This window comes from Ruegeria sp. CDSA193 (genome assembly GCF_059611885.1).
On sequence record NZ_JBXWPN010000002.1, the window covers coordinates 399,879 to 457,549 of the forward strand.

Below are 57,671 nucleotides of genomic sequence, written 5' to 3' on the forward strand. Positions count from 1 at the left end.
GAGTGGAAATTAGTTGAAACCCAACATGGGACATTAGCGAATGAGCACAGACAGCACCCAACTAACTATTGCGCCACCTGATCCGGATCGCCCGCCTATGGCGTCGAACGCATTCCATGCAGCTCGGACGGCAAATACAACACTTACAACTCCGTTCCCTTATGTGACGGACGAATGCCTTGTTCCTGGTATAGCCCTGTTCCAAGGCGACCTGGGGGATGATGGCATGGGCCATTTCCATCACACGAACTCGGTTGATGAGACCTTCCTTTGCCTGGCTTCCAAGGGCTCGGCGGTCAGAACTGGTACACTGATGGTTGGTCCACGTAGCCACCACGTTGGGTCATTCTTTGAGAACGAGAGAGACCCGGAAAACGTGATGCTGATGATCGTTGTTCAACGTCAATCAGCAGAAGGTGTACGTCAGCATGAAGGTCTGACCTTCCATTGCCACAAGTGCCAGAATGTTATGCTGGATCACGAATTCGACGTTGAGAATTACAACGAAATCCGCGGCCCTGTGCCTGGGTACTTTGCTCCGCTGGAAACGCTGCTCAAGAGCTATGAATTCGGCAAAGAGTACAACGATGACCCAGAAGTTCGGAAATGTTCCAAATGTGGGCACGAGCACAACCTGTTCCCGATGCACGTCTGGGGTTGGACGAGCTACCATACAAACTACGAAGCCAGTGAGCATTGCCGCGATTTGCTCATCGAAGCGACGTCCGCTTGAATTTAGCGAGGAGACAGAAAGATGCCACGTAGGCGATTTCATCAAACCTATCAACTCGCTCAGCAGATCGGCTGCTATGACGAGTATCCAGCAATCTCTGAAGGTGTCGACCCGCAGGTCAATATCAGCCGAAGCGACCGCATTCAGCCGTTCCATCTGATTTGTGAAAAAGACACAATGATCGTACTGATGTCGGGCGCAGCCAAGGTTGAATTCCGCGACAGCAGCGTGAATTACGTCAAAGGCACGCCGGGTGAAATGATCTATGTTCCGGCCCGTACCCCGCATCGCGTCGTACCTTCGGAAGAGACCATCCATTATCGTTACAAAGCAGAGCATGCCGGTTTGGAGGCTGTTGCTTGGTATTGCGAGAAATGCTCATCAGAAGTTGCGCGCGTAACTTGGGATACGGCCGAGGAACTCCCTCAGGAGGCGTATCTGCGTGCGACCAACGCCTTTAACAGTGACAAAGACATGCGCACATGCGGCGACTGCGGCACCGAACATCCGCCGGTGGATACTACCGGCAACAGATGGCAGGCAATAGTCGACGAGTTAACGGCTGAAACAGACGACGATGACGACTGGTAGGTTGTGCTGCGATTAATTACCATCGGCGATCAGCAAATAGGAGAAAAGCTATATGACAACTGCAGATAAACTTTTATCAGTCATGAAGCTTTTCACCATTGAAGAACCGGAATGGACAGTGGAAGAGGCGACCAAACGTCTTTCCCTGTCCAGCAGCTCGACTTACCGCTACTTCAACAGTCTGAGTGCTTTCGGTCTGGTCGAGGCCTTGAACCCCGGCGTTTACACTCTTGGTCCGGCGATTATCGAATTCGACAGAATGATAAGGCGTCAGGATCAATTAGTGAAAACGGCAACGCCGATCATGCGTAAGCTGGTCGATCTGACGGGCGACAATGGTTCCGCATTGCTGTGCCGAAAGTATCGCCATCAGGTCATGTGTGTTCACTCGGAAGGGTTTGTCGATCCGGAAAAATCCCTTTCCTATGAGAGGGGCCGACCTTTGGGGTTGTTTCTTGGCGCAGCATCCCGAGTTGTCCTTGCCTACATCCCTAGCAGAAACCTGAAAGCGATCTTTGCCGAACACGAGAAGGAAATCGAAGCTGCCGGTCTTGGGGCAACCTGGGAAGAGTTTCGTCGCAACTTGAAGCGTATCCGGTCCAACTCCATCGTAGTTGCGTATGGGCAGCTGGATCCAGGGAAGGTCGGAATTGCCGCACCTATATTCGCAGCAAACAAGTCTGTGATCGGCAGCATGACGCTTGTCTTGAACGAGCATGAAGTGAATTCGCAGATGGTCGAACGGCTATCAATTTATGTTCAGGCTGCAGCTCAGGAAGTAACCTTGGGTCTCTCAGCAGCCTTTATCGAAAAACAGTCCGGTTCGACCGGTTAAAAGAATGCAAAACCCAAATGAGGGGTGCTGCGAAAGGATAGAAATGAACGATCATCCAGTTGTTGTTCTGGTCGCGTCTATGAGCGGCGTTGCAGAAATGGTCGCGGATGAAGTGGCCGATAAGCTTGTTGAAACCGGGTACAAAGCCCGCGTTGTCCGCATGGAAAAAGCATCACAAAAAATGCTGGATGCACGCGATACCTATGTGATCTGCAGTTCGACATATGGCACTGGTGAAGTGCCGGACAACGGCAAAGAGTTTCACGAGTTCCTGACAAAAGATCGCCCCGATCTGTCGTCTGTGCGCTATGGCGTCATCGCTTTGGGAAGCATGGATTATCCACAGACATTCTGCGGTGGCGGCAAAGCCTTTGATGCAACCTTCGCTGAATTGGGTGCCAAGCGGCTGGTAGATCGCATGGAACATGATGCGAAATCCGGCGTCTATCCTGAAGAAGCCGCGCTGGACTGGATCGACGGTTGGGTCGCGGCACTATCCAAAGAAATGGCCTAAAAAACCGGGAACCTTGCACCTTGCGAGGTTCCCATACAACTTGTGAGGACGGCCTTCAGAAATCAGGTTTTGTCACGGCAGTTCCCGAAGCATTTCGCCAGGAAATGCAATGAATCTACGCCTCAAACATTTTGATACCGATACCTGCGTCAACAAGATTTCTGCGAATTTTGGTTCCCATAGCAACGGCACCAACAGTATCGCCATGCAAACACACCGTATCAACGCGACATGGAAGGCGTTTCCCGGTTTTGGTGATAACCGCCTGCTCTTTCAACATCATCATGATGCGCTCGGCGGCATAGTCGGCATCCTCCAAAACAGCGCCCGGTTGCCTGCGGTCTACCAAGGTTCCGTCATTTTCGTAAGCGCGGTCAGCGTAGACCTCGCCTACCCATGAGCAATCCAGTTCCTTCACTGCCTGCTCCATCGCAGTTGATGCAATCGCCATGAGTATGATTTCGGGCTGAACTTTCAACGCGGCCTCAAAGCAGGTTCTGGCAATATTGATGTCTTCCGACGCCATGTTTCCCAAGGCACCATGCAGCTTAAGGTGTCGAACTTTTCCACCCGACAGTAGCGCCATCGCCTGCGCCGCACCCAGCTGATATCCAATCATATTGGTCAGCTCATCCGAGGAAAAACTCATCCGACGGCGCCCGAATCCAGTCAGATCGGGAAAACCGGGATGTGCACCAATTCCGGTCCCTTTTTGGACCGCAATTTTCATGGTCTGGGCCATAATATTCTGATCTCCGGCGTGGAATCCGCAGGCGATGTTCGCAGATGAAACGATGTCCATCAGTGCAAGATCATCCCCCATTTTCCACGCACCAAAACCTTCGCCAAGATCCGAATTTAGATCAACCACATTAGTCATTATTGACAGGCCCTAATTCTTAGATGTCAGATTATTGAGTGTCTGAGGCAGCCACGCGGTTTCTCGAACCCACAATGAAGAAAGCAAGCACAGACAAGCCCACAATATCTGTCCAGATCGCGGAGGGAAACAAATCTGAAGGCAACAGACACAGCACCCCACAAAGCGTCAAAGTTAAGCGACCGATGAACCCCCTGACATGTTGGAAAAACCCAACGAAGCCAGCAGTTACCATGTAAATACCAACCAATGCTGTTGCTATTGACCAAAGTGCCTTCAGCAGATTGCCTTCCAAAATCAATCCGGGTGCAAACAGAAAAAGAAACGGGACCAAATAAGCCGGCCAAGCCAGCTTCATTGCCTCTTTGCTTGTCTCCCATGCTGATGACCCCGCGATATTCGCTGCGGCAAATGACGCCAGTGCAACAGGCGGAGTGATCATCGACATCAGCCCGAAATAGAACACGAAAAGATGTGCTGCCATCACTGGGACACCGAATTCGATCAAAGCCGGGGCGACCATTGTCGCCAACAGAATGTAGACCCCAACAGTTGGCATCCCCATCCCCAAAACAATGGAAATCAACGCCGTGATCAAGGCGAGCACCAGCAGACTGCCACCGCTTGCGGTGATTATGTGCAGTGTCAAATTAAAGGCGAGGCCGGTGATATTCAGAATACCAATGATCAGTCCAGCAGCTGCACAGACAACAACCAGCCCGATAGCCGATTGGCCCGCAGACGCTATGGCCTGCCAAATCTGAATTGGCCTGATACGACGGCCTTTGTAGCCAAATATCAAGCTGCCGACCAATAACACCACAATCGAAATGACCGCAGAACGCTCCGGTCTCATGTTCAGGGCGAACAGCGTATAGATCAGCACAACGAACGGTAAAATGAAGTGCCAACCCTGTTTGAATGCCTCGCGGCCGCTCGGGATATCAGCTTCTTCAACCTGTGCCACCCCTCGCCTGGCCGCTGTCAGATCAACATTGATGAAGATAGCGCTGTAGTAGAGCAGAGCAGATGGCAAAGCCGCCAACATCACGGTCGAATAATCCACACCAGTAAAGTCGGCCATGATAAAGGCCGCTGCCCCCATCACAGGCGGCACCAGTTGCCCACCCGTAGACGCGACCGCCTCAACCGCACCAGCATATCTTCCATTAAAACCAGCTTTTTTCATCATCGGGATCGTAACCACGCCAGTGCCGACGACATTTCCAACCGCTGATCCTGAAATAGATCCGAACAAAGCCGACGCCGAGACAGCTACTTTTGCTGGCCCACCCCTGAAACGACCCATCCCGGATAGAGCCAGGTCATTGAAAAAATCCGCGGCTCCACAGGCCGTCAGAAACTGACCGAACAACAGGTAGGGAACGACAATTACGACGGCAACTTTCAATGCTGCGCCAAGAATGCCGTTTGCATCCAGGCTCAGATAGATGACAAGTTCGTCCCAATAAGTAGGGCGGCTCTGGAGATCACCGGGGAGAAGATGCCCCCAGAGCCCGTAGGCTATGAAGACTAGCACTACGATTAGAATTCCGGTGCCCGCAGAACGCCGCAACAACAAAAGCAACCCACCCAGCAGAACGCAGCTGATCGCAACCAGCAAAGGGGGCACAAACGGAGCGTCCATCGAAAGCCGGACATAGTTCACCGCAACGTAGCCACCGGTAACAAGTGTGACCGCGGCCCACAGGACAGCAATTCTACGGGTGATCGGCCTGTCCGCGGTTTTCGCAAAACTTAAAATTCCAGAGGCGAGTGCGAGCGCGAAAGACGCGACCAATAATTGCGCATCATAGACGGACACCCCGACATAGCGATGCAGATTGGCAGCATAGATGACCGAGAGGGCCACGATCAGCCCACTCAGCACCTGATTGGCTTGCTCCAAACGAGCGGTTTTGGATGTTCCAACCATGATTTATGTCAGCAGAAGTTACTGCGACAAACCTGCTTTCTGATAATAGGTGGCCGCTGCCGGATGGTAGACGAGATCCCCCATATCAGGCGCCATTTTTTCCGGGTCGAACCGCGCGAAAGTTTTAAAGATACTCCGCACTTTTTCCGGATTCTGGTGAATGTATTCGACGATCGGGGCGATCGTTTCATCCGAAACATGCGCGCCTGCCAAAAGCACATAATCATAGAACATCATGTTCGTATCGACATCCACACCAGGGGCCGATCCTGCGGCTACAGTGTCAATATATGCGGTCGGAACGAATTCGCGCACTCCGGCGAGTGCCTCGGGTGTATTCTCCAGACCCAACCAACGGACTCCTATCGCGGCGTCCGCTTCGCGTGTCTTGCCCCCAGCAAGGGCAAAGAACGCAACTTCGGCGGTGCCGGAAATCAAGTCGTCGACGCCGTTTGGCACCGACGGTACATTGTCGAGCTGCATCTCATCGATGTTTAAACCGCCGCCTGCAAGAATGGCGTCGACCTGTGGCCGAAGCGTCGGTTGTGCGGTGTATCCATAGGTGATCGTTTTGCCTTTGGCGTCTGAGACCATGGCCATGTCGGTGTCTTTGTTGACCATGAAACCATAGGCGGACCCACCCATGGCTGCAACGATGCGCAAATTACCTAGCTGTCGCCCTTCGAAGGCACCTGTACCACCCGCGGCGGCAGAAAAGTCAGGGCTAGGAGCAAGCAGCAAATCCAAGCGGGCATTATCGACCAGAGGCATTGTTTGGCCTGATCCCCCAAACGATTGCACTCGAATATCGTACCCAAGCTCATCGGCCAGAAGTTTTGCGAATCCAGCATTGGCCGCATAATTCTGTGATCCCTGTTTACTGGCTCCGATCCCCAAGCTTTGTGCGCTGGCAACTGTGCCAAGCGTCGCAATACCCAAGGCAAGAATTGCCATCCGGTTGATCTTACTGAACATAAAAATCCCTCCCTGTCAGGGTTGGCTCTTGGCTCATGCGGCAAAAGACGAGTGTTTTTAGGCTCTTAAAGTTTGCCAATGGTTTTGGGCGAGCAAAGCCAACCTCTATGGTGGGGATGATTTTTAGCAGAATTTCTATATAACAATAATACAATACACGGCATATTACATATCATATAAAGTATACTTATCTATTCAATTCGCTCAGCCAAGGCTGGAGCACGCCTGCCACGCGCCCCTTTCAACTTGATGCACAGGAGGTTGCGCACCGACCCAGGCAAGTCGATGGCTGGTCAAACAACCAGCCTTCTCATTAGGTTACACTGCGGGCTGCGAAAGCCCCAGAAGTGACCGCGCTTCTGTCCAGGTTGCCACCGGGCGGCCGTGATTTTGACAAATCTCTGCAGTTCGGGCCACCAAAGCGGCATTTGATGGGGCAAGTGTGTTTCGATCAAGTCGGACATTGTCCTCAAGCCCGGTTCTTGCATGACCGCCGGCCGCAATCGACCATTCGTTCAGTTCAAGCTGATGCCTTCCAATCCCGGCGGCACACCATTCCGCGTCCGGGGCAAGCCTTTGCATTGTTTTCACATAGTAATTGAAGACATTCTTGTCGGCCGGCATTGAGTTTTTCACACCCATCACGAACTGCACGTAAAGCTTGCCCGGAAGCTTACCTGCGTTACTCATGGCGACAGCCTGGTGAATATGGCTCAGATCGAACGCCTCGATCTCTGCGGTAATTTCGTATTTCGTCATTTCCGCAGCCAGCCAATCGACCAGATCGGGTGGATTGTCGTAGGTCCGAGTTGGAAAGTTTGTCGATCCAACGGACAAAGAGGCCATATCAGGACGCAACGGCAAACTGCCCCCGCGTTCATGTCCTGCGCCCGATCGTCCTCCGGTCGAGAACTGAACAATCATACCCGGGCAATGTTTGTTCAAACCTTCAAACAACCGGCCGAATTTATCGGGATCCGAGGTAGGCGAGCCATCGTCATTGCGAACATGACAATGTGCGATCGTCGCCCCGGCTTCGAATGCAGCTTGTGTGCTTTCTATTTGCTCGGAGACCGTGATAGGCACCGCCGGGTTGTCTGATTTTTGGGGCAAAGATCCTGTAATTGCCACACAAATAATACAAGGCTTTTGCGTCATTGGCTTAGGACTCCACCTTTTCTGGCACCATCACAAAGTCAAAAGGAGAACGCCAAACTGTATCACCGTCCTTATTTTCAACAAATGGTGCAACCAGCGTCGCCTTTACGCCAAAAACCGCATCAGACTTGAGGTATTCATCTTCGCCAACAAAGGTATGCGTCACGATTTTCTCATGGCCAGGCGCCGTCACCATGTAATGCATATGCGCAGGGCGGAAGGGGTGGCGATCGAGCTTGATCAGAAGTTTTCCAACCGGCCCATCATGGGGGATCGGATATGACACCGGCTTAATCCCCTTGAAGTGGTAGCACCCATCCGGGCCAGTCGTGAAGACACCCCGATTGTTCCACTTGGGCTGAATACCGGGTTGCTGAACGTCGTAGAAACCATCTTCGTTGTCGCACCAGACATCGATACGCGCACCTTCGATCGGGTTTCCTTCAAGGTCCAAGACCCGCCCCTCAAACAGGCAAGACTGTCCCTTGCCGTCCAATGAGATGTCGGCACCCATTTCGTATTCAGGGGCGTTTTCGACATGGAATGGGCCAAACACCGTGTTCTCGGTTGCGCCTTTCGGGCGTCGGTTATTGATTGCGTCTGTCAGCATCGAGAAACCCATGACATCGCTCAACAAGATAAATTCCTGCCGGTTTTCGTCACAGATTTGACCGGTTGCCGTAAGGAAATCGATTGCGATATCCCACTCGTCCTGACGCAATTCGACGTCCTTGGCAAAAGCATGCAAATGCTTGATCAATGCACCCCAAATCTGTGCCAGACGGGCATCGGCATTTGAACCATTGCGCCCAAGCACGGCCTCAACAGATGACTCTTCAGAGAAATAGTCGATTTTGGAAAGATCAACCAAATTTGACATGGGTATACCTCTATATTTGTGTGTGTCAGCGCGCTTGGTTTTCTTCCGGGGGCAGCTGTCGCAGAGACAAAAGCTCAATCCCGGTTTTTTCAGTGAACAGCCCCCACAATCCGCGCCGAGCGAACAGCATCACGGCAATCCCGAGACAGCCCAGAACGATCAGATAGACCGTGCCATAATCAGCAAGGGCCCGTTGCAAGAAATAGAACACGATCACACCGATGATCGGTCCCGGCAGTGTTCCGATTCCACCAATCACGGTTATAAAGATCACGAAAGCGGTCCAATCCACCACGGAGAATGCCGCCTCGGGTGTAACCCGTGTAATCTGAATGAACAGAAGTGCACCGCAAAGACCGGTACCAAAAGCCGTCAGCATGAACACCCAAGCTTTCAGACGCGTAGGATTTACACCGACTGACCGGGCAGCCTCTTCGTTGTCGCGCAGCGATTGCAGGCCCAGGCCCATTCGTGACTTTAGGAAAAGATACGCCGCAATAAGGGTTGCAAGGGCCAGGGTCAGTGCTAGCCAATAGGTCAAAGCGTCAGATGCGGCGGATGAACTACCACCCAACCAACTTTTGATCTCAGGCACGCCAAACATGGTTTTTGTGGTGCCTTTCGGCAATGAGGTGCCGGTACCGCCGCCAAGTGCTTTCCATTGGGCAAAGCAAAGGCGCGTTATCTCTGCGATGACCCATGTTCCGATGGCAAAATAGGCCCCGGCCAACCGGAATGAAAAGAAGGCCATTGGAATTGCCAGGATCATGGCAGTGATACCTCCAACGGCGATGCCAATCAGAGGATCCAGACCCAGCAGGATAACGCAGGCGAACATGGCATATGCACCAACGCCGACAAAAGCCTGCTGGCCCACGGATACCAACCCGGCAAATCCTGCAAGCAGATTCCAATTCTGCGCCAGGATCAAAAGCGTCAGCACGCCAAACAGATCTTGCACCAAGGCCCGGGAGCCAATGACAGGCACGAGAAACAAAAGTACGATGCCAGCAAGGCCAAAAAGCTGAAGCAAGCGGGTCATATTCTTTTGATCAGACACTGCGGGTACCTCAGTCTTTGGAACGTGGGAAAAGTCCGCGGGGGCGAACGAGAAGGACAGCGACAAATGCGATATGTCCCGACAGAATTTGCCATTCGGGGTTGATGGAAGCGCCCAAAGCCTGAGCGACACCGATAATCACCCCACCAGCCAAAGTGCCCCAAAGCGAGCCAAGCCCACCAATGATCACCGCCTCAAATGCGTAAAGAAGGCGTGCGGGGCCAATGCTGGGATCGAAATTGGCGCGAATGCCAAGATACAAGGCTGCAATCGTGGCAACTACCATCGCAATACCTGTAGCGACTGCAAAGACGTTATTGGGGCGGATCCCCATCAGACCCACGGTCTCGCGGTCGTCCGAAGTGGCTCGGAATGCACGCCCAAGCTTGGTTCTGTAGAAGATCTGGTTCAGCGCAAAGATAACCACAACAGCGGATACAAAGGTCAGCAAAGGCATCACCCCAACGGTAACCGGCCCCAGCGCCAAAGACTGTGCCTCGATGGGCCCGGCTGTCAGTTTCTGACTATCCGCTGTGAATATTTCCAGCAAACCATTCTGAATCACCACAGACAGGCCGAAAGTCACCAGCAAGGGCGGCAGGATATCGTCCCCCAGCACACGGTTCAGCAAATAGGTTTGCAGCCCCCACCCCACAGCAAACATGATAGGAAACGCGAGGATCACGGCAACAAACGGGCCGAGATTCAGAGCCGTGCCGATGGACAAAATGACAAATGCTGCCAGTACAATCAGATCACCATGTGCCAAGTTGACAAGGCGCATAACGCCAAACACCAGGCTAAGCCCGGCAGCGAACAGAGCATATAGGCCACCAAGCAAAATGCCCTGAATGAGTGTGTCGACTAAGATCATGCGCTTACCCCGAAATACGCGTTGTGAATCTCTTCTCGCGACAACTCGTCGGGCGTGCCCTGTAACGTCACGCGACCTTCCATCATGCAAAACACCCGGTCTGCAACTTTCATCGCTTGCCCAATATCTTGCTCAACGACGACAACAGAGGCTCCGCGCTCTTTGATCGTCGGGAACGAAGCATAGATTTCTTTGATGACAACAGGTGCAAGCCCAAGGCTGAGTTCGTCACAGAGCAAAAGATCCGGGTTTGACATCAACGCCCGACCAATCGCTACCATTTGCTGCTGACCACCGGATAATGCGGTACCCGGATGATCCCGGCGGTCCTTCAGTGCAGGAACGACTTCGTAAACACTCTTAAGGTTCCAGACCCCATTTCCGGTTCTGGTATGTGCCCCGATCAGAAGGTTTTCTTCCACCGTGAGAGAGGGAAACAACCGTCGCCCTTCCGGGACCATGGAAATCCCCCGCTCCAGCACCTCTGGTGCAGAGAGGTCACCAATGCTCTCACCCCGAAGTTTGATTGCGTCCGGTTTGTTCTTCAATAGACCCGTGATGGCACGCATCAGTGTGGATTTTCCTGCACCGTTCGCACCGATGATGGCAATCGTTTCGCCCTGCTTGATGTCGATATCGACACCAAACAGGGCCTGGAAATCACCGTAGTGAGCCGTAAGTCCGTGAGTGGATAATAGTGGCTCAGTCATACTTCAATCCCCAGATAGATTTCTCGGACCGCAGGGGCGTTCATGACCTCGTCAACCCCTCCGACCATGAGATTCTTACCGAAATTCAACACCATAAGACGATCAACAACCGAGTTGAGAGCATGCAACACATGTTCAATCCAGATGATCGACGTACCCTGACTGTGGATGTTCTTGATCGTCTTGATCAGATCGACACACTCACCGTCGGTTAGACCTCCGGCAATTTCATCCAACAAGATCAGCTTTGGCGAGGTCGCCCTAGCCCGCGCCAATTCCAGGCGCTTGCGCTGCAACAGTGATAGACCACCCGCCAGATCGCGTGCGCATGATTCAAGGCCGGTTTCAGACAAAATGGACATGCAAAATGTCCCTGCCTCGTATCCCCGATGTTCTCCTCCGAACTGGGCGGCAACCATCAGGTTTTCGTAGACACTTAAATGCGCAAAAGGTTGTGGAATTTGGAACGACCGACCGACCCCGGCATGAACTCTTTCCATGGGTGTCCGCTGAGTAACGTCAACACCCTCAAAAAAGACCTGCCCTTCATCCGGTTTGATGTTCCCGGCAATCAGATTGAACAGGGTCGACTTCCCTGCCCCATTGGGCCCGATAATTCCCAGAGCCTCCCCTGCCTGAACGTCCAGAGACACATCGTCCGTAACCTTCAAAGCCCCAAACGATTTGGATACTGATTTGAGTGTCAGGATAGACATTCGAATCTCCGAACAAAAGGAATTGGCACCGGGCCCGATTGGCCCGATGCTCAAAGGCGCTAGTTGAGGGTTTCGAGCGTACCGTCGAGCGGGATCTCGGGCGCGTTGCTGTTCTCAACGATCAGAAGTTCGAAATCACCACTGTCCTGGCGGCGCCACTGGCCACCGACCAGGGGTGTCTTGGCCACGTTTTTCTGCGCAAATGGTGGCAGGTTGTCTTTGCCCCAACCGATATGGCCAACCACTGTTTCCAAATCGGTGCTGGCAATCGCTTCAGCCAATGCATCTCCGTCTGTTGGGTCTTCGGTGCGCTGAATTGCGCTGGCCGCAACTTCGAAAAGGGCGTGTGTAAAGCCGACGGGTTGCGTCCATTTGCGCTTAGCCGCTGTTTCGAAACCGGCGGCCAGCTCAGCACTGGTTTCACCAGTCAGTGACGATTTGAAGGGGAACGAAGGTGTCCAGTAGACTTCGCAGGTCAAGTTGTTCCCGAGATCGCCAAGTTGCTGAACGCTTTCGGGGAACAACAATGCCTTGGCGATCGAAGCCATCTTTGGATTATAGCCCTGCTGTTTCGCCTGAGTCCAAAACGTGGTGAAATCCGGAGGGATCGGAATGCCCGTAAAAATTTCCGCGTTCGCATTTTTATAAGCGTTGATCTGCGCGCTGAAATCATCGGTCAGGTTTTGGTACCGACCCGGATCGATCAGCTGATATCCTGCAGCCGCTGCAGCCGGTGGCATGCCAACATCACTTGCCCAGGCGTTCCCGTCCCCATCATTGGGCCACAGCGCCCCTAGTACCTTGTTGCTTTCAATGCTGTTCCACATGTTCAGGAACACGGACACGTTGTCTTCCAGCCCCCAGAAGAAGTGGTAGACATAGTCGAATTCCTGCCAGCTGGACGGATCACCCGGATTGCCTTGCTGACCGATGAACCACGGCTGCCACGGAGCCACAGAAGAAATCACCGGGATTTCTTCGGCTTCTGCAATGGTGCAGACAGGGTTTGTAGTTTCAGGTGTCGATGCGACACAGATCAGATTGACCTCATCGCGGACAATCAATTCGCGCGCAACTTCGGCCGCACGGTTGGGATTGGATTGGCTGTCCTTGACGATCACTTCAACATTCAGACCGCTTGCGGCACTGTTCTTGATGAATTGTTCGATGACATAATTGTCAGCCTCGGAAAATGCGCTGAGCGGGCCGGACTGCGGGCTGACATATCCAATCTTAACCGTTCCGTTCTGGGCCAGGGCTGGCATCGCCAAGGCGGTGGCCCCGGCGGCCGCGCCTGTTTTCAGAAGTGTGCGTCGTGTCAGCATGTTGGTTTCCTCCCTGATGCATTTGACGGTATTTCAGGCTGTTACTCTGGTCGGCGACCTTCAAAGGCCTGCTGCAGCAATTCCCTGATAGCCTGACGTTCTATTGGGCGTGGATTCCAATAAGGATTCTGGGTCGCAATCTCGGTCGCGAGGTCCAGATCGACTGCTTTGACATTCAAATCGCGCAGTGCCAGCGGGGCATTCAGAGATTTCGCAAAATCCCACAATCCTCCGCCAATAGAACCACCGAACAGATCGGCGATCGGTTGCATCTCATCAACCGCAGCAGGCGCGTTATATGCGGCTGAGTGTGGCAACATGATCGCGTGCGTTTCCGCATGCGGCAGATCAAATGTCCCGCCCAGTGTGTGGCAAATCTTGTGGTGCAAAGCCATGCCCACAGTCCCCAGGACCGCGCCACAAAGCCAGGCACCATACAGTGCTTCGCTGCGTGCTTCGATGTTTTTTGGGTTCTCCACAATGCCGGGCAGAGCGTCTCGTAGCGCGCGAACACCTTCCGCTGCCATAAGCGAGGTCACCGGGTTGCGGTTTTCAGAGTAAACAGCCTCGACCGCATGCGCCATCGCATTCAGCCCCGACGTTACGCTCATGCCTACGGGCAGACCCACGGTCAATTCGGGATCATAAATCACAACTTCGGGCAGGATCTTGGCGTGACGGACAGTTGTCTTCAGTCCATTTTCAGTCTGCCCGAGGATCGGCGTGACCTCTGATCCCGCGTAAGTGGTTGCAATCACGACCTGAGGGGTATCATTGCGATAGGCGATTGCCTTGCCGAGGCCGATAGTGGACCCTCCGCCCAAGGCAATAACACAGTCAGCATTCGCTGCTTCATAGGCAGCCATGGCTTTCTCAGTAACATCCACAGGCGTATGCATGGCCGCCTGTGAGAACACCCCAACGGCAAGTGAGCCCAGATCCGCAGCCAGTTTTTCAGCGTCATTCGCCTGAAATGGCGTCGACAAAACCAGTGCCCGGCTACAGCCCAGGCTGCTAACTTCTGCCGCGACATTGGTCGATGCTCCCAGCCCGAATACGATCCGCGCTGGATTTGCGTTGTAGGTAAACCCTGAAAACATGGCGCCCAACCTCACTCAGCGGCTACGGCAACGGCCGTATCCAGGTGCAATGCTGACATGACCTTGTCAAAACGAGATTGGAGATTTTCCGGTGTGTTGGCAGTAATAGCCACGTAAAAATCAGGACGTACCAAGACATATTTCGCGTCGATGTCTTCCAACCAGGCCTTATAGGTCCCTTCGGTGTCGACAACATCATGCTGACCGCCTGGTGCACCAATCTGAACGCCGAAGCCTTCCAATTTTCCTAGTTGCTCACGCTGGGTTTCAGTCAATGCTGCAATCGGGTCCGCCTCATAACCGATCAGAACCCAACCCCGACCAACGGCCTGGTCAAAGCGACCGTTGTTTCCATTGTATTCGACAACGCCTTGCACAGAAAGTTCACCGGCATGAGCGCTTTCATCACACCAGACACCCTCGCCCAGATGGCAGATATCTGTCGGTACCGGCTGATTGTTCCGATGTTTCAGATCGGCGATCATACGCGCGTCGCGGTCAATCGCTTCCTTCTCATCACTGATACAGATGATGCTGCCCAGCTCCTGGCTGAAGTTGATGTAGTGTTTGGCGTGCTCAATGCGTTCTGAGGAGTAGCTTTCCAGCACTTCAATCCCGGTCTTACCCTCAAGAATGGCATTCAGACGCCAGCCCATCGCCACTGCATCGCGCAAACCAGCGCACATCCCTTCGCCAGCAAAAGGCGGCATCAGGTGTGCAGCGTCACCGCCGATGAGGCACCGGCCGCTATGCCATTTCTTGGCCCAGCGGGCCTGAAAGCGATAGACTGCAGCGCGTTCCAATTCAGAGTTTTCCGGGGTCAGCCCCCAGGGCTTCAACAACCTCCAGGCATTTTCCTCTTTCTGAACTTCTTCCACGGACTCACCAGGGAGAACCATGAATTCCCAACGTCGGCGATCCGGGCCACCTTCGACAGGGCCAGGACCGCCTGGCACAATCGTTGTTGGGCGTTTTGGATCGCACAGCTGCCACTGCGCCGGATCTTCCGGGCGTGAAGCGCAATAGTCGAACTGCGGGACCATATCCAGGATGAGCCAATCGAAGAAGTAACCCTTGTCTTCGTTCTCGATACCTAAGCTTTCGCGCACGAAACTGTTCGCGCCATCGGTTCCAACGGCGAATTTTGCGCGAATGACTTTGCGTTCTCCGTCGGGCCCAAATTCTTCTGGGTTTTGCTTAAGCGACAGCGACACGCCAGTGCTATCCTGATCCAGAGCAACGCCGTCCCAACCGCGCAAGATTGTTACGTCGGGGATTTCACCGGCAATCTTCAGCAAGCGCTTTTCAAGCAGCGGCTGGTTGAACCAGTAACGCACGCGCCAGCCGCTGGCTGATTGGCTCTGCCAGTCAACAATCTGCAGGTTCTGACCATCCCGGTTGCGCCAGTAATACAACTCATCATGACAGTTGATCGCTGAATCGGTTTCAGAATCGATTCCAAGGGACGCCAGAATGCGGGCAATCTCGTGGTCGTATGTAACCGCACGCGGCAGGCCGTAATGCGTGGACCACCGCTCAACCAGAGTGACCTTCTTCCCCTTCTGGCCCAGCAGAATGGCCAGCATGGTGCCAACCGGACCAGCACCTACAATTGCAACATCAGTATCGAAATCGCTGTTGGTCGCGGGATGGGTCATCTTTGTTTCCTCCTAAGCCCTTAGCCGTTCAACCAGCGCCCTTAAACGGGCTGGTACGGCCAAAAAGTTACCTCTTCTTGACGCTAGATCGTTTTCGAATGTTCGTCAAGTTTGGATACTATTCGCTATTGGATGCCACTCTTTCCACTGAAGGTGTGAAATATTATCGTTTGTTTATCGTAAGTTATGATCGCATTCCGCCGTTTTACGGTGAGATCCGAAAATCCGTCAGAAGCAATCCATAGGCTTCAACTTTCCCAATGGTTGTGAAAGAAGTTGTGGCAAAATTCAAAATTGAATATGATTCGATTATTGTCAGGCGGAACTCAAAATGAGCGAAACGATCCCCGTTAAAGAGGGCCGAGTTGCAAAGCGTCAGCGTCGAAATAAACAGGCGCTGATTGGGGCTGCTCGTGAAATCATGTCCGAGCGCGGCGTCGATGCCGCGACCATGTTGGAGATTGCCGAAAAGGCAGATGTCGGCGCTGGTACGGTCTATAGCTATTTCAAATCGAAAGACGAATTGGCAATCGCCGTTCTGGAAACCCTGATGCATGATCTGGCGTTGAGGATCGAAGAGGTCACGGACACGTTCGACGACCCCGCCCAGGTCTACGCCTTTGGCATTAGAACCGTGCTCGATACAGCAACAGGCGACACGCACTGGAAACAGCTTTTGCACAGATCTGAGGTCATATCAGACACGATGTTCCGGATGATGGGTCCCTTCGCCATTCGCGACTTGAGGCGGGCCTCACAGGCCGGTCGATTTCAGGTCTCTGATGCCGAGCTGGTCTGGAGGTTGACCACACATGCCCTGATTGGTGCCGCCCTTGCGATAACCAATGACAATGTCCCTCACAGCAGCAAGAGCCAAATCATCACCCAACTTTTGTGCATGACGGGAATTGGCAAGAATGCAGCGGTTGAGCTGGCTGCGCGTCCACGTCCGGAAATCAGTGGTCAATAGCACCTACGCTTCAGCGCCTACTGCCCAAGCATGAGGTTCGGCAGCCACAAGGTCAACGCAGGGAAGAACACGACCAGGGCCAGCAAGACAGCCAATGCGATTAGGAACACTCCGGCTTCACGCACGACCTGACCAACTCTGGCACCAGACTGGGCAGCGGTCACGAACAGCAAAATGCCAACCGGTGGAGTAACCAGACCAATCGCACCGGCCAGGACCACCACAAGTCCAAACTGAACTATATCCACCCCCGCCATGATCGCTGTAGGTGCCACAATCGGGGCCACAACGATTGTGATGATCACCGGGTCCAGTACCGTCCCCAGAATCAGCATAAAAACCGCCACAAGCGCCAAAAACATTGTCGGAGTGGGCTGAATCCCATTCACCATTGAAACGAATTGCGCCCCAACCCCCATGCGTGCGGTGATCCAGATGAATGCACCGGACACACTGACGATGATCAGGACCTTGGCGCTGTCAATCGCCGCATCCCCAAGCGCCGCACAAAAGCTGCGCAGCGTCGTCTCGCGATAAATGAGAAGTGAGACAATTATCGAATACAGTACGGCAATCGAACCAATTTCTGAAACAGTTGCGAAGCCAGATACCATCCCTCCAATGACGACAACTGGCAGGATCAGCGCAAGGATACTGCGCCGCAATGCGACCCAAACCGCACGCCAGCCCTGCCAACGCTGAGCGGGATATCCGCGCTTGATCGAAACGACGATCGATACGCCCAAAAGGAAAATCCCCATGAGAATCCCGGGCAAAATCGCAGCCACGAAAAGTCGCGTGATATCTGCACCCGTAAACAGCGCAAGAACGACCATCGGAATTGAGGGGGGAATGACAATTCCGATGGTCGCAGAGGCTGCAGTCACCGCCGCCGCGTAGGCAGGGCTATACCCATCGCGTTTCATTGCGGGGATCATTACTGATCCAACTGCGGCGACATCAGCTATGGCAGAGCCTGAGATACCGGCGAAAATCATGCTCGACCCGATATTGGCATGGCTCAATCCACCCCGGATATGCGCCAACAGAGTCCGGGCGAGATCCAGCAATCGCGCACTCATGCCTCCGGCGTTCATGATTGTGCCAACAGCCATGAAGTAGACCAGCGCCGTAAAGGCGGAATTGTCGAGGCCCTGAACCAATCCCTGCACCACGACCGAGGGGCGCATGATCGGTGCATAGACAAACGCAAAAGCTACGACCGAAAGTGCCATCGCATAAAACACCGGAAACCGTAGCAGCATCAGGACAATCATTACGGCTACGGTAAACGCAGTCTCTAACACGGCTTCAGTCCTTTTGAACGAGTGCCGTGATACTGACCAAGATCAGTAAAAACGACCCCACCATCACTGGAAAGAACTTCTGGTTCGCATGCGCGCCAGGTATTGATGTCAGATCAATCTGCGCATAGCGGGCTGCAGCCTCAGACGCGTGATACAACAGGAATCCACCGCTCACCGCCATGGAAAGCTGTAAAACAATTTGCCCTACCCTGCGCAGGGACCGGATGTTTGGCACAGGTATGAAATCGACGGATATATGCGAACGTTTCATCCACAACAGCGGGGCGCCAAGCCAAGCCAACCACATCAACCCGATTGTTGAAACATCTCTTGCCCAAGGCAACCCCAGCGCAAAAAAGTAGCGCAGAATGACCTGCGTAGACTCCAGCAACACCAACCCGACCAAAAGCCCCCCCAGCACAGCCCGCAAAAACCATGTAAGGGAGGTGTCGATCTGTCTAGACCAATCAACGACGTGCAACATGAACCTCAGAGACCTTTGATCTGGTCGTACAACCCAGCGGGCCACATCTCTCCGTCAAGTTTTTCGATGACTGGGGCTATGGCCTCCTGAAAGGCCTCAATATCCGGCGTCGAAATCGTGACACCACGCTCCGCCGCAAGCGCCTGAGCGGCCTCCATCCGGGCTTCTCCGGCCGCGTTTATAGTCGTAGAAGTGACAGTTGCGGCTTCGGTCACCCAACCCTTTTGCTCCTCTGTAAGTGTGTCCCACTTTCCACCTGACATCCAAAGCCCCATGCCGGCATGGACGGTATTGATTGGCGCGTAATAGGGACTGGCCTCATCATAGCCCGCGTCAAGGTAATCTACGAGACCTTGATCTTGACCATCTACCGTTCCGGTTTTTAAAGCGATCATAAGTTCGGGCGACGGGATCGGTGTCGGCACCGCACCAAACGCTTCGTAGGTCGCTACGATGGCCGGGTGCATGGCTACACGCACCCTTTGGCCCGAAAGGTCTTCGGGTTTGACAACTTCAATATCACGGGTGGAAACCGCACGTGGATAGCGATCGCCAACATACCCGACATAATGAATTCCGGTCGCAGTGTCAGCGCGGTCCATCATGGCCTTGAACAGCTCGCTTTCTGTAAACCGGTGTAGATGCGCTTGATCTTCAAACAGATAAGGCGCGAAGAGCACTGAAAAGTCCGACGCTTCCTTCATGAAGCTGACGCCGACAAGTTCAAACAGATGCAGATCCAGATCACCGGCCCGCAGTTGAGCCCAGTGATCCGGAATACCCCCCATTGCGCCGCCGCCGACAATATCCACGGCAACCGTTCCGCCGGATAGGGTGTCCAGTGACTCGGCAAAAATCTCGGCGCTTTCCTGAAACACCGAATTTGTTGGTGCGGTATGACCTAACAAAAGTGTGACATCTGCTGCATATGCAGCGCCTGCGCTTAATGTCAGTGATGCAATAGTACCGTTCATCAATCTCGCAAGCATTCCCATGAGTTTTCCCCTCCGTCTTCGGTTTCAAACAACCCTGAATTAATCCAATCGGCATCTCTCTAAACTGGACAGCCATTGGCGCGGTTGTTTCCGGGGCCGATCTCAGAATTCACATTGAGCGCATCAGAGATGTCGCAAGCCTTGCAAGCTGACGGCACATCGATAGCGTTGGTCTGCATTTCGAACCTATTAGCCAAAACGGCCCCCAATTCGGCTAACGATTGTAGCCTAATGTCGTAGAAAACATTGTGTGAAATACATAGTTTTTGCCCCATTAATATCCTATAGGATATGTTTCAGAAAACTACTAAGAGGTTGCCGCAATGGAAATCCCGAGACAGCTCCCAAACCTAGTGAGCGAGGACAAGGCACTCAATCTAACCTGAGAAATCCGCCTTAGGTCGGTCATCCTGGCCAGGATGACGCATCGCGCTTGTCAAAAAAGATGCAAAACTTCGGTTTTTGTGCAGACTAGAAAAGAAACCGAAGGGAGAATGCGCATGTGCCAGGTATTTGCCGGTCAAGACCCGGAACGTTATGCGAGCGCAACGCGGCGCATTCGTATTAATGGCCAAAGCACGAGCATCAGGCTCGAAAATGCATTTTGGCAAGTCATTGATACGATTGCGGATAATGACGGGATGACGACACCGGTTTTCATCTCGAAGCTGCATAGCGAAGTTCTGGAGCTTCGCGGAGAACCCGTTAATTTTACGTCGCTTTTACGTTGTGCCTGTTTGAAATTCATGGAGATTTCTACCCATGATGAACAGCCAGCGGTAGCCGCGGAATAACCTCGGAGTTCTTAGAATATAAATTCTGCAGGGTAGTAAGCCTATACTACCTGCCTAGCCAATGATGGTCTGTAGACTGCTTCTGTCACAACAGAAGGGGGAAGCGGGCTTTGGCAAAAGCAATACACTCGATGATACGTGTTCTGAACGAGGCACGATCCGTCAGCTTCTACGGCACAGCATTCGGCCTCAAAGTTGCCGATCGTCTTGATTTCGAGAATTTTACGCTCGTTTATCTCAGCAACTCTGAAAGTAGTTTCGAGCTGGAACTGACCATCAACAAAGGCCAGACCGAAGCCTATGAGCTGGGAAATGGCTACGGCCATTTTGCGGTGTCTGTCGATAACCTTGATGAAGAACATGCGCGGTTCGAACGCGAAGGGTTATCTCCACGTAAGCTCGTTGAGTTTGCCCCGGACGGCAGACTTGTCGGCCGCTTCTTCTTTGTCACCGACCCGGATGGCTATGAGATTGAAGTTCTCGAACGGTCTGGTCGCTTTCAGTAAAATCAAAGGGAGGAAAAGATGGAGAGTTTAAAACGCCGGAAGGGACTGACACGTCGACAGCTTTTGTCCAATGCGACAGCAATAGGCGCGTCCTTCGTCGTCGGTGCAACATTCATCGCCGCACCAAACGCAGCCTGGGCCGTCGAAACGTCAGTTCTAAAGCCCGAGACATTTGCAACGCTGGTTCAGATGGCACGCGATATCTACCCGCACGACAAAGTGGGTGACGAATTCTACGTGATCGCGGTCAAAGGATATGACACCGACGAAGCCGCAGCATCTGTCGAGGCCGGTATTGACGCCCTGAACGCGGCTGCACAGGGCAAGGGATATGACAGCTACCTGGGCACCGGCTGGGAACGAGATCGCGTCGATATTCTGCGCAGCATGGAAGATAGCCCGTTTTTCCAGACAGTTCGCGGTGGTCTTGTGACCGGCCTTTACAACCAAAAAGCCGTTTGGCCAATTTTTGGGTATGAGGGCTCCTCTTTCGAGTTCGGGGGGTACATCGACCGAGGCTTCAACGACATCAACTGGCTTTAAAGGGAGAGATGGCACCATGACGGCACCTTTTGATCTCACCGACGACAGCGTTGTTGTCGTAATTGGAACCGGCGCTGGCGGCGGCGTTCTGTCAAACGAATTGGCGCAGAAAGGCATTAGTGTTGTCGCGCTCGAAGCTGGCGGGCGATACCTGCCAGAAGATTATGTAAATGACGAATGGGAAAGTTTCGGCCAGCTTGCCTGGGTCGACCCTCGAACGACATCGGGTGACTGGCGTGTTGCAAAGGATTTTTCTGGCCTGCCTGCCTGGATCGTCAAGGCCGTTGGCGGCACCACAACGCATTGGGCCGGAGCGTCGCTGCGCTTTCAGGACCACGAATGGAAGGCCGCGACGACCTATGGTGACGTTCAGGGCGCAAACCTATTGGACTGGCCCATCGACCCGCGCGAGATGGATGATTACTATACCAAAGCCGAAAACAAACTGGGTGTGACCCGAACCGGAGATCGTGCCGGCTTGCCGGGAAACAACAACTATCTCGTCTTCGAAAAAGGCGCAAAGGCGCTTGGGTATGAGCAGGTTAATACCGGTCGTATGGCAATCAACTCTGCCGAAACCGAAGATCGCCTGGCCTGCCAACAAACCGGGTTTTGTTTTCAAGGATGTAAGTGGGGTGCGAAATGGTCCGCAGCGTACACTGATATCCCTGCAGGCGAGGCCACCGGCAACCTAGAGGTGCGCGAAAACTCCCATGTCGCACGCATCCTGCACAATGATGAAGGCAAAGTCACCGGCGTCGAATACTTCGACAAAGATGGCAATCTTCAGATGCAACAGGCCCGTGTAGTTTGTGTTGCGGGCAACTCGTTCGAAAGCCCGAGAATGCTTTTGAACTCTGCCTCTTCGATGTTCCCTGACGGTTTGGCAAACAGCTCTGGCCAGGTTGGGCGGAACTATATGCGTCACATGACCGGTTCGGTCTATGCTGTCTTCGATCAACCCGTGAAAATGTGGCGCGGCACCACGATGGCAGGGATCATCCAAGATGAATCACGTCATGATCCAAGTCGCGGTTTTGTCGGCGGTTATGAACTTGAAACTCTGGCTCTTGGGTTGCCATTCATGGCGGCCTTCTTGGATCCGGGCGCTTGGGGGCGTGAATTCACATCAGCTTTGGATTCATACGAGAATATGGCCGGTATGTGGATCGTTGGCGAAGACATGCCACAAGAAACAAACCGCGTTACGCTCAACCACGAAGTGAAAGACCAGCATGGACTGCCAGTCGTGAATGTACATTTCGATGATCACTCAAATGACATTGCAATGCGTAATCACGCCTATGCGCAAGGCGCTGCTGTCTATGAAGCGGTTGGTGCGACACGGGTCTTCCCGACGCCACCTTACCCCTCCACCCATAACCTCGGGACAAATCGAATGTCCGAGAATCCGCGGGACGGCGTGGTGAATAAATGGGGCCAGACCCATGACATTTCCAACCTCTTCATCTCGGATGGTTCGCAGTTCACAACCGGCGCTGCCGAGAACCCGACACTGACCATTGTGGCTCTTGCCATCCGTCAAGCCGACCACCTTGCCGAACAAATGTCAGCGGGTAACCTCTGAAACTTTATTTGCGTGCCCGGGCAATCCGGGCACCAAAACATTATATTTGGATCGCATTATTTCAGCGTGAATCCGCTGGATTTTGAAGATACAAGAAAAACTATGCCAGAGCCCATGTTTTTAAGGGCATTTCATCGTTGTATTCGGTGCTCAGCCTAGACTCAGAAGGCTGAAATCGCTAGTTTAAGATACATAATAAAAAGCCAAAATAGCACGCGGACAAACATATCGCTTTTTGTCACGGTTGTTGCCCCGTTGTTTTTTTGGCGAACCGAACAAACAGGGAACTGCGAGATTAGGCATGGTTGATATTTTCTCGAAAAAAGACGGCCCGCGCCGTGAAGACCAAGACGCAAGGCGCCTTCTGCAAGGGAACGGCGCAACCATTCGTCGATTAGCAGATCAAATCAGCGGCGGCGGATACTCTCGCTCCCGCGCTGCCATGGCAAACGCCAAAAAAGAACCAGAGCCGGAGGGCCTGAACATCCATGTCTTTGGCGGTCCATCTGCGCCCTCGGAACTAAATCCCGTCGTTCGCATCAGTACAAATGAACGTGTTTTTGTTATGGATGCGAACTCTGGTAAACAAATGGAGTTCCTAGGACAAATACGCGTAAATGATGGCGTAAAGTTCTTTGCTCTGGCGACCAAAGAAAATGGGTTTGTATCTCCACTCCCCGATGATGTCACAGAGGTTTTGAGCGACCTGAACAACATCGTAATCGAGTCTGATGAAATAAAGGAAAAGCTCGCAGATGTCATAACACGTCGTCTCGAACTTTGAGGCCATCCCAGAAGTAGCCGTTTTTTGAACCGCCTATCTATTAGAGGTGGTGTCAGTGAAAGAAAAACATGCGAAACAGATCCTCCACCTTCCCCAAAACCCCCCTCACGCAAGTCAGCAACGACAGCGACCAAAGAGCGACAATGAACGCTTGGGAAGCTTTCGTCGACACTGGGCGAAAGTCCGAAGAAGTCGAGAAAACCGTAAGACGGGAAATTCTGGACTCGTGGACGAGGTGCACAGATTTAGGCATCAACGCACTGACGCCGGCGGGCACACCGCAAAAAATTGGCGACGAACGCGTAGACGAATTGAAGCGGAAAAACGCTTCTTTATGCCGTGCTGCGCGCTCGGCTTTTTTGCGGCTTGGCCCCCATTTGTCAGAGTCCGGTGCTGTCCTTCTTTTGACCGACCGAAACGGAACAATAATCGATGCCATTGGTGATGATAAAACCCTGGACGAAGGGCGTGATATCCAACTGGAAGTAGGCGGTGTCTGGGACGAAAATGTCATTGGCACAAACGGTATCGGCACAGCTTTGCGCACAGGAAAACCAACCTATGTGCACGCGTCAGAACACTTCTGTCAGGGCATCAAATCCTGGACCTGTGCCGGTGTTCCGATCTTTGATCCGCTTGACCGGCAAGTCTTAGGGGTCGTCGATCTGTCGGGACCACTGGATATTTTTCGCCCCCATAATTTAGCGCTGGTTGTGGCCGCCGCAAAAGAAATTGAAATCGCTCTGGCAGAACAACAAAGGGAAGAACGAACCAATTTGCTTGAGGCATTTATCGATTTGCAAAAGCCGCGCAGCACAGACGACACTGTCGTCTTGCTGGATTCAACCGGCCGGATTGTTTTTAGTCGAAATACCGAGGTTGAACCTATTCTGAAAACTGGCGGCCTACCGATCGGAAAACAGCTTTTGTCCTGGACGCCAGATATGACGGACGGGGATCTGGTCGCAGCATTACCATCTTCACTTAGCGGAATTGAGATAGATATTCTTAAGTCCGGAACGCAGATTCAAGGCGCGGCACTGATACTTCCAGAAAAAAGAACATCCCCGACACCTACACGTTCCACGGGGATCACCATTCGGCCACGGCATGGCGTTGAAGAAGACGAGATCCAAATTCTCGGCGAATGTCCTAAGATGTTGGAAGCTATCGAATTCGCCCACCGGGCCGCAAAGGCAAACGTCACGGTTCTTGTTCAGGGCGAAACAGGCGTTGGAAAAGAACTGTTCGCCCGTCTCATCCACAGCCATCACGCCGATAAAAAAGCCCCCTTCATTGCCGTCAACTGTGCAGCGATTTCGGGTGAACTTATCGGGGGTGAACTGTTCGGCCATGTTGCCGGGGCCTTTACCGGTGCCTTACGTGAAGGTCGGCCCGGAAAGTTTGAGCTGGCAAATGGCGGTGTCCTTTGCCTGGACGAAGTTGGTGATATGCCACCCGAGCTGCAAACATATCTGCTGCGCACGCTAGAGCAGAGGGCGCTTTATCGAATTGGCTGTGACAAACGCCGTCCGATTGACGTTCAACTGGTGGCGGTGACAAACAGAAACCTTCGGCAGGACATCGAAGCCGGCCGGTTCCGCAGGGATCTTTTCTATCGAATTGGCACCATAGTCATCGATGTACCTCCACTGCGTGAACGTGGGCGGGACATCGTCTTGCTGACTGAACATTTCAATCAAAAACTGTCGGCGAATTTTGATCGTGAACCGCTGCAATTTGATCAAGATGCCATGGCCGCTCTTCAAAGCTATCATTGGCCTGGAAATGTCCGTGAATTGCGCAACATAGTCGAACGGCTTTGCCTGTTGCACGGTACCGCAAGGGTATCTTTCGCCGATCTACCCGAAGAGATTTCCAGCCCCGAACCAAGCGACAGCATGTTTGGGAATACACCCCGGAATGTATCCACCAATTTCAATCTGCATGGAATCGAATCCGAAGCCATCCAACGTGCCATTGAACAGGAAAATGGGAACCTGACGAAGGTGGCTCAATCACTCGGAATTTCGCGCCCAACTTTGTACCGGAAGATAAACCTGTACGGTCTTGGCCGCGGGAAATAATAGATGCGGCGACAGATCAAATCTGCCGCCGCATTTAGGGACCGATTTTCCATGGGGAGACGGACAGAACAGGTTCCCTAATTAGGCTGTTATTCGCGACTCTAAGGAACGATGACAGCGCGTCCCGTGAACTTGCGGTTTTTGAAATCGTCAATCGCTTGATTGATGTTATCAAGCGAATACTCAGTCTGGTGCATCTTCACCAACCCATCGGCATTCAGCTCCATCAACTCTACAAGTTCGGTATAGTCTCCAACCAGGCTACCGCCAATTTTGATCTCATTGACTACCAGGTCGACAGTCGGGATCTCGATCTTACCACCATAACCCACAACGATCAGTTCGCCGCCTTGCCGCAAAAGCTTCCAGCAAATGTTCTCGACGCCAAGCTCGCCGACAAAGTCGATGACAACATGGCTACCACCGCCAGTGACATCCATGACTTGTTCAATCAGATCCGGACCACCATCAAGAACAATGTCGGCGCCGAGTTCCTTGGCCAGAACCTGCGCGCCTGGCTCACGGTCTACTGCGATAACTCGGGCGCCGCACAGGTTCTTCAAACACTGAATCGCAATATGCCCTAGGCCACCAACGCCCAGAACAGTGACATATGCGCCTGGGTAAACCAGTTCGGCCGCACGCTTTGCAGCGCGATATGCAGTAATGCCCGCATCAGCCATAGGGGCAACTTCCAACGGAGTCACATTGGTGTTCAACTTGATCAATGAGCTCTCGTTTGTAACGAAATACTCTGCAAATCCGCCGTCCAGACCGAGGCCGGGAAACAAGCCATGATCACAATACATATCGTGGCCATACCGACAGTTTAAACAGATCCCGCAACTGCGATGTGGATGGCAAATCACCGCATCACCGGGTTTGACAGAGGTCACGTTGCTGCCAACATCTTCCACCCAACCGGCATTCTCATGGCCCATAATGTAAGGCAAAAGGCTACCTTCGACATCCATGATATCTTTCCAGACGCCTTCAATGATGTGCAAATCAGTACGGCACAAACCTGCGGCACCGACTTTCACAATCACCTCATCCGGAGAATTTACCGTTGGGGCAGCGACCTCTTCGATCTTTAGCTGAACATTCATGGCCGGATCGTAATCATACAAGCGTGCGGCTTTCATGTTTCATTCCTTTTCTTAACTTATTTTCGGGTCTTCAAAAGCGATAGGTTACGGGCGGCCCAACAATTCGGCACCGCCACCCAGGGCCGGGCCTTCGGTCGGATCGGCTTCACCTTCTGACAGGTCACCGACCAGTGTTTCAGTGGTCAGAATCAGCGTTGCCACTGATGTCGCATTGACCAAGGCACTGGCAGTGACACGAACGGGATCGATTATTCCTGCTTCAAACATGTCTCGGAACTCGCCCTTTGACGCATCAAAACCGTGCCCTCTTGGACCGGCCGTAATGGATGCAATCACTGCATTCGGATCCGCGCCGGCGTTGCTGGCGATCCGTTCGACTGGACGGGTCAGAACCGAGCGAACCAATTCAACACCTTTGCTGACATCGCCGTCATTCGCCGAAACGATGCCTTCCAGGACCGAGCCAATCTGAGCAAGCGCCGTTCCACCACCTGCGACGACCCCATCTTCAGAGGCCGCGCGAACCGCACAGAGGGAGTCCTCGATCAACTGAATTTTGCGCTTTTGTTCAACAGGTGTGAAACCACCGGCATAGATAACAGCAGTTCCGCCGGATAGTTTGGACACACGCTCACGCAACTTGTCCTGCTCAATATTCGGCGGAGCGGCGTCATGCTGGCGCTGCACCTGCGCGCGTCGAGCGCGCACTGCAGCCGGGTCACCGTCACCCTTCAGAATGCTGGTCAGAGAGGATGTAACCCGCGCCTTTTGAGCACCACCTAATTGTGCCAACGTGACGTTTTCGATCTTTTTGCCAAGGTCACGCGCAAGCACTTCACCGCCGGTCATGATCGCAAGATCATCCATCATCGCGGCGCGCCAGTGACCATACTCGGGAGGGTGCACAATCAGGTATTTGCCCGCACCGTCATTGTCCATCAACGAGATCACGACTTCTGGCGCAATTTCTTCAGCGATCACCAACAAAGGTCGCTTCTGTTCGTCGGCAATGCGTCTTGCATTATCCAGAATCTCAGGACGCAGGATTTTTTGATCCGTCATCAAAATCAGCGGATTCTCCAGGACCGCTTCCATGTTTTCACGGTCCGTCACCATATGATGTGAGATATAGCCCCGCTCGAAGGACATACCCTCGACCACCTCAAGCGTTGTGTCGATCGTCACCCCGAAATCGGCAGTGATTACACCCTCTTTCCCTACACGTTTGAAAGCTTCGGCAACCAACGATCCCAGTTCAGGTTCTGTTGCGGACACCCGCGCGACGGATTCCAGATAGCTGGGGTTGTCGTCGCAGGATCGCGATGCCTCATCCAGCGCGTTGATGATTTTGTGTACAGCCAGCTCTATGCCTTTGCACAAATCCACGGGTTTGACACCCTCGGCGGTCAATTCGACGCCTTTCTGGATCAACGCATTGGCCAGAACTATTGCAGTGGTCGTACCGTCGCCCGCGACTTCATTGGTCTGCATCGACACTTCACGGACCACTTGGGCACCCATGTTTTCAAACCGGTCGGACAACTCAATTTCGGATGCGATGGATACACCGTCCCGGGTCACCAAAGGGGTGCCGACGGGCCGGTCAATCATCGCGTTCAGCCCCTTGGGACCAAGGGTCGGCTCCACTGCCGCGGCCAGTTTGGAAACACCCTTGGCGAGCGCCCGCCGTGCTGTTCCGTTGTGTATCAGTAGTTTTGCCATGACTTCTCCCTTCCATCGGCTTAGAACCGATGGCTTCTTATGTTGACGGTTACGCGTGAAACGTTTTTAGCTGCGGGCTTCAGAAACTCTTGGTGGCACCCGGTTCTGAATGAAATCGATCAATGTCGGTCCATCTTCACCAATTTCAACCTCCTTGTACCGTGTGGATTGGAGCCCCCGACATAGCGCGCCGTTGAACTCCATGTTGATACGAACACCCCTGAGCTTACCCAGGTAGTCGCGCAATCCAGTCGCTGTTAGACGGTCACCTTCCCAAGTGACAAAAGCCGGATCTTCTGCTGATTTTGCCAAGTTTTGGGACAGCAGCAATTCGCGGTAACGCGGTTTCTGCTTGGACTCCTCACCGCCGGAAAACTCGATGGCGTCAAATTCTGAAAGTGTCATGTTGACGATCTTGGGCCCTGAAAAACCTTTGGCTTCCAACCCAAGCAATACGGTTTCCTGACGGCGTATAAATGCCTTCTCCAGAAACTTCGCACGGATTGAATTGAGATCATCACCATTACAATATTCAGCGAACACTTCGGTGAAGTCTTTCTCACCGTTAACGCCGTCATTCACTCGATCTGCAAAACAGTGATCATTAAGGGTGACTCTCACCTGACGAACCCAACTCAGCTTGCCAAGCTCATGACGAATATCAAACGCCATGAGAAAGGCAAAATTTGGAGAGCACCAATAGGTCGGGAGCCGAAATTCGACCTCTACAAGTTTTGAATCGATGTTCACGTCAACAAGTTCGACAAACCCCATATCGGTGATCGGTTCGTCCAACTCAGGATCCGTGACCAGATCGAGACGTTGCCAAATCTCCAACTCCAGCTCATCTTTGTGCATCTCCAAAAACATCGGCTTACTCCGCCGCGATCTGCACTGGTGATGCGCTAAGCTCAGCCTTCTTAGCTTCGACATCGATATCGTAAAGTGCTGCTGCATTCAGACCCAGGATCTTTTCTTTGATCTCATCGGTCAGTTGAACGCCGCGTTCTTTGGCGATGTCTTCAGGGATCTGATACTCCCAGAATTGCTCAACAAGCCATTGAGGGGTCCAGATTGCATAGTCCGAGCCGAACAGGATCTTATCCTCGCCGATCCAGAACAGCAGTTCCGCCATCACTTCACCGAAATACCTGGGACGGGTAAAAATGAACGGCATGGCAACGGCAAGACCGCCGTAGACATTGGTTTCCTGCGTCGCAATCCAGCAGAAATCATCCAAGCGCGGCAATCCGCAATGCTCAATTATCCAGTTCAGATTCTGGAAATCGGTAGCGGCGTAATCCACATCACGAACGTCAAACGCATCCATGCTGAGCGGAATGATGGTCGGACCTTTGTGAACATGGATATTCTTGATACCCAGCTTGTCGCACAGTTCAAAGCACTTGTAAGCGGCAGGGTCATTGAGGGCCCAACCTTTGCTTTCTCCGTTCCATTCAGCGGTGTACATTTTGACACCTTGGATATCGAAGTTTTCCTTCATGTAATGGATGTATTCCAGCGCTTTCTCACCGTCTCTCGGATCGAATGACCCGTTCACGATAAAGCGCTCAGGATGGCGCGAGGCCATTGAGCTGCTGCGCTCAATGCTAGAAAAACCATTCTTGTAGAAGTCGCGCAGATATGTCGACTGGATGATCGCCACATCATCAGGCCCATCGATGAACAGATCCCGATAGACATCGTCTTCCGAGTACTTTTCGAACCGTCCTTTTTCCCACAGCTGTTCCGGCGGGCTTAGGTTGGTGTGGTAAGCATAAAAGCAGTCAATGAACTGCTTACCGTGAATATTGCTCTGGTTTTCCGGGCTGCCGTCCCAAAAATGAGTGTGACCGTCGACCACGAATATTTCTTTGCCATCTTTGGTTTTAAACATCGATTCCTCCTCAGGTAGTCTGAATTTTCACGCCGTGAAGTTTGGGAATGCGAACCCGAGCAAAGCCGGGTTCGCACATCGATTTTGTCACTCGATATATTCGAAGACGTCGTCCATGTTTCCAAACAGGACGACGGTGTTGTCATCGACCCGGACCATCCGGCCATAATGAGTGGACGTGTTGACTTCGAAAGTTTCCGCAGTCATTTCGCGACCCAGAAATTCACTGATCTCATCCATTTTGAAAACCAGTTTGCCCTCGCCGTCGACACGGATGGTCGCAGGGTTGTGGGTTACTGTGACTTTGGGATCTTCGCCCATGAACTCGGCAATCGCCCGGGCTTCAACAGAGTCATTCATGGTCACACCGCACTGGTGCGAAATGGTCTGTTCAAACTTGATTTCGTTCATCGGCTTGAAGATGTTTTGTTTTGAAGCGTCGCGTGCTGTACTCGACATCGTAAATTCTCCTTTGGGTTAGCGGCTCAGGCCAAGTTCAGACAGGATTTGGCCAAGACGCTCTTGCGAGACGGCTTTGACATCTTCGAAAGCAACGGGCTTGGAATGCGGCTGTGACCAGACTGGTTGCAACGCCAGTACGGCTTTGTCAGCCAGATCAGCATGTTTCTTGATCCAAGTTTGGAACAATGCCTTGTTATGCGCACCATGCTCTTCATCGTTTGCCAGCAGGTACATAAGGTCGATTGTGTTCGCGAGGTTGCGCTCATAATCGGCCTCGGCGGCCGAGATAACTGGCGGCGTGATGAAGTCATTGTTCGCAGCGGCGGCCTGCATCAGGAAACCCGACCGGAAAAGCTCGCCAACCAGCGGTTCAAAGATCAGATTGATCGCGAAATATTGCTCAAGGTAGTCTTCCGACCCCATGATGGTTTCGATCGCCTCGCGGCACGGTTGCCACATTGGATCTTCCAGCCAGGCTTTCTTGCCCAGTTCATCGTTCCAACCTTCGATATCCATTCCGATCTCGGCCAGATACAACGTGATGTCCTGGCACAACCGCATTTTGTAGGACGAGTTGGTCAACGTGGCGTTGTTGATCATCTGAGTATAGCCATACCGCTGGGCTTGCATCAGAGATGTGCCAAGACCAAACTCTGCATGTTTCCAGGCACCCAAATGAGTTTGCAGGATACGCTCCCAAGCCTTGTCAAAAGACTTGTGGGCCCCTGCCTTGCGCGCATTGTCGACAACCGATTTTACCATTGAACAGATTTTGGACTGGCGCTGATAATGCGTGCGCTCCCATTCCTGATCAGGGGCTCGGAAGGCGTGCCAGTTTGAACTCAGCGCAGCTGTATTGTCCTTTTGATAGGCACCGCCGCCTTTGCCCCCTTCGAACTCGATGATCCAGTTTTGGATCAGATAGCGTTCGGGATCTGGTTGCACGTCGACAGTTACGTCTTCGTAATGCGTGGCACGTTTGCCGCGTGGTTCAAAATAGTTGTATTTGCGGCTGGTCGATCCGACGAACGTTGCAGCGCCTGCGGCACCGGATCCAACGGAACTTGATGTAGCTACCATGGTAGCCTCCCTTGTTGTGTTTCATTCACATGACTAGCGATCAACCCAGCATCAGTGGGTCGATGAACCGGAAGTCGGTGTGAATTTGTCGTAAAAAACGCGCTCGCCATCGAAGTCGTTCATGAACAGCGCCGGCGTCAGTGCATCGATCATGGGAGGGGGGCCGCAGGCGTAAACATCGCCTTCTCCATCGACGTCCAATTCCTTTAGATATTCGTCCACGATCTCGTGAACGAAGCCCCTGGCACCCGTCCAGTTATCGTCATCATCTGCGTGGCTTAACACTGGGATGAATTTCACATTCGCATTGGCGCCAGTGATCTCTGCGATCTCGTCCAGCTTGAACAGATCCTCTTGCGTGCGAGCCCCGTAAAAGAAATAAATATCGCGATCTTCGCCACTGCTGAGTTGATCATGCAGTATTGACCAGACCGGCGACATGCCGGAACCCGCCCCGACCAGGATCACCGGTCCTTGTCGGCCTTCCCGTCGGAAACACATTCCGTACGGTCCGCTGATTTCGACGGTGGCGCCTTTTTTGATCCCCCCTGCGTCGAGCTCGTTTGAGAACCTCCCGTCTGGGTATTTTTTGATGATGAAGGAGAGTTTCTGGGCTTCGCTCGGCGAATTTGCCATGGAGAACGAGCGTGTAATCTTCTCCCCTTTTTCGGTGGTAACCGTGATGTCGACATATTGCCCCGCCCAAAATTTGAGCGGTGTATCAATTTCAATATCAACACCGCGAATGTCATGGGTCAGCTTTTGGAAATCGACAATTCGGCCATTGAATTCTTTGACCGGAATGGATTTCGATAAAACCTCCTCGTCATAGTTCAGGAGTTCAATTTCGACGTCGCTATACGCCACAGTTCTGCACATCAGAACGTGTCCACTTTCCTTCTCAAAGTCATTGAGTGCGAAGGTTGAATACTTGAGCATTTCGGTTTCGCCATCCAACTGGACACATTTGCAAGCCGAACACTGGCCTTCTTTGCATCCATGCGGCAGAGCTATGCCTTGGCGGAAAGCGGCATCGAGAATGGTTTCATCCTCTTCAACCTCTATTTCCAAGCCAACCGGCTCAAAACGAACCCTGTATATTTCACCCATTAGTCGAGTCTCCTGTGTCCCGAAATCACGCGCGGAATTCGGACCTTCCTGTATGCAAGGGCCAATCAAGGCCCTTGCAAAAGATTGCTTTAGTTGAAGGGTGTGATGGTGAAACCAGCACGGTACTCGGCCAGATGTGCTTCACGCTCACCGTCCGACATGCCACGCAGTGCATTAAGCGGCGAGCCAAGGGTATGACCGCGAACATCGTCCAGCGTCCACATATCCTTGTTGTCAAAGCGCAGATGCGGCTGCGGCACCAGTGTCTTACCGTCTTCACGAACGAAGTTGAGGTCTTTGATGGCATCCGCCAGATCCCAACCGTCGTAAACAGTTTCCCACTCACGTTTGCCCGAGAACTTGCCCATCGCCGGCGTTGGCCGACCCTGGTATTCGTCTGCGAACGCTTCAACAGCGGTCCAGCGATCAAGCTCATGTGCAAAGGTGTGCAGCTGACCGTCGATTTCGTCGACAACCATGTCTTCGCGGATCAGGCACGGCACCAGGCACGACCAGCAGCGATGCGGATAAACATAGCCAACTTCTTCGTTGAAGGTGATGACTTTCTGGCCCGGAACGCTCAACTTGGCATACCATTTCCAGAAGTCACCAAACTCGGCATACCAACCCGGATACTTGTGCTCAAACCACTCAAAATCTTTCTCGGTCTGAGCTTCAATCCGCCAGAAGTTCACCGGCCAACCGACTGCGAAGAACTGAGCAACTTTGTGCACATAGTTCTTCTCGGTGATCCGCTTCCAGGCTTCCTGCACATCGTCGTGATGTACTTTTACGCCGTATTTCTCGAGCGGCAGCATGTAGGTCCGGTAGTAGTCTTCAAAGATCCAGCGATGCCACATCTCCGCATAGGATTCCTTTTCCTTGTCGCGGTTGGTGGTGCCATATTCGATGAACGTACCGATCGCCGCATCAACGATGGCGTGGTTCTGCCAGAAGGAGTACCGCAGGTCGCGTTCCAAAAGCAGATGGTTCTCTGGCTCTTTCAGGGCCGCCATCAGAAGCGAGTGACCGTTACCGATGTGACGACTTTCGTCAGACTGAACCGACAGGAACACAGTTGGCAAAGCATAATCGCCATTGCGGGCGGCCTCTGAAGGCATTGCCACAAAGAGAGTGTTCGTAAACGCGGTTTCAGCAACAACGGTCAGATACATGCATGCGGCGGTCATTGTGTCGCCGGTGATGAACCCTTCGCCGAATTGACGGCCAATGGTGGTGGCATAACACTTACCAAAGGCTTCTTCGGTGATGTCGAAACCAGCCGGATCGATGTAGTTTTCCATGTACCACTTTTTCAGGTTCATCTGAATTGTGGAGTGACGGAATTCATCAACCATCTGCATGGTGAAACCCGTGCGCAGGTCTTCACCCGGCGCCAGACGAGCCACCATGGCCATCGAACGCGCAGCCGAAATTTCCGGGAACGGAATGATCGCCAGGAACAGCTTCATCCATTCGATCCAGCGCGGTTCAACGTTGCGGAACATGTCACCACGCAGCGCAGCGTCGAGCGCACCGTATACCCGGTTGTCTTTCTCTTCTTCCATCGGGAAGTAAGAGCGCAGAACCTGCTTCATCGGGTCGCGCGGCGCTTTGGTGATCTTATAGTCTGTGGGGAAAGTATTCGCTTCCTGAACATAGGTTGGATTCCAACCCAGGTCCGAAATCTTCTTGGTGGCCTCCCCTACCGAGATTCCTCTCTGAGAGGTAATTTTATTTAGCGTAATCGCCATGCCATGAGACTCCTTTGTTGCTGACCAATTTCTCGGTCGGTTGGAGACAGCGCATGCTGCCGTTTCTTCGACCCGATCACTGAACAGAGCCAAGAGGCACGGTCAGTTGATCCAGTCGTTCGGATCACGGCAAAGGTTTCGGAATGTATGCTCGGCGCTGCGCGTCAGTTCCTGCCGAATTCATCGGCGGGCACTCACTTCTTTGGCCGAACCCTCCCTGGTCCTTCGTTCTTGATGGTCCCCGTTTGAACGGGAACGCGGCGTTATGCCTAATTACATGCAAGGGGCATGCCAGATTTTGGATTTGGGTGGTATTTTGGCTTGGAAAAGCAGAGTATTTTATCTAACATATTGTTTTATATGTTTATTTTATTTCTAAAAATTCTACTTCGTTCACACATGCAGTGAAGAGATCGTGTTTTGACAGTTCCAGAATCCTGTCAAAACTGTCACGTTGCTTTACAAACTTTACGTTCACACCACTATTTACACTTAGCGTTACGATTAGGCCGCACGCACGGTAACATGTATTTTTTCTGCGCTTATATTCCGACTTCAGAGGCTTCTTTGCTCGAATTGACGACACACACTCTGTGCTGCGTTGAACCTGTTCCGGACCACGCGCCACTTTCAGAGTGCATCTACAGGAGCGCAAATACGTAAGCCCACTACCCGAGCGCTTGGCAACCCAATGCGCAAAACCGATCGCGAATCACCACCTCGGTCACACAGGCATACCCAACGACAGCAGGACGTTGAATTTTCCCTTTGTAAAACAATGAAACTAATCCGCGTTACACTCTGTAAACATGTTTAACTAATCGCGCCAAGGTTGTGAAAAAAGATGCTTTTTCGAGGCATATTTTGCGCTGAACATTCTTTGTAGACCAGACAACTGATGATAATTTGAGCACTGCAAACATCGTACGTCTTCAGTCAGGTCAGCCGCAATCGGGCGAAGCGTTTAGAGGCAGCACAGTCGAGTAAGGACAGTGTTTAATCGTATCTTTTCGGGGGATCAAATGAGCGACCGAGGCACAATCAAAATCGCCCCAGGTCGCCGCGTGGCAGTGTCTCAAATGTCAGTTCGGTCGTTCGGTTTTCACAGCGTAGGGCATCTGGTCGCAAATCGCTTCGATATCGCTGCTCAAGAGCGCGTGGAGTTCCCGAAGTATTTGTTCACGAAGATCATCCGAAGTTTGTGCCAGCGCCTCTTGCGCGGATACGAGGTTTATCGGGCTTGGCTCGAAAGCCGCCTTTTCAGCCGCATGTGTCAGCAAGCTGTCCTTACCGCACAAATCCAGACTGATTTTGTGCAGGCCCTGAAAGAACCGATCGGTTGCGTCTTTCTGTTTCACGAGAAATCTCTCATCTGTTCCAAGCAACAGCTCGAATTTCTAAAGGAGGTTTGAATGGCCGGTCAATCCTCAGCAGTCTCGGATTTGTTTCTCAAGCGCATGGAACTAATCAACGGTCTGTCGCAAGCCAATGTAGAGCACCTGCGCATTTTACAACAAATCGCCGGCTACGACATCTTACTGATGAAAGACCCGGACTGTGCGCAGACGCTCGATGCAATTGACAAATCTTCGAACGAATTGACCGCTTCACAGGAACATATCGACGCTTTGGAACGCGATGTTGCGAAGATCGATGAACAAATTGAAAACGCCCGCAATCTGGAGGACGGATAATGGTCGAAAATAGTGCCGCAGGGCTTTCTTTGTTTGACCTTCTGGGCCGAGACTGGGCATTGGATGATGCAATAGATCAGGTTCTCTTCAATAAAGAAGACAGTTGTGCAGCCTTCAAACTGACATCTGGAAAATTGGCGTTGGCTGCTGTCGAAGATCTGGAAAGTCCAAAAATTCGAACCCGAATGGATTTGGAAACCGGTCGGACAACCATCCGTCCGCGCGAAAACCCGATAGCGCCGGTTAAGACCCCGGACATCTCTGTCCGTACTGACCTATCCATCGTTCGTTTTGGAGCGCAGGGCTTCGCGGCAATCTGTGACGACGGGGTTCTACGGCAGATCACGGCGGGGGGACAGGTTGTTGACAGGCTCAAGCTGCAAGATCGGAACGTAACAGGTGCCGCAGGCACTAAGAATGGCGATCAAATCGCCATTGCTGCAGACACGCTGATTGAGGTCATCTCAACATCAGAATTGACGTCCGTAGTCACACTCACAACAAGTCATCCTGTTGTTTGCCTGTCATATTCCGACGATGGCCGCGCTCTTGCTAGCTGGGGTGATGGCAAACTGACCCTGTTTGATCTGGGCACCCCCGATACGGCCCCTGTCACATATGACATCGCAAGCGAGATTACGGAAATCAAATGGCGTCATACAGCAAACCATCTGTGTTGTGCCTCAGCTGACAACAGCTTTTATCTTATCGACCGCAGTGCGGGATCGGTCCAGCAGGTCGAAGGATACCCTGCACCGGTTCGCAATGTCGCGTTCAGCAAATCGGCCAATGCGCTCGTGACATCAGGTGCGTTCCGTCTTGTTGGCTGGGACGCAAATGACCTGCCGCAGAATGACGAGGCAGGCACACCAATCGCTACTGGCAAACCCGGCTTTGTCGTACTGAACGCGATTGCCGCACATCCCAAGCGGGACGTTGTCGCAACAGGATATGCCAGTGGTCTGGTGACTTTAGCCAGCGTCGGAACTCCACAAGACATGATGTTGCATCAAGAACGCGGAACCGAAGTGACCAGCCTGGCCTGGTCAAAGACCGGAGAGCATCTGGCAATCGGTTTTGCATCTGGAAAGGCTGCACTGGCGACCTTCCCTTCTCAGATGTTCAAATAAACCACTCCACCCAAGCCATCAGGAGATAGAAAATGTCCAAGACCTTGTCCCCGGAAGAGCAAAGTAAAGATAAATACTTCGCTCAACTATCGAAAATTTCAGAAGCGATGATCGAAGAACATGGCAAAGACTTTGCCATGGGCGCTTTGGTAATGGCGGCGCAATGGATCGCTAAGAACCAGTTGGGCCCGCAAGAAGATATCGTGCACTAGAACTAACTGTGCAGAACTGCCAACACGCCAGCCGCGTCAACCGCAAGCATCCGCCTCATCTGATCAACGGTTACTTCGGAAATCAGCGGCGTCATGCGCCCGATGCCATCATGTGCATCTGGCCCTTCAGCATTGCGAACCGCAGCCAGATCCTGCCCGAAATCACCGTTTAGAACATGAGAATACGCACACATCTCTTGCAAGCGCAGAGTGACGAAATAGAGGCAATCCCCGGTTTCGTCAAACTGGCCTGCGTATGGTTTGGATCCACGTTTTCCGGAACCAGAGAAAGAGGTATGAACAGCAGTGCCCAGGATGGCCTTAACCTGTTGGCGCCAAGCGGCATACGTCCCATCCTGATCAAATTCCAGGCCTGCGCGGTAAAGTCGTTCGCTTACTGCTTTGAACGCGCGACCGCCTGCAATATGACGCCGCCAAAAGTCTTGAGCTTCCTCGATGGTCGTGCACTCGACAAATCGTTTGGCCAGCTTCGGTCTGGATACAAACGCCAGCGCCATATCCACATCTTCAGAAATAGATCGTGCAATCTGCATAGACGGCGTCGGCAAATCATGTTGGAAAAGCAACCGGATCGCGTCCAACTGTTCGATCATTCGAAACGTCAATGCGCGAAGCGCCTCCCACTGATCCGTTGTAAGCCCACTGTCCGGCAAATTGACTGCCTCAACCGACGCAGAGTGCAGAGACGCAACCCAGATGGCAGCCTGATCAAACATAAAGAACGTATCGACTGCATGGCTGTCGGTACCAATGTCCCAATCTTCAAGAAAGCTAAAGCCGCGAAATCGGACAATCGTCTTTCGCCAAACGTCATCCAGGTCGAGACCTTTTGCCGACCACATTTGCCGGGTCCGCGCAAGAAGTTGAGGGGAAACACCGGGATAGCTGCGTTCAAAAGAGCCTGGGAAAACATGAGACGTGTCAGATTGCATGTCGAATTTGTCTCTCATTGGGTTGCGTCAGTCTATCAACGATCTCTGACGCGACAAACCATCAATGCAAGGCAACCGCGCCAAACGATACGTAATTTCGACCGATCTTTGGCATTTGAGGTCTGAGGGGTAATCCAATGGTTATGAGTTTCCGACATTCGCAACGTCAGACCGGGCTTTTGAACCACTCGATGGCGCAAGCGATCAAGTTGATGCGGATGCATAAGTTCGAACTACTGAACCACTTGGCACAAGTCACAGAAGAAAACCCGTTTCTCGAAGCTGGTTCTGAGGACCTTGGAGAGCAATCAGGCGGGTTAGTTGCGCCCATGACTGACATGTCCGACACTGTTGCCGACACCAAGACCAGCCTTTACCAAAATATAGCTGAACAACTGCCGCTGATTTTCGACAAAAAAAGCGACATCAGCATTGCATTGGCATTCCTGGCCGAGATCGAACCCAGCGGATGGCTTGGGGCTTCGGTGGATGACGTCGCAGCTGCCTATGGCTTTTGCCCCAAAACCTGCGCCGAAGTCCTGTCAAAGCTGCAAACAGTCGAACCGGCTGGACTGTTTGCCCGCGACCTCAAGGAATGCCTGCGCCTACAGGCGAGTGACCGCGGAATTCTAAGCGGAGCTATGTCGAAACTGATCGACAATCTCGACGCACTGATGGATTGCGATCTGCCAGGTTTGGCACGAAAACTCGGGGTGGATCTGGCAGATATTGCACGATGTCTGGATGACATACGCAAAATGAATCCAAAACCAGGGGCTAACTTCGAAATTGATGAAACACTGGCACGGGAAAGTGACGCCACAGTAGAGATCGTTGGTTCCGACCTGTTGATAGCGTTGAATTCGTCAAGCTTTCCGACTGTTCGATTATCGCAGGCGCTGAACTCGAGCGAGCCTGCCAAAGCCGCACTGCAAAATCACCACGTTTCAATGATACGACAAGCCAAGTCATTGCGTTCAGCATTGGAGGTCAGAAACGCAACTGCGATGGCAGTAATTACGGCGATATGTATGCGTCAACGCAGGTTTCTTGCACGCGGGTTCTATTCGTTGCGCCCAATGCGCATGAGTGATGTTGCCGAAGACACTGGCTTCAGCGAAGCGACGATAAGTCGGGTCGTGTCAGGTCTGACGATTCAATGTCCATTGGGTAATATTTTGGCCAAATCGCTTTTTTGTGCCCCGATTGCCCAGGGTTCCCTGTCCGAGACCAAACATGTGGCGTTGCATCAAATCAGGCGTTTAATTGCGTCCGAAGACAAATTCGCTCCTCTCAGTGATGGAGACATCGCAGTTCATGTGAATAAATCCGGTTTCGCTCTGTCTAGGCGAACAATTACCAAGTACCGGCAATCACTTGGACTTAGCGCACCCAGCGTCAGACGAAAAAACGCCGAAATAGAAATGCTGTCGATAACCGCAAGAAAGGGAAGAACCTTAGGTCAGCGGGGATTTGGCGAGAAACAGAACCTGGGAACCTGAATGTCCCAAGGTAGCCCCCAGTGAAACCCGTTATTATTCAGTCAACTGAGAAACAGGCGACGCCTGAAACGAAACAATCATGAACCGAACACCAAACGAGTTCGTAGAGCCGGTTATGCTGCGTAGCTTACGCCCTGTCTCGCTCGATGACCTAGGGGCCGTGCACGGGGCCCTTCAAAACCACGACCTGGTCCGCTGGCTGGGGGCATTGCCATTGAATGTCGATTGGGAAACGTCCCGGAAGTACCTTGAGTTCCTCCTGGACCCAGAAGTGGAATCTGCCGCAATCTGTTTGGGTGACCGACTGGTCGGAACCGTCAGCAATGGCCTCGAATTATCATTCTGGCTGGAACCTCGCCTTCACCGTCGCGGCTTGGGAAATTGGGCTATCTCGACTTTTATCGAGAGGCTTCCATCTCATTGTAACACGATTACTGCATGCTGCATGATAGACAATTTCGCGGCTTCGGCAGTGCTGGGGCAAATCGGGTTCCAGCGAGATAACCTGCCGTTAAGACGATTTTCGTTTGCTCACGAACACTCTGTTCCGATGTGGCGACACACACTGAAACGGTTCCCTGAAATTTAGGAATCCCAGCACAAATTTCGCTTGCTAATTTACATTGCCAGCTATTGATGCTCAACCTCTACGGATTACTTTGATAGCGTTGAGATACTCCGGAAGCTCGGTAGGGAAAAGCCTTGCCGAGGAAACCAATAGCTGAGGACGTCCTTACATATGTGCACTGTGGTGACCTTGTGAAAATAGCGTGCTCATTAATCACCAGCAGCGCGCCTAAAACAAGCGGAGCGCCAAGGGGCGATCAGGTATCTTCCTGAGCGGACTATTGATCACGCCCCTACGATCACAGCAGGATAGAATTTGAAAAGGAAACAACTGAAATGACAAAAGCAGGCTCGTCAGACAGATCATTCTTACACGGACATGCTGACGGAGGCGTATGGGATAAGGCCGGTGCTCCCACGGGCGAAGATGGGTGGGATCCGATTGATCTCGGGAACGGGATTTTTATGTTGGAAGTCGGCAGTGGGAACCCCGGCGGGACGCTCGGGCTTTTGGTTGGTGATGAAGGTTCTGTCCTGATCGACAATGGTTTGCAAAAAGCCGCCGATGTCACTGTATCCACAACCGAGAAGCTGGCTGGCGGACCGATAGATTTCCTTATCAGTACGCACCTTCATGGCGATCACGTCGGCTGTAATGCGAATTACGCGGCAAGGGGCGCAACTATTCTAGCCCATGACGAAACACGCCGCGCGCTGTTGGAAGATGATCAGTTCGACAAGGCCGGACTGCCGGTCATCACTTTCAATGACAGGATGACTTTCCACCTGAATGGGCAGACAATTGAACTGATGCACTTTGCTAATGCGCACACCGTCAGCGACACAATCGTCCATTTTGTCGAGGCTAATGTCATTCATGCTGCTGATCTGTTCTTTAACAAGATCTATCCGTTCGTCGATCTTGAGAATGGCGGCAGCATCGACGGGTTTATATCAGCTCAAAGACAGATCATCGATTTGGCCAACGACGACACTGTTATCATAGCAGGGCACGGTCCTGCGGGTAACAAGTTCGACATGCAGGCTTCGGTCGATTTGATGCTTGCGATCAAGGACACGATGAAACCCCTCGTCGATCAGGGCATGTCCATGGATGAAGTCCTGGCGCAAAATCCGTTATCCGTCTTTGAGAAGTTCGCCTGGTTTCACATTCCAACCGAGCGGATGACGATGATCATCTATTGTCTGCTGGCAGAGAACTGAAATTCTCTTGGCCGAATTCACCTCCTAGAATTTGGCCGTCAAGAATAAGGGCACAATGCGAGGCAGTAAGCTGCCTCGCTCAAAACCCCACACAGCCCGCAATAGGCGCGCTTCACAGATGATAATGGAACCGCAAGATCAGCGGAATTCGCTAGCCTGTGCCAGTTGAGGCAACGGTACCGCAGCGAGTGTTCGCCAGCCTTCTGGTGATACATGTGTAGGGGATTTCTTCCAGGTTGCAGAGAAAGGCACCTGGCGAAGAAACTGAACAGATATTTCCTGCAATAGGTTCGAAGTCCGCTCGGAAATGTACGGTGCTTTTTACACAGATAACCGCGTAGTTCGTTGGGTCTAATCCGATATGAGTAAAATGCGCGCGATCAAGACATTGGTTCCGTATACTTGTGACAACAAGGTCAATACTTGCCTCGTGCCCAACCAAACGTAGGGCAGCTGTCTCGCCCAACGTAGCTACCCCACCGCCATACATTTTTCCGGTATAGCGACAAACGCCATCACCCAAAGCCAGAACTTCAAACTCTGCTTTGACTGGAACGTGCCCAGCCAAGTTGGACTTTGCACCGACTGCAAGTTTTATCCGTGCACCTTCTCCGGCCTCATGGGCTTGTTTTGCACTTTCAGGGTCATGGAACAGACCCATTAAGACACTCTTTGTCCCGCCCTCAATCAGTGCTGCCAGCAAGCCTGTAGTATCTGATGTCCCGCCCGCACCAGCGTTGTCCTGGACATCTGCGACAACAATGGGTTTTCCCCGCCTCTCGCGACATATCGAAACGGTTTCCTCCAGAGACAACATCGAACAATCAAGATCGGCTTCGCGAGATACAAACAAATGCACGACTTCTTCCGCGGCAGCAGCAGCTTTCTGGGCTGTGGCCGCGTAGGCAAGACATGATGGGCCTGTGTCTGAGAAGTCCGCAGCGGTGAAACCGAGGGCGATTTCTGCCAGAATTTCCTGCTTCTCAAATCTCTCGGGCAACTGATAGATCTCGCTGAATGGCTTGGAGCCCGTATGTTGCGCATGCAGAGGGATGAGGTAAGGCACCGGTTGGAAAGCCTTGTAGAGCGTTTCGCCCGCTAGTAACCGCTGCAGGACTGGAACGCATCGTGCGCCCGTTTCCGCCATATCCAAGTGGGGATAGGTTCTAAAAACAGACAAATAGTCTGCATTGTCGACCATCTCAACCGAGATGTTGGCGTGAAGGTCCAAACTTGCGACCACTGGCACTTCGAAGCCCACAACTTCACGTACACGACGCAGAAGCTCTCCCTCACCGTCAGCGAGGCTTTCGGTGACCATTGCCCCATGGAGATCGAGATAAACGCCATCAATGTCGCCCACATCCCGGATGCGATCCAACAACATCTCGCAAATTGTTTCGAATGCGTGATCGGTTACATGTGCAGACGGCTCGGCAGAACACCACAGGGTTGGTGCGACTTCAAATCCTGCTGCCGCTGCAGCCTTCGCAAAACCGGCGATAGGTAGGTTCATGCCAAACGTTTCCGATATCACCTGCGCACCGTGCAACATGCCGGGCCAGGAATCGGCCATCTCAAACTCGTGCAGACCGGCCTGCGTCACACCAAAGCAATTAGTTTCATGCTGAAAACCCGCGATCGCAATACGCTTGGTCGCCATCATGTGTGCTCGATTTCTTGTTCGGCATGGGGTGCAGAAAAAACACTTTGGCCATTGCGGATCGTTTCAAGCACCCGCGTATCTGTCAGGCGGTCCGGATCGTGCAGTGGATTACGCGAAAGGACAACAAAGTCAGCAACTTTACCCGGTTCGACAGAACCGCGCTGCTCGTCCTTGAAGACTTGCCAAGCAGCGTCGATGGTCTGAGCGCGTAAGGCTGACAGAACGCTGATCTTCTGATCTTCACCGAGCACGCGACCAGAAACGGATTTTCGATTTACCGCACAGTGGGCCAGATGGATCGGACGCGTCGGAGTGACCGAGGCATCATTGTGGATTGTATATCGCAAGCCAAACCGCTCAGCAGACGCCGCAGGGGATATCCGCTCGGAGCGCTGCGGCCCCAAGAATGTATCGTAGTGGCGATCACCCCAAAAATGTATATGAGCCGGAAAGAAACTGACGGTAAGTCCAAGCTGGGCCATACGCTCCAACTGATCATCCCGCAGAGCCTGACCGTGGATAATGGTGTGGCGATGATCTTGGCGGGGATGCGCAATAAGCGCCTTTTCCACCGCATCTATGAACATCTCGGCACCGGCATCACCATTGCAGTGGCAATGCATTTGGAAGCCCTTGCTATGGAGTTTTCTGACGTCGGCATCTAACTGTTCTTGTGAGGTGTAAACCATCCCACAAGGGTGACAGGGATCGGCCGGCTTGAAATATGGGGTAGACAAAAACGCGGTCTGCAACTGAAAAGCCCCGTCCGTGAACAATTTGCGCGGACCCAGTGTGAAATGCGGGTTGCCGGGCCAGTTCGTACCGATCCAATGCTCGGACAATTCGGGTTCCAGACTTCCGACGGGTAAGAGCTCAATGTCTATTCCCGGATCCAGATCCGCGGGCTGGCTGGCAAAGTGTTCCAACATGGTTTGCGACGCCCAGGCGTTTTGGGCATAGGTCACTCCATAGGATAGGTATTCGTCACGACAGGCCTCAAAGCCTTGCCAGAACCTTTCGCGGTCGATCAGGAAATCAGTATCGCCCATCTCGCCCATGGCCGATAATCCTTCGATCAATCCCGTCAGGGCTCCGGTTTCAGGATCACGGCCAAAGCGGCCGCCTTCTGGATCAGGTGTTTGACAGGTTAACCCGCGCCTCTGAAGGGCAACAGAATTGGCTACGCCACAGTGCCCCGACGCATGAATAACCCAGATTGGATGACGCTGTGATACATCGTCCAGCTCAGCCCGCGTAGGCATGCGGCCTTCGCGAATGGCAGTATTATCAAACAACACGCCCATGACCCATTCACCCTCGGGCGTCTCGCCAGCCTTTTCCCGAATCCTATTCAACGCCTGCGCCATGTGCTTGCAGTCCCCTAAAGGGGGCGAAGATAAGTCGACACGGAACAGCCGTATGAACCCTGGATCCGGGAAATGCCCGTGCGGGTCGATAAACGCCGGCATCAGTGTACGACCCTGAAGGTTGTACTCACGTGAGTCAGCCGGCATGCGTGCGCGCAGATCTGCTTCAGCACCGACGGCCTGAATTCTTTTGCCCTCGGTCAGAACAGCCTCTGGAGAGGAGTTCTGTGCATCCATAGTCAGGATTGTGCCGTTAAAATATAGTGTGCTTGGCATTGGGTTTCCTACTACGACAGCGGGGCCAGACAACGCAGCCCGTGGCCGCCATTTACTTCCCATTCCGGAGTCTGGGTGCAGATATCCTTGGCAAAGGGACAACGCTCGCGGAACTCACAACCGGACGGGCGTTTGAGCAAACTGGGGGGCTCACCTTTGAGAGCAATCCGTTCCAACCGCGCATCCGGGTCCGGCTCTGGGTTGGCACTCAACAGGCAGCGGGTATAGGGATGGCGCGGCTCGTTAAAGATGGCCTCGGTTGTACCTTCTTCAACCAATCGGCCCAAATACATGATGCCCATTCTGTCAGCCACATGGCGTACGACGCTAAGGTTATGCGTGATAATCACCATCGCAAGCCCCAGCCTTTCGCGCAGGTCGTTGAGCAGGTTCAACAGCTCGCCCTGAACCGACACATCGAGACCTGCAGTGGGCTCATCCGCAAGGATCAATTTGGGTTCCAGTGCCAGTGCACGTGCCACACCCACACGCCGAGCTTGGCCACCAGATAGCTGATAAGGATAGCGGTCCGCGAAATGCGTGGGCAAGTTGACCATTTCCAACAGACGCTTGGCTTCGGCGTCCATGTCACGGTCTTTCATGCCCTGAATGCGGTAAGGCTCGGTAATCAGACTGCGGATGGTCAGACGCGGCGACAGGCTTCCAACCGGGTCTTGAAACATCATCGCCATGTCTTTGCGCAACGGGCGCATGACACTTTCGGGTGCGCCCCGAATTTCCTGACCTTCGAAGGTGACCGAGCCATCTTGCGCAGGTGCTAACCCGGCAATGGCGCGAATGACCGTGGTTTTACCAGACCCACTTTCACCAACCAGCGCGTAAGTCTCTCCGGGTTCTACGGTAAAGCTGACACCCGCCAGTACATTGACCGGGCCATAGCTGGTATTGAGGTCCACAACGTTCAGCAAGCTCATGATGCGACCTCCTGATGGTTCAGCCAGCACGCAGCGTGATGGCCTTCTTTCAATTGATCCAGTGGCGGCACTTCGGTGGCGCAGCGCGCCATGGCCTGATCACAACGATCCCTGAAAATGCAGCCCCCAGGCAGGTTGGCCAAGTCGGGCACTTCACCGGGAATGGTTGGCAATACACGGGCACGCTCTTTGATGTGACCGGGGTCGCATTCGATCAGTCGGCGTGTGTAAGGGTGTTTAGGATTGTGGAAAATCTCCCGCACGTCCCCGCTTTCAACAACTGCGCCAGCATACATCACAACAACCCTGTCGCAGAGTTCTGCGATCACGCCCAAATGGTGCGAGATGAACAAGATGGCACAGTGAAACTCGCGCTGCAGCTCTTGCAGGCGCTCAATAATCTGCACCTCCAGTGTCGCATCCAGTGCAGTTGTCGGCTCATCCGCAATCAAAAGATCAGGTTCGGACATCAACGCCATCGCGATGGCGATCCGTTGACGCATCCCGCCAGAGAATTCATGCGGATATTGCGCCAGACGCGCCTCAGGGTCAGGAATGCCAACAGCGCCCAACATTTTGGCCGCGTGCGCCAACTTGTCAGCCTTGGACTGTCTGGATCGGTGCTGAATATCCAGCATCTGCTGACCGATAGTCAGAACCGGGTTGTGCGTTTGCATCGGATCCTGAAAGACGATGGATATATCCGCCCCGCGCAGGTCCCGCATGTGCCGCTCAGAAGCTTGCAGCAAATCCTTCCCCTTGAACCTAATTTCTCCTTCACGGAACCGGGTATTGGGCGCGGTCAAACGCAGAATGGATGAGATCAATGTGGATTTACCACAACCGGACTCTCCCACGATGCCAACGATTTCGCCTTTGTTGACGTTGAATGTGATGTCCCTCAATGCCCTGAGGTCGCCACGGCCTGTTTCGTAATCGACGCAAAGCTGGTCGATTTCCAGAAGTGTCTCGGTCATCGCTGTTTCCTCAGTTTCGGGTCAACTACATCGCGCAGGCTTTCACCCAGAAACGTGAAGCCAAGCGTTGCCAGAATGATCGGCAGGCCTCCGCCAACAACCAACCAAGGAGTTTGGCGGATCAGGGAATAGCCATCCTTAAGCAAAGAACCCCAGCTCGGGGTCGGAGGCTTAACGCCCAGACCCAGGAAGGACAGGCCGGCCTCAAGCGCGATGACTGTAGGGATATCCATTGCCGCCAACACAGCCAGAACGCCAATGATGTTGGGCAGCATATGAACGCCTAGAATGCGCGCCATGCTGGCCCCCATTGAACGTTCAGCCAGGATGAACTCAGAGTTGCGGAGTGTCAGCGTTTGGGTCCGCGCCACACGCCCATATGTTGGGATCGAGGTCGCCATGACGACAAACACGACCGTCTGCAGACTGGGCCCGATCAGGGCCACAACGGCCAGCGCGAACATCACTGTCGGAAAGGACCGGATGGTATCGAAGAACAGCATTAGAAGATTATCGAGCCATTTCGGCCCATACCCTGCAATCATGCCCAGTGTCAGGCCAATCGCCATTGCTCCGAACACGGCGGGCAATGCCACCTTGAGCGCAACTTGGCCCCCCGCGATGACCCGCGAAAACGTATCGCGCCCTAACTGATCTGTGCCCAGCAGGTGTGCTGTGGACGGTCCCTGCAAGCGGGATTTGATATCCATCGCAATCGGATCATAGGGTACGATCCAATACGCAAAGATTGCGCAGAAAACGATGATACCGACGATGATTAAGCCCATGAGACCAAGCGGGTCGCGCGCAACGCCGACTATGATCTGGCCCATTTCGGAACGAGATTTTTCCATGTGCCTGCCTCCTCAATGAGCCGTGCGCGCGCGTGGATCAAGCAGCGCATTGATCAGATCGGCCAATGCGGTCGACACCACGAACAAAGCTGTTGATACTAGGACAGAGCCCATCACAATCGGGTAGTTTCGGGTCGTAATGCTGTCGATGACCAGTTTGCCCAAACCAGGTCGGGCAAAGACGATTTCAGCGAAAACCGCCGAGCTGAGAAGAAAACCCATCCCAACACCGATTACGGTAACCACGGGCAAAATGGCGATCCGCAGCGCGTACACCATGACCACGCGACGTTCGGCGATACCAAAGGCTCGGGCCGTGCGGACATGGCTTTCACCCATAACCTCCAGCATCGACGCGCGTACCAACCGGGCAATATAGCCAACCCAACTGAGCCCGATGGCAAAGGCGGGCAGGACCAAATGGTCAAGACGGTCAAGGAAGCCTTCCCCGGCACCGATCGCGGGAAACCACTGTAGATGCACTGCAAAAACCAAAAGAGCCAAGAGCGCGACAACAAAGGCCGGAGCGGCCACAAAACTGACAGATATCGCGGCGGCAACTCGGTCGATCAACGTATTGGGATGCGCAGCCGCATAGGCGCCGAGTGCGATGCCCAGCGTAGCTGACCACAGGATCGACGCGAAAATCAGTTCCAATGTGAATGGTAGTTGCTGGAACACGATGTCAGTCACGGAACGACCCGAAAAGACATCGGTTCCCAAGTCACCCTGCAAGAGGTTTCCGTAAAAAATCAAAAGCTGTTTCCAGATTGGCTGGTCCAGCCCCAACGCTACTGTGAGTTGGGCCTGAAGCTCGGGCGTGGCGCGTGGGCCGAGCATGATTTGGACCGGGTCGCCTGGCACGGCGCGGATCATCAGGAACATGACGGTGACCGCCACGAACAGGATAAGCAGCGACAGCCCGAAGCGACGGGTTGCGAATTTCAGCATGGCCAACTGGCTCCTTTTGGCTTGATGGCGTTGGTGTTGGTACGGCGAGCGTTACGCACCCGCCGCACCCGGTCGACCTGGGGAGATCAGGTCGCCTTGCCAAAATAGCGAAGCAGGGACAGGCCATCTGGCCGCAGCGCTGGAATGACGCGTGCGCTGTGGATAACCGGTGTCGCCTCGTGAGTGATAAAGCGATAAGCACCGCTTTCTTCCATCAGATCCTGCGCACGCTGATACATTTCAGCTCGCTTTGCGATGTCCGTTTCAGCAGCCGCAGATTCATGGATTTCGTTAAATTCCGGGCTGTTAAACCGTTCCCAGTTCCATTTCCCGATCTGTTCTGGTGTGAACCACGACGTCGCATAATACGGATCAGGCGTCATCGAGAAACGGTTCAGAACAAGCTGTAGGTTCTCATTGTCACCGGACGCCCAGAATGCCCCAGATTCCAGAACGTTAACCTCAACCGTGATTCCGATCTGCGCCAGCGTCGCCTGAATAATCTGTGCAGTTGTTGTAAAGGTCGTCTTGTTCAACGTATCGAGGGTTAGCGTGACATTGGTTTCACCGGATTCCGCGAGCAACTGCGCGGCTTTCTCGAAGTTCGCCTCAGGTGGTACAAGCGAAGATGGCCGATGGCCAGCAAGGCCCGGTGCGATGATGCCGGTAGCCGGTTCAGCAGCTCCAAAATATGCTGCCTCCAGGATGCTCGGAACATCCACTGCGTGCTGAATTGCCTGCCGCAGTTTTTGATTTTGCAGCTTTGGATGCTCGACGTTCATTCCCATCCAGACATAGTAAAGCGAGGGTTTCTCAACCAGCGATCCACCATTGGGAACCCCGGCGCGATACCGCTCAACCGAGCCCAGCGACACGCGAGTTACGTCCAACTCGCCTGCCTCGAACGCAATCTCGGCCGTGTTTTCATCATCGATCGGATAGATCTCGACGGTATCCCAAGCGGGGGCATCCCCTTTCCAGTCAGGGTTGCGCTTTAGAACGGTCTTTTCTTTGGGCGACCAACTGTCTCGCAGATACGGGCCGGATTCCGCAACCGGATCAGCACCGATCCGGCCACCGGCGGCTTCGACCGCTGCCTTCGAGACGATGTTTCCAGTAATATACGGCAGGGCAATCGACCAGATCGGGGCAAACGGGCTGTTCAGAACGATTGTCCCTTCACGGTCTCCTGTCACTTCAACATGGCTGAATGGCCCTAGGTCGGGCTTATTCGGACTGTCGGTCGAGTCGTCCACGATCCGTTCCATGCTGAATTTGACGTCTTCAGCAGTCATCGCGCCAAATCCGTTGGTGAATCCAATATCGTCACGCAATGCGAACTTGATATGGGTCGGGTCAACCTGCTCGATCATAGTTGCCGCATCCATCTGCCAACCCCATTCCTCGCCCGGCTTGTATTGGATCAGCTTGTTGTAGATGGAGGCATGCACTTCTTCTTCAACGACACCAACGGAATGTGCTGGATCCATGTTCTGTGCATCACCATAAGCCCGCACCCGCAGAACACCGTCATCTGCTGCAAACGCGCGGTTCGCCCACCCCATCGGAAGCGCTGTAGCGGCCCCAAGCGCTGTTGCGCCTTTCAGAAACCTCCGGCGACCAACATTGGCCTTTGTCCATTCGATCTTCATAGTATCCTCCCTTAGATTAAGTCAGAGAAGTCCGCGTGGAACGGTTTCGGACCATTCCCTTGTTAGGACTTCGATTTCATTTGCGCCTTCAGTGGCGCGTAGTTTGCGGTAGAGATAGAAATTCTCGGTGCCACAGCTCATGCGGCACTCGGTCGTGATGGCGACCTGCCATTCTTCGCGCTCGAACGAAAAACTCCAAGCGGTCTCGAAATACGCGGTTGTCGGATCATCGGGGTGAATGCGGTAAAGCATGCGTACGTCGCTACCAACAATCAGATCGTGGTAGGGATCGCGCGTTTTACCATAGTCATCAAACGTCTCCAGAACCACGCAACCGCTTTCCGTCACCGTGCGTTCTGATTGCGCTGAAGGTAAACGCAACTGCTCAGCTGCCAGAACCGGATACGCCTGCGCCGGGCCGGGTTCAGAGGCTTGAATTTCATGCGTAACTTCACGCACTGGCAGATGCAGAGCACAGTCTAGCAAGTGTAAAGTTACCGTGGCTGATTGAGGTGCTGGCCAGACAATCGGCCAGTAAGACGTCGACAACGCCAGTCGCAAAACGTGGCCCTCGCGCAAATGGTGCGCACATTCGTTCAGCGTGATTTCAGCCTCGTAGATCTCACCTGGTTGCAGGACCTGCGGCGTCTCATGACTGTGGTAGTGACACAGGTTCAACGGACGATAGCTGATCCGCTGTGACACACCTTCGGGTGAAACATCACACAGCCGCGCGACAAGCTGGGCAACAGGCTGATCCACTGAAAACTGGAACTTTAGCTTTGCCCGACCCAGCAGCTCGAGCGGTGCTTGCAGCGGCGAGCTGTCAAAACAGACCGAAAAGGCATCATCACCGGCCTGATCCCCTGCAAGTTCATTGTCGATACGCATGCCCGCACAGAAATATCCGCCTTCCCCACCAACATGGTTGGGCGACGTGACAACGACCGTACCAACCACCGGGTCCCGCGAAAACCCACCAGGAACCAGATGCCAGACCCGTTCTGAGACATGAGGTGACGGCCATGCCGTCTCTGCAATCCAACGACCTTTCCGAGGACCGTTTTGCGCAGTCGGATTGAAGTGTTCCTGCATGTATGTCCGATAGGCAGGCAAGTCCTCGGCGCCGTTTTGTTGTCCCTTCAGCCAGCGGTCAAACCATCCGACGACTTCGGAATGAAAATCTGCGGGATCAAGCTTTGAGATGTGCGGATAGCGGTGTTCCCACGGCCCAATGATAGCTTTGGTTGGCGCCGTCAGGTTTGCTGCCAAAGCCGGAGGCGCATTGACGTAAGCATCTGCCCAGCCTGTAATCGCCAAGACAGGGGTTTGGATCGCGGTCCAATCCTCGCAAACTGAGCCGTGCTTCCAATATGGGTCGCGCGTCTGATGTCGCAGCCAATCTGCAGAAGAGAATGGGACGTTTTGCAGTCGGGCAAACCAGTCCTGTCGCCAATCTGCGCGAAGCTCTGGATCAGCTGGGCGCGTCAGATAGGCAAACATCTGACTGCCCCAATTCATGTTGTCACTCAGCAGGCACCCACCCATGAAATGGATGTCATCGCCATATCGATCCACAGTCGAAGCGACACTGACGATGGCTTTCAGTGCAGGTGGTTGCCTGAAGGCCAGCTGCAGACCATTAAACCCGCCCCAAGATATCCCAATCATCCCGACATTGCCGTCACACCAATCCTGCGCGGCAATCCAGGCTATGACTTCCTCACCATCATGCAGTTCCTGTTCCGAGTATTCGTCATCGAATTGCCCTTCGCTGTCCCCGGTGCCAGCTATGTCGACCCGAATACAGGCATAGCCCGCCTTTGCAAAAACCGTGTGTGTTGTTTCGTCTCTGGGCGCGGTGCCGTCACGTTTGCGATATGGCAGATATTCCAGAATGGCCGGTGTGGGGCCTGTCTCGGGCAACCAGAGGCGCGCCGCAAGCCGTCGCCCATCGGCAAGTGTGATCCATGTGTTTTCGATTGTTTCGATTGGCATCTGAAGCTTGTCTGTTACGATCTGATGCTGAAGAAGAAACCGATTTGCAGATAAATCAAATTGTGCAATCTTATGCGAGTTGACGCAGTTTGCAGTGATATAGCGTCAAAACGCGAAAGGTTTTTCTTGTGTCCGAGTATTTTTCTGCCAACTTACGATCGTTGTGCGCAGAGCATGGAAACATTTCGCAGATTTGCCGCGAAATCGGCGTCAATAGACAGCAATTCAATCGCTATTTGAATGGCTCCAGCCTGCCCTCTGCCCATAACATGCGCCGCATTGCACGTCATTTCGACCTGACCGAAGCACAGCTTTTCGAGGAAACTGCAAGCTTCGAACGAATGCTAAGAGGCGTCCTGCCACAAGTTGGGAAAACGCCCACAGATGCGTTTTTGGAACCCTTCCGGGGGCAACAGAAGAACTTGCGGCGCTATATAGGTTTTTATCATTCCTATTTCTGCACGCCATCTTGGGAAGGAAAAATCTTCTGTTCATTGATCCGCATTCAGGAAGTTGAAGGGCTAATCACGATCCGGTCCCGTGAAATTGCCACGTCTCCAGACAAGAGCATGCATCAGATTTCGCGCTACGCTGGCTTTGTAACTATGCGCGGGAACAGGATATTCGTGACCGAACACGAGCTCGCGCGCGAAGGCAGCGTTTCAAATACAATCTTGTACTCGGCGCATCGCCAGCAACTGAAGTATTTGCGAGGGATGACCATGGGCGTTGCTTGGCGCCCATACCCCCATCCATACGCAGCCAAAACAATCTGGAAACGTCTGCACGAACGCGTAACTGCGCGCGAGGCGATCGCAGCTTGTGGCATTTACCCAATTCAAAGTAATAGGATTGATCCAACTGTCAGAAAGCACCTGACCGAGGTTTGAATCGCCGGATTGACATAAGCGGCAGCACCGTTCTTTAGGTGCTGACTCCAATTCCGATAGCAATTTTTCGTCCAAACTGTACGAGATCAATTCGTACCAGTTCTTCGAGACAGCACTGACAATGCCGCAAGTCTAGCTCGTGCAACGGGTAATGTTCGTCTCTGATTGCTGCGAAGAGGCGGACTATGACCCAGGCATCACCACCGATCTGGCAATACCATGTGCGCGCAGTAGCATTTGTGCTGCTTCTGCAAACATGCTGCCTGTCTGACGTCTGGCACGAAACACTGGTCAGAACTTAATCCACCGCTGCACGAAAACGCCGCCCCCGATCAAAGGGGCGGCGCAAGGTTCGTAACGCTATAGGTTGATTACTCGGCAGCCTGTGTGCTTGCGTCAGCATGCTTGTCACGCTGTCCGTCGCGGTAAAGCGCTTTGGTCAGCGAGACCATCATCAGGGCCATCACCATGGTAAATGGCAATGCACCGATGATCATCGCGTTGCGCAACGCATCCATCGGGTTGTTTTCCCCTGCAGCAAGGATCAGCGCGCCGATCACAGCCGTCAGGATCACCCCCCAGATGATGCGGTGCTTGATGCCGGTCTCCTGGCTGCCGCCGGACATGATGGTGTTCATCACCAGAATGCCCGAGTCAGCTGAGGTCACCAGGAAGGTCATGATCAGGATCACGCACATGACGTTCAGCATGGACAGCAGCCCTCCGTCGATCATATAGGACAGGGTCACGAACAGCTTGTTTGTGTTCGAGGCACCAATGATCGCGCCTTCTGCGGCACCGGCCAGTTCCAGATCAATCGCGGTGCCACCCAGTACAGTCATCCAGGCGAAGCACACCAGTGCCGGTGCAAGCACGCAGCCCAGAATGAACTCACGCACGGAGCGACCTTTGGAGATACGCGCCAGGAACAGGCCCACAAACGGCGAGAACGCAATCCACCAGGCCCAGTAGAACGTGGTCCAACCGGCCTGCCAGCCGAATTGACGGCCCTGCTCACCAGCGGCATATGCCGCGGCCAGCGTGGCCTCGTCCAGTTCAGCTGCTGCGCCCTCCAGACCGCTCTTGAAGCCATCAAAGCTGCCCCAGGCGTTGGTTGCGCCACCCATCAGGGCATCCGCATGTGCCTGCGCTTCGGCAGGCAGAGCCGCCGCAAAGGCCTCGGCTGACAGCGGGCCATAGGCACCAAAGCTCAGCGAGAGGAAGTTCAGAAGGTAATCAACCAGGGCTGTACCATAGGTGGTCATAGCAAAGACAAAGGACCCGAAGATCACAAACGTGCCCAGCAGGATGATCGACAGGACAAGGTTCAGGTTCGACAGGTATTTAACACCCCGGCCAACACCCGACACCGCCGAAATGATGGACAAGCCCATGATAACGACCAGACCAGCAATCAGACCAACTTTGCTTGGCGTCGGAACATCTCCGCCAAAGTCCATGATCCATTCCATGCCGGTGATGGCATAGAGACCGTCGATGAACTGGCTGACGCCAAAACCGATGGTCACGGACACACCCAGGATCGTTGCAACAACGCCCAGAACGTCGACCACATGGCCAAGGAATCCGTTCATCAAACGACCGAACAGCGGGGTCAGAGCCGCACGGATGGTCAGAGGCATGTCACGGGTATAGGCGTAATAGGCCAGCGACAGGCCAGTCACCACATAGATCGCCCAGGCGTGGAAGCCATAGTGCAGGAAGGTATACCGATAGGCCGACTGAACGGAGTCGGGATCGTTGCCAGCAACTGCACCGGACACGACCTCGGGGTTTGATCCCCACAGGCCCAGCGGTTCAGCGGTCGCAAAGACCATCAGGCCGACACCCAGACCGGCACCAAACATCATCGAGAACCACGAGAAGTTCGAGAACTCGGGCTTTTCGCCAGGTGTTCCCATGACCCGCTTCCCTGTCGACGGCAGGATCGCCACAATCACCAGAAAGATGGCAAACAGGCCGACAATAACAATGTAGAAGCTGTTGAAGATTTCCAGCAGCTTGCCATTCCAGCTACCGAGGGTGCTGTTGGCATTGGCTGGGAAGACAAGCGCCCACAGTACAAGGGCAACCATGATGCCCTTGCTGATCAGCGCAATCGGTACGCTGTAATTCTCATAGAAACCGGCATCCGCCGTTTCTATCTCTAGATCCGTAAATGGTTCAGGTAATGACATAAGGTTCCTCCCAGTTGTCACTTTTTCATTATTTTTCCGCACAGGTTAGTTGGCTTTGTACCATGAACCCGACGGGCCTTTGGTTCGAACACACGTGCCAATCTTCTCATGCAGCGTGGCGGTTAGCGCTACGTCTCCGGTAGCGGCACATTCAAGGATTACCGACGGCTCACATCTGGCAGGCGAGCATTGCTCGCCGACTGAAACGACGCGATCAGGTTCAGAAGTGGTCACGTCTGGCTCCAAATTCGGCAATTCCGATTCAGAGCAGAATGCAGCTAGAGGGCGATATCAGTCAAACTCAATTAGCTTTAATTAACTTCAGTAAAGATGAAGTCGGTAACTTTCCTTGCCAGAATTCAACAACCGCACGGATCTACTTAGGTGCATGCATAGGGTCGACACTAATGATCTGACCCGCGCCAACAGGTCGTAACCTTTGAATAGCGTTGGGCCTATCCCGCCCTATCCGACGCGAAACCGGTTCAGTCAATTTCGGCCTCGGCCGGGTTGGTAACAGCTACAGTCCCCGTCGCATAGATCTCTATCAGGGCTTCGCCAGTCTGTGATCCATCTAGCTCCACCTCAATGATCTCAAGGAATTTTTCGGTCTCAATCGCAGCCGCCGCCACTGTCCGCATATAGATTTCCCAAAGATTATACTTGCGTTTGGGCGAAAGATTCCCATCATTCGATATGCAGTCTCGTATTGTGAGAATTTCATTAACATGCACCTAGAACGTCTGATCCAGATACTTGAAATCATCGCAGTCGTCGGACGCCCTGTTTCGGTGGCAGAGGTTCAACGTGCAACCGATCTGCCCAAGCCCACATGTTACCGGCTCATTCAGTCACTTGTTGAACAAAATCTCCTCGACGAACCCTCTGATGACGGAAAATACATCATTGGCGAGCGGATGATCAGGATTGCCTTGCTTGGAAAGTCCGATGCCGATGTCCGACGCTGTGCAGCCCCCCTCATGCGCCTCGCAGCGACAAATTTTAATGAAACGGTTTTTCTTGCGCGCTTTCGCGACAACAAAGTTGAAATCATCCACGTAGAAACACCCGATGATCCCGCTCGTGCCTTCATTCATCCGGGCTTGGGCGTACGTCCCATGCATGCCTGCTCGTGCTCGAAAGCCATTGCCGCTTTTGCGGAACCGGAATTTCGCGAAAGCATCATGTCAGGGAGCCTGAAGGCGTATACTGAACACACCAAGACGTCCGAAGATGAGCTACGCCGCGAATTCGAGATAATTAGCGAACGCGGCTTTGCCGATTGTGATCAGGAAATCGACATCGGAATTGCCAGCGTTGCGGCACCGGTATCGATCGGCAACATCGGAGCTACGTTCAGTATTGGTGCGGTTGGCCCCATTCGCCGGTTCCGCACCGAATACCGCATCGAGATCGGCGAGAAACTGAAAGGCTTGTCCAAGAAGGTCAGTGGCGCAATCCAGCTGTGCAACGTAACGGATACATAAG

At 53.2% G+C, this 57,671-nt stretch carries 55 protein-coding genes (1 of these 55 only partly in view); 20 read left to right on the top strand and 35 right to left on the bottom strand.

The window, feature by feature from the left end:
- The 5 genes in view from AC2FLG_RS04850 to AC2FLG_RS04870 are tightly spaced (at most 52 nt apart) and all read left to right on the top strand, a layout consistent with a single transcriptional unit that may run on beyond the window.
- A protein-coding gene (locus tag AC2FLG_RS04850; RefSeq protein WP_496702006.1) for an SCP2 sterol-binding domain-containing protein crosses the window boundary here: on the top strand, positions 1 to 2 show a 2-nt sliver of it. Its footprint begins 319 nt before the window's first position; just 2 of its 321 coding nucleotides fall inside the window; its start codon lies off the left edge, out of view; only part of the stop codon is in view: it crosses the left edge, with 2 bases visible at positions 1 to 2.
- 38 nt (positions 3 to 40) lie between these two features.
- A complete protein-coding gene (locus tag AC2FLG_RS04855) occupies positions 41 to 733 on the top strand; it encodes a cupin domain-containing protein (protein WP_496705227.1) in 693 nt (230 codons plus the stop codon).
- 21 nt (positions 734 to 754) lie between these two features.
- Positions 755 to 1,324: a cupin domain-containing protein gene (locus AC2FLG_RS04860; RefSeq protein WP_496702010.1), complete on the top strand. Its 570-nt coding sequence runs from the start codon at positions 755 to 757 to the stop codon at positions 1,322 to 1,324.
- 52 nt (positions 1,325 to 1,376) lie between these two features.
- Entirely contained in the window at positions 1,377 to 2,159 is a 783-nt protein-coding gene (locus AC2FLG_RS04865; RefSeq protein ID WP_496703070.1) for an IclR family transcriptional regulator, read from the top strand.
- Between the two features lie 43 nt (positions 2,160 to 2,202).
- A complete protein-coding gene (locus AC2FLG_RS04870; RefSeq protein ID WP_496702014.1) occupies positions 2,203 to 2,673 on the top strand; it encodes a flavodoxin domain-containing protein in 471 nt (156 codons plus the stop codon).
- A 115-nt stretch (positions 2,674 to 2,788) separates the two neighbouring features.
- Here the strand turns inward: AC2FLG_RS04870 and AC2FLG_RS04875 are convergent, their stop codons facing one another.
- The 12 genes from AC2FLG_RS04875 to mhpA all read right to left on the bottom strand — a co-directional run bounded on the left by AC2FLG_RS04875 (position 2,789) and on the right by mhpA (position 15,945).
- Entirely contained in the window at positions 2,789 to 3,553 is a 765-nt protein-coding gene (locus AC2FLG_RS04875; RefSeq protein ID WP_496703067.1) for a LamB/YcsF family protein, read from the bottom strand.
- 31 nt (positions 3,554 to 3,584) lie between these two features.
- Complete coding sequence (locus AC2FLG_RS04880) at positions 3,585 to 5,489, bottom strand: TRAP transporter permease (RefSeq protein ID WP_496705228.1); 1,905 nt, start codon at positions 5,487 to 5,489, stop codon at positions 3,585 to 3,587.
- Between the two features lie 18 nt (positions 5,490 to 5,507).
- A complete protein-coding gene (locus AC2FLG_RS04885) occupies positions 5,508 to 6,464 on the bottom strand; it encodes a TAXI family TRAP transporter solute-binding subunit (protein WP_496705230.1) in 957 nt (318 codons plus the stop codon).
- 318 nt (positions 6,465 to 6,782) lie between these two features.
- On the bottom strand, positions 6,783 to 7,622 hold the full coding sequence (locus tag AC2FLG_RS04890) for a 3-oxoadipate:acetyl-CoA acetyltransferase (protein ID WP_496705232.1): 840 nt from the start codon (positions 7,620 to 7,622) through the stop codon (positions 6,783 to 6,785).
- A gap of 4 nt (positions 7,623 to 7,626) precedes the next feature.
- Positions 7,627 to 8,502: a dioxygenase family protein gene (locus AC2FLG_RS04895; RefSeq protein ID WP_496705234.1), complete on the bottom strand. Its 876-nt coding sequence runs from the start codon at positions 8,500 to 8,502 to the stop codon at positions 7,627 to 7,629.
- 25 nt (positions 8,503 to 8,527) lie between these two features.
- Positions 8,528 to 9,544 carry a branched-chain amino acid ABC transporter permease gene (locus AC2FLG_RS04900; RefSeq protein ID WP_496702026.1) on the bottom strand — a complete coding sequence of 339 codons (1,017 nt, stop codon included), beginning with the start codon at positions 9,542 to 9,544 and terminating at the stop codon, positions 8,528 to 8,530.
- Positions 9,545 to 9,572: 28 nt separating this feature from the next.
- Complete coding sequence (locus AC2FLG_RS04905; RefSeq protein WP_496703055.1) at positions 9,573 to 10,436, bottom strand: branched-chain amino acid ABC transporter permease; 864 nt, start codon at positions 10,434 to 10,436, stop codon at positions 9,573 to 9,575.
- Positions 10,433 to 11,146: an ABC transporter ATP-binding protein gene (locus tag AC2FLG_RS04910; RefSeq protein ID WP_496705236.1), complete on the bottom strand. Its 714-nt coding sequence runs from the start codon at positions 11,144 to 11,146 to the stop codon at positions 10,433 to 10,435. The genes AC2FLG_RS04905 and AC2FLG_RS04910 overlap by 4 nt, the downstream gene beginning before the upstream one ends.
- Complete coding sequence (locus AC2FLG_RS04915) at positions 11,143 to 11,862, bottom strand: ABC transporter ATP-binding protein (protein WP_496705237.1); 720 nt, start codon at positions 11,860 to 11,862, stop codon at positions 11,143 to 11,145. Before AC2FLG_RS04915 ends, AC2FLG_RS04910 begins: the two co-directional genes overlap by 4 nt.
- A gap of 59 nt (positions 11,863 to 11,921) precedes the next feature.
- Positions 11,922 to 13,187 (bottom strand): ABC transporter substrate-binding protein, encoded by a 1,266-nt coding sequence (locus AC2FLG_RS04920; protein WP_496702034.1) that lies wholly within the window; start codon positions 13,185 to 13,187, stop codon positions 11,922 to 11,924.
- A 41-nt stretch (positions 13,188 to 13,228) separates the two neighbouring features.
- The gene (locus tag AC2FLG_RS04925; RefSeq protein WP_496705239.1) at positions 13,229 to 14,287 is read right to left on the bottom strand and encodes a maleylacetate reductase; all 1,059 of its coding nucleotides are present in this window, start codon (positions 14,285 to 14,287) and stop codon (positions 13,229 to 13,231) included.
- Positions 14,288 to 14,298: 11 nt separating this feature from the next.
- Positions 14,299 to 15,945, bottom strand: coding sequence for a bifunctional 3-(3-hydroxy-phenyl)propionate/3-hydroxycinnamic acid hydroxylase MhpA (gene mhpA / locus AC2FLG_RS04930; protein ID WP_496703048.1), 1,647 nt, complete (start codon positions 15,943 to 15,945; stop codon positions 14,299 to 14,301).
- Positions 15,946 to 16,276: 331 nt separating this feature from the next.
- Here mhpA and AC2FLG_RS04935 point away from each other — a divergent pair, with 331 nt between their 5' ends.
- On the top strand, positions 16,277 to 16,915 hold the full coding sequence (locus tag AC2FLG_RS04935; protein WP_496705241.1) for a TetR/AcrR family transcriptional regulator: 639 nt from the start codon (positions 16,277 to 16,279) through the stop codon (positions 16,913 to 16,915).
- A 17-nt stretch (positions 16,916 to 16,932) separates the two neighbouring features.
- Here AC2FLG_RS04935 and AC2FLG_RS04940 read toward each other — a convergent pair whose 3' ends face one another.
- The 3 genes from AC2FLG_RS04940 to AC2FLG_RS04950 are packed head-to-tail and all read right to left on the bottom strand — an operon-like array spanning position 16,933 to position 19,701.
- Complete coding sequence (locus AC2FLG_RS04940; RefSeq protein WP_496705242.1) at positions 16,933 to 18,222, bottom strand: TRAP transporter large permease; 1,290 nt, start codon at positions 18,220 to 18,222, stop codon at positions 16,933 to 16,935.
- A 4-nt stretch (positions 18,223 to 18,226) separates the two neighbouring features.
- A complete protein-coding gene (locus tag AC2FLG_RS04945; protein ID WP_496705244.1) occupies positions 18,227 to 18,706 on the bottom strand; it encodes a TRAP transporter small permease in 480 nt (159 codons plus the stop codon).
- Between the two features lie 5 nt (positions 18,707 to 18,711).
- Positions 18,712 to 19,701, bottom strand: coding sequence for a TRAP transporter substrate-binding protein (locus AC2FLG_RS04950; RefSeq protein WP_496705246.1), 990 nt, complete (start codon positions 19,699 to 19,701; stop codon positions 18,712 to 18,714).
- Between the two features lie 500 nt (positions 19,702 to 20,201).
- Between AC2FLG_RS04950 and AC2FLG_RS04955 the strand changes: the two genes are divergently transcribed.
- From AC2FLG_RS04955 to AC2FLG_RS04980, 6 genes are all read left to right on the top strand, one after another.
- Complete coding sequence (locus tag AC2FLG_RS04955) at positions 20,202 to 20,495, top strand: ribbon-helix-helix domain-containing protein (protein WP_496697140.1); 294 nt, start codon at positions 20,202 to 20,204, stop codon at positions 20,493 to 20,495.
- A gap of 110 nt (positions 20,496 to 20,605) precedes the next feature.
- The gene (locus AC2FLG_RS04960) at positions 20,606 to 21,001 is read left to right on the top strand and encodes a VOC family protein (protein WP_496705248.1); all 396 of its coding nucleotides are present in this window, start codon (positions 20,606 to 20,608) and stop codon (positions 20,999 to 21,001) included.
- Positions 21,002 to 21,019: 18 nt separating this feature from the next.
- Positions 21,020 to 21,544, top strand: a complete 525-nt coding sequence (locus AC2FLG_RS04965) for a twin-arginine translocation signal domain-containing protein (protein ID WP_496702048.1) — start codon at positions 21,020 to 21,022, stop codon at positions 21,542 to 21,544.
- A gap of 16 nt (positions 21,545 to 21,560) precedes the next feature.
- Complete coding sequence (locus tag AC2FLG_RS04970; protein WP_496705249.1) at positions 21,561 to 23,132, top strand: GMC family oxidoreductase; 1,572 nt, start codon at positions 21,561 to 21,563, stop codon at positions 23,130 to 23,132.
- A 301-nt stretch (positions 23,133 to 23,433) separates the two neighbouring features.
- On the top strand, positions 23,434 to 23,916 hold the full coding sequence (locus AC2FLG_RS04975) for a hypothetical protein (RefSeq protein WP_496705251.1): 483 nt from the start codon (positions 23,434 to 23,436) through the stop codon (positions 23,914 to 23,916).
- Between the two features lie 143 nt (positions 23,917 to 24,059).
- Positions 24,060 to 26,003: a sigma-54-dependent Fis family transcriptional regulator gene (locus AC2FLG_RS04980; protein ID WP_496697150.1), complete on the top strand. Its 1,944-nt coding sequence runs from the start codon at positions 24,060 to 24,062 to the stop codon at positions 26,001 to 26,003.
- Positions 26,004 to 26,104: 101 nt separating this feature from the next.
- Here AC2FLG_RS04980 and AC2FLG_RS04985 read toward each other — a convergent pair whose 3' ends face one another.
- The 9 genes from AC2FLG_RS04985 to AC2FLG_RS05025 form a co-directional block, all read right to left on the bottom strand.
- Positions 26,105 to 27,148 (bottom strand): NAD(P)-dependent alcohol dehydrogenase, encoded by a 1,044-nt coding sequence (locus AC2FLG_RS04985; protein WP_496697152.1) that lies wholly within the window; start codon positions 27,146 to 27,148, stop codon positions 26,105 to 26,107.
- 48 nt (positions 27,149 to 27,196) lie between these two features.
- Entirely contained in the window at positions 27,197 to 28,834 is a 1,638-nt protein-coding gene (locus AC2FLG_RS04990; protein ID WP_496705253.1) for a molecular chaperone GroEL, read from the bottom strand.
- 66 nt (positions 28,835 to 28,900) lie between these two features.
- Positions 28,901 to 29,704: an iron-sulfur cluster assembly protein gene (locus AC2FLG_RS04995; RefSeq protein WP_496705254.1), complete on the bottom strand. Its 804-nt coding sequence runs from the start codon at positions 29,702 to 29,704 to the stop codon at positions 28,901 to 28,903.
- A gap of 4 nt (positions 29,705 to 29,708) precedes the next feature.
- The gene (locus tag AC2FLG_RS05000) at positions 29,709 to 30,731 is read right to left on the bottom strand and encodes an amidohydrolase family protein (protein ID WP_496697158.1); all 1,023 of its coding nucleotides are present in this window, start codon (positions 30,729 to 30,731) and stop codon (positions 29,709 to 29,711) included.
- 87 nt (positions 30,732 to 30,818) lie between these two features.
- Entirely contained in the window at positions 30,819 to 31,190 is a 372-nt protein-coding gene (locus AC2FLG_RS05005) for an MmoB/DmpM family protein (RefSeq protein ID WP_496697160.1), read from the bottom strand.
- 18 nt (positions 31,191 to 31,208) lie between these two features.
- On the bottom strand, positions 31,209 to 32,273 hold the full coding sequence (locus tag AC2FLG_RS05010) for an aromatic/alkene monooxygenase hydroxylase subunit beta (RefSeq protein WP_496697161.1): 1,065 nt from the start codon (positions 32,271 to 32,273) through the stop codon (positions 31,209 to 31,211).
- A gap of 51 nt (positions 32,274 to 32,324) precedes the next feature.
- On the bottom strand, positions 32,325 to 33,383 hold the full coding sequence (locus AC2FLG_RS05015; RefSeq protein WP_496703029.1) for an NADH:ubiquinone reductase (Na(+)-transporting) subunit F: 1,059 nt from the start codon (positions 33,381 to 33,383) through the stop codon (positions 32,325 to 32,327).
- Positions 33,384 to 33,472: 89 nt separating this feature from the next.
- Entirely contained in the window at positions 33,473 to 35,137 is a 1,665-nt protein-coding gene (locus AC2FLG_RS05020; RefSeq protein ID WP_496697165.1) for an aromatic/alkene/methane monooxygenase hydroxylase/oxygenase subunit alpha, read from the bottom strand.
- Between the two features lie 1,082 nt (positions 35,138 to 36,219).
- Positions 36,220 to 36,495 (bottom strand): hypothetical protein, encoded by a 276-nt coding sequence (locus AC2FLG_RS05025; protein WP_496705256.1) that lies wholly within the window; start codon positions 36,493 to 36,495, stop codon positions 36,220 to 36,222.
- Between the two features lie 54 nt (positions 36,496 to 36,549).
- Between AC2FLG_RS05025 and AC2FLG_RS05030 the strand changes: the two genes are divergently transcribed.
- From AC2FLG_RS05030 to AC2FLG_RS05040, 3 genes are read left to right on the top strand one after another with little or no spacing between them, the layout of a single operon-like run.
- Positions 36,550 to 36,831 carry a hypothetical protein gene (locus AC2FLG_RS05030; protein ID WP_496703025.1) on the top strand — a complete coding sequence of 94 codons (282 nt, stop codon included), beginning with the start codon at positions 36,550 to 36,552 and terminating at the stop codon, positions 36,829 to 36,831.
- Entirely contained in the window at positions 36,831 to 37,961 is a 1,131-nt protein-coding gene (locus tag AC2FLG_RS05035) for a WD40 repeat domain-containing protein (RefSeq protein WP_496702063.1), read from the top strand. The genes AC2FLG_RS05030 and AC2FLG_RS05035 overlap by 1 nt, the downstream gene beginning before the upstream one ends.
- A 32-nt stretch (positions 37,962 to 37,993) precedes the next feature.
- On the top strand, positions 37,994 to 38,173 hold the full coding sequence (locus AC2FLG_RS05040) for a hypothetical protein (protein ID WP_496697173.1): 180 nt from the start codon (positions 37,994 to 37,996) through the stop codon (positions 38,171 to 38,173).
- Positions 38,174 to 38,175: 2 nt separating this feature from the next.
- Here AC2FLG_RS05040 and AC2FLG_RS05045 read toward each other — a convergent pair whose 3' ends face one another.
- Positions 38,176 to 39,144 carry a hypothetical protein gene (locus tag AC2FLG_RS05045; protein WP_496705258.1) on the bottom strand — a complete coding sequence of 323 codons (969 nt, stop codon included), beginning with the start codon at positions 39,142 to 39,144 and terminating at the stop codon, positions 38,176 to 38,178.
- A gap of 125 nt (positions 39,145 to 39,269) precedes the next feature.
- Here AC2FLG_RS05045 and rpoN point away from each other — a divergent pair, with 125 nt between their 5' ends.
- The 3 genes from rpoN (at position 39,270) to AC2FLG_RS05060 (ending at position 42,419) form a co-directional block, all read left to right on the top strand.
- Positions 39,270 to 40,628, top strand: a complete 1,359-nt coding sequence (gene rpoN, locus AC2FLG_RS05050) for an RNA polymerase factor sigma-54 (protein WP_496705260.1) — start codon at positions 39,270 to 39,272, stop codon at positions 40,626 to 40,628.
- Positions 40,629 to 40,743: 115 nt separating this feature from the next.
- Positions 40,744 to 41,217, top strand: coding sequence for a GNAT family N-acetyltransferase (locus AC2FLG_RS05055; RefSeq protein WP_496702095.1), 474 nt, complete (start codon positions 40,744 to 40,746; stop codon positions 41,215 to 41,217).
- Positions 41,218 to 41,531: 314 nt separating this feature from the next.
- Positions 41,532 to 42,419 (top strand): MBL fold metallo-hydrolase, encoded by an 888-nt coding sequence (locus tag AC2FLG_RS05060; RefSeq protein WP_496705262.1) that lies wholly within the window; start codon positions 41,532 to 41,534, stop codon positions 42,417 to 42,419.
- 151 nt (positions 42,420 to 42,570) lie between these two features.
- On the opposite strand, the gene AC2FLG_RS05065 is transcribed toward AC2FLG_RS05060, so the two are convergent.
- The 8 genes from AC2FLG_RS05065 to AC2FLG_RS05100 form a co-directional block, all read right to left on the bottom strand.
- Positions 42,571 to 44,085 (bottom strand): M81 family metallopeptidase, encoded by a 1,515-nt coding sequence (locus AC2FLG_RS05065; protein WP_496705264.1) that lies wholly within the window; start codon positions 44,083 to 44,085, stop codon positions 42,571 to 42,573.
- Positions 44,082 to 45,728 carry an amidohydrolase gene (locus AC2FLG_RS05070; protein WP_496705266.1) on the bottom strand — a complete coding sequence of 549 codons (1,647 nt, stop codon included), beginning with the start codon at positions 45,726 to 45,728 and terminating at the stop codon, positions 44,082 to 44,084. The genes AC2FLG_RS05065 and AC2FLG_RS05070 overlap by 4 nt, the downstream gene beginning before the upstream one ends.
- Positions 45,729 to 45,739: 11 nt before the next feature.
- On the bottom strand, positions 45,740 to 46,663 hold the full coding sequence (locus tag AC2FLG_RS05075) for an oligopeptide/dipeptide ABC transporter ATP-binding protein (RefSeq protein ID WP_142636099.1): 924 nt from the start codon (positions 46,661 to 46,663) through the stop codon (positions 45,740 to 45,742).
- Positions 46,660 to 47,640 (bottom strand): ABC transporter ATP-binding protein, encoded by a 981-nt coding sequence (locus tag AC2FLG_RS05080; protein WP_271948711.1) that lies wholly within the window; start codon positions 47,638 to 47,640, stop codon positions 46,660 to 46,662. Before AC2FLG_RS05080 ends, AC2FLG_RS05075 begins: the two co-directional genes overlap by 4 nt.
- On the bottom strand, positions 47,637 to 48,494 hold the full coding sequence (locus AC2FLG_RS05085; RefSeq protein WP_496703015.1) for an ABC transporter permease: 858 nt from the start codon (positions 48,492 to 48,494) through the stop codon (positions 47,637 to 47,639). Before AC2FLG_RS05085 ends, AC2FLG_RS05080 begins: the two co-directional genes overlap by 4 nt.
- Positions 48,495 to 48,506: 12 nt before the next feature.
- Positions 48,507 to 49,445 carry an ABC transporter permease gene (locus AC2FLG_RS05090; protein ID WP_271948705.1) on the bottom strand — a complete coding sequence of 313 codons (939 nt, stop codon included), beginning with the start codon at positions 49,443 to 49,445 and terminating at the stop codon, positions 48,507 to 48,509.
- Positions 49,446 to 49,531: 86 nt separating this feature from the next.
- A complete protein-coding gene (locus tag AC2FLG_RS05095; RefSeq protein WP_496705268.1) occupies positions 49,532 to 51,097 on the bottom strand; it encodes an ABC transporter substrate-binding protein in 1,566 nt (521 codons plus the stop codon).
- 21 nt (positions 51,098 to 51,118) lie between these two features.
- Entirely contained in the window at positions 51,119 to 53,095 is a 1,977-nt protein-coding gene (locus tag AC2FLG_RS05100; protein ID WP_496705269.1) for a CocE/NonD family hydrolase, read from the bottom strand.
- Positions 53,096 to 53,223: 128 nt separating this feature from the next.
- Here AC2FLG_RS05100 and AC2FLG_RS05105 point away from each other — a divergent pair, with 128 nt between their 5' ends.
- Positions 53,224 to 53,985: a helix-turn-helix transcriptional regulator gene (locus AC2FLG_RS05105; RefSeq protein WP_281972993.1), complete on the top strand. Its 762-nt coding sequence runs from the start codon at positions 53,224 to 53,226 to the stop codon at positions 53,983 to 53,985.
- A gap of 371 nt (positions 53,986 to 54,356) precedes the next feature.
- On the opposite strand, the gene AC2FLG_RS05110 is transcribed toward AC2FLG_RS05105, so the two are convergent.
- Positions 54,357 to 56,183 (bottom strand): BCCT family transporter, encoded by a 1,827-nt coding sequence (locus tag AC2FLG_RS05110; RefSeq protein WP_496702079.1) that lies wholly within the window; start codon positions 56,181 to 56,183, stop codon positions 54,357 to 54,359.
- Positions 56,184 to 56,668: 485 nt separating this feature from the next.
- Complete coding sequence (locus AC2FLG_RS05115) at positions 56,669 to 56,824, bottom strand: hypothetical protein (RefSeq protein WP_496705271.1); 156 nt, start codon at positions 56,822 to 56,824, stop codon at positions 56,669 to 56,671.
- Between the two features lie 87 nt (positions 56,825 to 56,911).
- On the opposite strand from AC2FLG_RS05115, the gene AC2FLG_RS05120 reads away from it, so the two are divergent.
- Positions 56,912 to 57,670 (top strand): IclR family transcriptional regulator, encoded by a 759-nt coding sequence (locus AC2FLG_RS05120; protein ID WP_282021716.1) that lies wholly within the window; start codon positions 56,912 to 56,914, stop codon positions 57,668 to 57,670.
- The last annotated feature ends 1 nt before the right edge of the window (position 57,671 follow it).

Coding starts and splice junctions, on each gene's coding strand:
- AC2FLG_RS04935 (WP_496705241.1), top strand. CDS start 16,277: ATGAGCGAAACGATCCCCGTTAAAGAGGGCCGAGTTGCAAAGCGTCAG.
- AC2FLG_RS04855 (WP_496705227.1), top strand. CDS start 41: ATGAGCACAGACAGCACCCAACTAACTATTGCGCCACCTGATCCGGAT.
- AC2FLG_RS04955 (WP_496697140.1), top strand. CDS start 20,202: ATGTGCCAGGTATTTGCCGGTCAAGACCCGGAACGTTATGCGAGCGCA.
- AC2FLG_RS04945 (WP_496705244.1), bottom strand. CDS start 18,706: ATGTTGCACGTCGTTGATTGGTCTAGACAGATCGACACCTCCCTTACA.
- mhpA (WP_496703048.1), bottom strand. CDS start 15,945: ATGACCCATCCCGCGACCAACAGCGATTTCGATACTGATGTTGCAATT.
- AC2FLG_RS04895 (WP_496705234.1), bottom strand. CDS start 8,502: ATGTCAAATTTGGTTGATCTTTCCAAAATCGACTATTTCTCTGAAGAG.
- AC2FLG_RS05110 (WP_496702079.1), bottom strand. CDS start 56,183: ATGTCATTACCTGAACCATTTACGGATCTAGAGATAGAAACGGCGGAT.
- AC2FLG_RS04915 (WP_496705237.1), bottom strand. CDS start 11,862: ATGTCTATCCTGACACTCAAATCAGTATCCAAATCGTTTGGGGCTTTG.
- AC2FLG_RS05055 (WP_496702095.1), top strand. CDS start 40,744: ATGCTGCGTAGCTTACGCCCTGTCTCGCTCGATGACCTAGGGGCCGTG.
- AC2FLG_RS04990 (WP_496705253.1), bottom strand. CDS start 28,834: ATGGCAAAACTACTGATACACAACGGAACAGCACGGCGGGCGCTCGCC.
- AC2FLG_RS05010 (WP_496697161.1), bottom strand. CDS start 32,273: ATGGTAGCTACATCAAGTTCCGTTGGATCCGGTGCCGCAGGCGCTGCA.
- AC2FLG_RS04880 (WP_496705228.1), bottom strand. CDS start 5,489: ATGGTTGGAACATCCAAAACCGCTCGTTTGGAGCAAGCCAATCAGGTG.
- AC2FLG_RS05045 (WP_496705258.1), bottom strand. CDS start 39,144: ATGAGAGACAAATTCGACATGCAATCTGACACGTCTCATGTTTTCCCA.
- AC2FLG_RS04970 (WP_496705249.1), top strand. CDS start 21,561: ATGACGGCACCTTTTGATCTCACCGACGACAGCGTTGTTGTCGTAATT.
- AC2FLG_RS05015 (WP_496703029.1), bottom strand. CDS start 33,383: ATGGGTGAAATATACAGGGTTCGTTTTGAGCCGGTTGGCTTGGAAATA.
- AC2FLG_RS05115 (WP_496705271.1), bottom strand. CDS start 56,824: ATGCGGACAGTGGCGGCGGCTGCGATTGAGACCGAAAAATTCCTTGAG.
- AC2FLG_RS05100 (WP_496705269.1), bottom strand. CDS start 53,095: ATGCCAATCGAAACAATCGAAAACACATGGATCACACTTGCCGATGGG.
- AC2FLG_RS05065 (WP_496705264.1), bottom strand. CDS start 44,085: ATGATGGCGACCAAGCGTATTGCGATCGCGGGTTTTCAGCATGAAACT.
- AC2FLG_RS04870 (WP_496702014.1), top strand. CDS start 2,203: ATGAACGATCATCCAGTTGTTGTTCTGGTCGCGTCTATGAGCGGCGTT.
- AC2FLG_RS05090 (WP_271948705.1), bottom strand. CDS start 49,445: ATGCTGAAATTCGCAACCCGTCGCTTCGGGCTGTCGCTGCTTATCCTG.
- AC2FLG_RS04865 (WP_496703070.1), top strand. CDS start 1,377: ATGACAACTGCAGATAAACTTTTATCAGTCATGAAGCTTTTCACCATT.
- AC2FLG_RS04950 (WP_496705246.1), bottom strand. CDS start 19,701: ATGGGAATGCTTGCGAGATTGATGAACGGTACTATTGCATCACTGACA.
- AC2FLG_RS05030 (WP_496703025.1), top strand. CDS start 36,550: ATGGCCGGTCAATCCTCAGCAGTCTCGGATTTGTTTCTCAAGCGCATG.
- AC2FLG_RS04890 (WP_496705232.1), bottom strand. CDS start 7,622: ATGACGCAAAAGCCTTGTATTATTTGTGTGGCAATTACAGGATCTTTG.
- AC2FLG_RS05070 (WP_496705266.1), bottom strand. CDS start 45,728: ATGCCAAGCACACTATATTTTAACGGCACAATCCTGACTATGGATGCA.
- AC2FLG_RS05020 (WP_496697165.1), bottom strand. CDS start 35,137: ATGGCGATTACGCTAAATAAAATTACCTCTCAGAGAGGAATCTCGGTA.
- AC2FLG_RS05080 (WP_271948711.1), bottom strand. CDS start 47,640: ATGACCGAGACACTTCTGGAAATCGACCAGCTTTGCGTCGATTACGAA.
- AC2FLG_RS04995 (WP_496705254.1), bottom strand. CDS start 29,704: ATGTTTTTGGAGATGCACAAAGATGAGCTGGAGTTGGAGATTTGGCAA.
- AC2FLG_RS05060 (WP_496705262.1), top strand. CDS start 41,532: ATGACAAAAGCAGGCTCGTCAGACAGATCATTCTTACACGGACATGCT.
- AC2FLG_RS05095 (WP_496705268.1), bottom strand. CDS start 51,097: ATGAAGATCGAATGGACAAAGGCCAATGTTGGTCGCCGGAGGTTTCTG.
- AC2FLG_RS04980 (WP_496697150.1), top strand. CDS start 24,060: ATGAACGCTTGGGAAGCTTTCGTCGACACTGGGCGAAAGTCCGAAGAA.
- rpoN (WP_496705260.1), top strand. CDS start 39,270: ATGAGTTTCCGACATTCGCAACGTCAGACCGGGCTTTTGAACCACTCG.
- AC2FLG_RS05000 (WP_496697158.1), bottom strand. CDS start 30,731: ATGTTTAAAACCAAAGATGGCAAAGAAATATTCGTGGTCGACGGTCAC.
- AC2FLG_RS04920 (WP_496702034.1), bottom strand. CDS start 13,187: ATGCTGACACGACGCACACTTCTGAAAACAGGCGCGGCCGCCGGGGCC.
- AC2FLG_RS05005 (WP_496697160.1), bottom strand. CDS start 31,190: ATGTCGAGTACAGCACGCGACGCTTCAAAACAAAACATCTTCAAGCCG.
- AC2FLG_RS04885 (WP_496705230.1), bottom strand. CDS start 6,464: ATGTTCAGTAAGATCAACCGGATGGCAATTCTTGCCTTGGGTATTGCG.
- AC2FLG_RS04910 (WP_496705236.1), bottom strand. CDS start 11,146: ATGACTGAGCCACTATTATCCACTCACGGACTTACGGCTCACTACGGT.
- AC2FLG_RS04965 (WP_496702048.1), top strand. CDS start 21,020: ATGGAGAGTTTAAAACGCCGGAAGGGACTGACACGTCGACAGCTTTTG.
- AC2FLG_RS05075 (WP_142636099.1), bottom strand. CDS start 46,663: ATGAGCTTGCTGAACGTTGTGGACCTCAATACCAGCTATGGCCCGGTC.
- AC2FLG_RS04905 (WP_496703055.1), bottom strand. CDS start 10,436: ATGATCTTAGTCGACACACTCATTCAGGGCATTTTGCTTGGTGGCCTA.
- AC2FLG_RS04925 (WP_496705239.1), bottom strand. CDS start 14,287: ATGTTTTCAGGGTTTACCTACAACGCAAATCCAGCGCGGATCGTATTC.
- AC2FLG_RS04860 (WP_496702010.1), top strand. CDS start 755: ATGCCACGTAGGCGATTTCATCAAACCTATCAACTCGCTCAGCAGATC.
- AC2FLG_RS05085 (WP_496703015.1), bottom strand. CDS start 48,494: ATGGAAAAATCTCGTTCCGAAATGGGCCAGATCATAGTCGGCGTTGCG.
- AC2FLG_RS05120 (WP_282021716.1), top strand. CDS start 56,912: ATGCACCTAGAACGTCTGATCCAGATACTTGAAATCATCGCAGTCGTC.
- AC2FLG_RS04875 (WP_496703067.1), bottom strand. CDS start 3,553: ATGACTAATGTGGTTGATCTAAATTCGGATCTTGGCGAAGGTTTTGGT.
- AC2FLG_RS05035 (WP_496702063.1), top strand. CDS start 36,831: ATGGTCGAAAATAGTGCCGCAGGGCTTTCTTTGTTTGACCTTCTGGGC.
- AC2FLG_RS04900 (WP_496702026.1), bottom strand. CDS start 9,544: ATGACCCGCTTGCTTCAGCTTTTTGGCCTTGCTGGCATCGTACTTTTG.
- AC2FLG_RS05040 (WP_496697173.1), top strand. CDS start 37,994: ATGTCCAAGACCTTGTCCCCGGAAGAGCAAAGTAAAGATAAATACTTC.
- AC2FLG_RS04975 (WP_496705251.1), top strand. CDS start 23,434: ATGGTTGATATTTTCTCGAAAAAAGACGGCCCGCGCCGTGAAGACCAA.
- AC2FLG_RS04985 (WP_496697152.1), bottom strand. CDS start 27,148: ATGAAAGCCGCACGCTTGTATGATTACGATCCGGCCATGAATGTTCAG.